This window comes from Rothia sp. HC945, from assembly GCF_051370785.1.
In the GTDB taxonomy this organism is placed as follows: Bacteria; Actinomycetota; Actinomycetes; order Actinomycetales; family Micrococcaceae; genus Rothia.
In genome coordinates, this window is sequence record NZ_JBFCSN010000003.1 from 230,686 (window position 1) to 273,374 (window position 42,689).

Consider the following 42,689-nt stretch of genomic DNA (forward strand, 5'->3'; position numbering starts at 1 on the left):
GGTCACCATCCTCGACCAGTGGTGGAAGTGACGGGACGCAGCGGGTCCTTCCATGGCGTGTCTTCGGCTGGCGACCACGTCATCACATGACGCAGAGGCGGCCGGTTCTTTTGCGACACGGGCCCCTCAGCTACCCTGATACAACGTGAGTTGCCTCACACAGTGGTGAAGCAGCACAGATATCGAGGGAGGGCCCATGACCATCACCGACCAGTTCCGTCAGGCCAGAGACCGTCTCGTCGCACTGCGCGAGGACTACCACCGGGCTCGTGAAGAATTCGAGTGGCCCCGTTTCGAACACTTCAATTTCGCGCTGGACTGGTTCGACGCGGTCGCGGCGACTCCCGAGCGGGCCGACCAGAACGCGCTCGTCGTCGTCGAACAGGACGGTTCGTCCCGGAGGCTCACCTACCGGGACATGTCCGCCCGATCGAGTCAGGTCGCCAACTGGATGAGCAGCATCGGCGTGCGCCGGGGCGATCGGATGATCCTGATGCTCGACAACCAGGTCGAGCTGTGGGAATCGATGCTCGCCGGGATCAAGCTGGGCGTCGTCCTGCTTCCGACCACCACGATGCTCGGCCCGAAGGACCTTGACGAACGCGTGACGCGCGGGACCGTGTCCTGGATCCTGACCAATTCGGGAAGCGTCGCGAAGTTTGCGGACGTGCCCGGGGAATTCTCCGTGATCGAGACGGGCGAACTCACCCCCGGCGCCGTTCCGGGCCGCGACCACTACTCCTATGAAGACAGTCGGGGAGCTTCCGACACATTCACTCCGGAGGCACCCACACCGGCGGACGAGACCCTGCTGCTCTACTTCACCTCGGGAACGACGTCGCGCGCCAAACTGGTCGAGCACACGCACACCTCGTACCCGGTCGGCCATCTCTCCACGATGTACTGGATCGGCCTGGAACCCGGCGACGTCCACCTCAACGTCGCCTCTCCCGGCTGGGCCAAGCACGCCTGGTCCAACATCTTTACCCCGTGGATCGCCGAGGCGACGGTGTCCATCTACAACTACTCGCGGTTCGACGCCGCGGCCCTGATGAAAACCATGGACGCCGAGGGCATCACGAGCTTTTGCGCGCCACCGACGGTCTGGCGCATGTTCATCCAAGCGGACCTCTCAACTCTGAAGACGCCTCCCCAGAAGGTCGTCGCCGCGGGCGAGCCGCTGAACCCCAAGGTCATCAACCGGGTCCGCGATGCGTGGGGCGTGGACATCCGGGACGGCTTCGGCCAGACCGAGACCACGGTGCAGATCGCGAACACGCCCGGACAAGAGCTCGAGGTGGGAACCGTCGGTCGCCCCCTTCCGGGGTTCGACATCGTGCTGGTGGACCCGGTCTCCGACGAAGTGGTCGAGGGCACCGGCGAAGGCGAGGTCTGCATCGTCACCGATCCGCGGCCTGTGGGCCTCATGGTCCAGTACAAGGGCGATCCGGCCAAGAACGATGAGGTCTTCCGCAACGGCGTGTACCACACCGGCGACATCATGAGCAGGGACGACGGAGGCAACTTCACCTACGTGGGCCGCGCGGACGACGTCTTCAAAGCCAGCGACTACAAGCTCTCCCCTTTCGAGCTCGAGTCGGTGGTCATCGAACACCAGGCGGTCGCCGAGGCCGCGGTCGTCCCCTCGCCCGACCCGCTGCGGCTCGCCGTCCCGAAGGCGTACGTGGTCCTCAACTCGGGTCATGAGCCGACCGCGGAACTCGCGGAGTCCATCCTCGCCCACTGCCGTGCCAACCTGGCCCCTTATGCCCGGATCCGACGACTCGAGTTCTTCGACCTTCCCAAGACCGTGTCCGGGAAGATCCGCCGCGTCGAGCTCCGTGCCCGCGAGCGCGCATTCCACGGTCCCGAGGGCGAATTGACGGATTCGTCCCGCGGCGAGCGCACAACGACGCAGGGCTACGGCCACGAGTTCAGCGAAAGCGACTTCCCGGGCCTGAAGAACGCCTGATTCCGGGGTGTTTGGGGCGGGTTGGGCAGGCGAGGTGGCAATTTCGTGCGCCCGCCGCCCCGAGGAAGCAGTCTCGTGCGCGAACAAGGCCCAAGACCGCACACAATTGCCACCTCGCCGGGAGGGGCGCTGTCGCCGGCGCGGAGTGCGGAACACGCGATCGGCGTCGAACCGGATCACCTCGACCCATATAACCTAGTGGGGTGACGACGACGGAGACCGCTGCGGGCGTGGACTTTCGGTCCACAGGCTGGCGGCTCACGCGCACCTTCATGCTGGTTGGTGTGACCGCGTGGCTCGGTTCGGTCGCGCACGTCGTCGGCGGTGGCCATATCCCGCGATCGGGGCTGACCCTGGCGCTGTCCCTGCCGTTGATCGGCGCTGTCTTTGCGCTCACTCGTTTCCGGCTCGGTTTCTGGGCCTGCTTGCCTCTGCTCGGTGCCGGGCAGTTCGCCGTACACCAGCTCCTTATGCTCGGGTCGGCCGGCCACGGCTCGCATGCCTCGATCCTGAGGGGCGCTCCGGCCGGCTCCAGTTCGGCCCATCACGACGCCGCAATGCATTCGGGCCACGCCTCCGGCGGCGGAACCTCATCAATGCCCGCCGAGGCACAGTCCGTGGACTCCCCGTCGATGGGCGACATGCCCATGAGCACCATGCACACGGACTCCATGCACATGGACGACGGATCGTTGCCGATGCTCATGGCGCACGTGGTCGGGACGCTGCTCGCGGCAGCCGTCGTCGGTGCCGTCGACGCCGCACTCTGGGTCCTCACGGTCCTCCTGCTTCCGTGGGTGGCCCGTCTGCTCCGGGTCGCGCTCGGGGTCCCGGAAACGACCACGAGCTGCCCGGAGGGCGAGCACCTCGTCCCCCGCTGGCGGAAACCCCGTGCCAGGGAACCCGTCCGGGGCCCGCCCCGATTCCTCGCCTTCGCCTGAACCCAACGCCGGTCCGATCCCAGGTCCCGGCGCCATTCTGCGTGCGCCGAAACGCGCACCGAACGTGAGGAACACAGTGAAAACCTTGGATACACCACACCCAACATCGGGTCACGAAACCACCTCTCCACCCCGACGGCGAACCGGCTGGTTCCGGGCCATGATCCGTCGGCTGCATTTCTTCGCCGGGTTGATCGTCGGCCCGTTCATCCTGGTCGCCGCCTTGTCGGGCGCGTTGTACGCGCTCGCTCCCCAGCTGGAGGGCATGCTCTACTCCCATGAGCTGCATGCCGGCTCGTCAGAGCAGAATCTCCCCCTGGACGAACAGGTGCGGCGCGCCACGAACCACGTCCGCACCGAGGCGAAGGATTCCGAGCCTCCGGCGCTCGTGGCCGTCCGGCCCGCTCCCGAACCGGGAGCTACGACCCGCGTGATGTTCACCCCGCCCGAAGGCTCATCAGAATCCGACCGACGCACGGTCTTCGTGAGCCCTGCCGACGGCGAAATACGGGGCGACCTGATCACCTATGGCTCGTCGGGGGCGCTTCCGCTCCGAACATGGATCGACCAGCTCCACCGCGACCTCCATCTGGGCGATCCCGGGCGACTGTATTCCGAGTTCGCGGCGTCGTGGATGTGGTTGATCGCTGTCGGCGGGCTCATTCTCTGGGTACCCCAGCTGACGCGTCGTCTGCGCGCCGGCTACGCACGACGACGCGCGATCCGGGAAGCCACGTTGCCGTTGCCCGACGCGCGTGGGCGGAAGCGGCTGCTGAGCTGGCACTACTCGGCCGGTCTGGGGCTCATGGTCGCCATGGTGTTCCTCTCGGCAACCGGTATCACGTGGTCGGGCCATGCGGGCGAACACGTGACCCAGTTGCGGGCCGCGCTGGATTGGTCGACGCCGAAGGCCTCGACGTCGTTGTCGGGTGAGCAAGCCCCCGCCGACGAACACGCGGGACACGCGGGACATGCCGGCCACGCGGACGCTCCTGCCGGTGACGCCGCCGCGAGCATGCCCGTGGACTCCGGACACGACGCCATCCTCCGAGCCGCCCGTCGTCTGGGTATCGACTCGAACCGGGTCGAAATCGTGCCCTCGGCCTCAAAGGACACGGCATGGACCGTCCAGGAGATCGACCGGCACTACCCGACCCAGGTGGACAGCGTGACGATCGATCCGGTGACGTACAACCAGGTCGACAAAGTCTCCTTCCAGGACGACTACTCTCTGCCCGCGAAGTTGGCCCGGTGGGGAATCGACATCCACATGGGTCTCTGGTTCGGTCTGCTCAATCAGGTGGTGCTGTTCGTGATCGCGATCGGCATCGCCGGCATGGTCGTGACCGGGTATTGGATGTGGTTCAAGCGGCGCCCGAAGTGGCCTCGTCTCAAGACTCCGACGCCTGGGCTCCGAGACGCACCCTGGTGGGGTTGGCTCGTCGTCGGCGTTCCGGCCGCTGCGGTCGGTTGGTTCCTGCCGCTGGTGGGGATCCCGCTCGTGGCCTTCGTCGTCGTCGACGCCGTCCTTGTCCTCGTCGGCTCGCAGAGATCCAGCGGATCGGGCAGGGCCCCTCGCGGTCCGGCCGCCTGACCTTGATCGGATAGCCGGGTCACCCACGCGGCAGCCCGGGTCACCCACGCGGCAGCCCGGATCGCTCACACGGTCATCCCGGGTGCCCCACAGACGGCCCGGGGCGGATGCGTTGCGACCGCCCCGGGCCGCTGGCCCGTGAGACCACCCGCCGCGGCCCGGCACCGGCCGCCGGCCGGCTACCGAACACCGGCAGACTCCCGACGCCGGATACGCGCTGTGCCTAGGATGGATGCATGGCAGAGACACGGAACCCCCTCGAAGCAACCGGCCGGACCCTCGGATGGGGCATCGTCGCGACGGGCGCCATCGCGCGAAAGGTCACCCCGGACATCGCGGCTCTGGAGGACGCTCGGCTGATCGGCGTCTCGTCCCGCTCCCAGGCCAGTGCCGACGAATTCGCCACGGACTTCGGCGTCGAACGGGCCTATGCCGACGACGATGCCCGCACCGGGTACGAGAAGCTCCTTGCCGACCCCGACGTCGACGTCGTCTACATCGCAACGCCCCACGGCCAGCACCACTCCAACATGCTCGAAGCCATCCGCGCCGGCAAAAACATCGTGTGCGAAAAGGCCTTCACGATCACGGAAAACGAAGCCCGGGAAGTCCTCGATGCCGCCCGCGAGAAGGGCGTCTTTGTGATGGAGGGGCTCTGGACACGTTTCCACCCTCTGCGTGCCCGCGTGTCCGAGCTACTGGAGGCCGGCGAAATCGGGATGCCACGGTGGGTCCAGGCCGACTTGGGCTTCCGGGGTCCCGCCGACAAGTCGCACCGGCTGTGGCGCGAGGATGCCGGCGGGGGCGGGCTCCTGGACATGGCCTGCTACGTCCTGCATTGGCCGTGGCTGGCCCTCGGTCGTCCGACAGGGTTCACGGCGCAGACGATCAAACGCGGAAACGTCGACGCCCTGACGCAGATCACGGGGACTTTCGAGAAATCCGCCGCACAGATGACGATCTCGCTGGTCTCGCAGGGGCCTCGGCAGGCGGTGATCTCAGGGCACGACGGCTTCATCACCATCGGATCCCCCATGCACCAGGCGCAGTCCTTCACCGTGACGGACTCCCAAGGTTCCGTGCGCGAGGAGTCGTGGCCGCTGGTCGGGCGGGGCTACTCGTACGAAATGCGTGAAGCGACGCGGTGCATCCAGGAAGGTGCTCTCGAATCGCCGATCATGCCGTGGGATGACACGATCGCGCAGATGGAGATGCTCGACGGGATCCGCCGGCAGATCGGCGTCGTCTACCCGGATCACGACGGCGATGCCCGGAACCAACCCGCCAGGTCGTCAGCGGGTCACCGTGTCAGGCGGTCTCGCGGCGAGGTGGCGACGTGACAACCATGTACGGCCGAGCCGCCGAGACGGCACTCCCGTGCACAAAACCGCACCACGCTGCCACCTCGTGGGACGGACCCGGCCGGACCCGCACCACGCTGCCACCTCGCGGAGGGGTTACCTGTTCTTGAACGTCGGGTCGCGGCGTTCGGCGAAGGCCGCCATGCCTTCTTTCTGGTCCTCGGTCGCGAAGAGCGAGTGGAAGACCCGCCGTTCGAAGGTGAGCCCCTGGGCGAGGGGCGTTTCAAAGGCCGCCCCGACCGCTTCCTTCGCGATCATGGCCGCTGGCCGAGACTTCTGCGCGATCGTGTCCGCGATCTGCAGGGCGGTGTCGACCACGGCGTCGTCCGCGACGACCCGCGAAACCAGACCCGCCCGCTCGGCCTCGTCGGCGCCGATGTTCCGGGCGGTCAAGATCATGTCCATGGCTTTGGCCTTGCCCACGGCGCGGGTCAGTCGCTGGGACCCGCCCATACCGGGAATGACACCGAGGTTGATTTCCGGCTGACCGAATTTCGCGCCCTCACCGGCGACGATGATGTCGCACATCATCGCGAGCTCGCAGCCGCCCCCGAGCGCATACCCGTTGACCGCGGCGATCACCGGGAGCCGCACCTGGGTGAGCCTCTGCCACTGGGCGAACCAGTCGCTCTGGTACATCTCGGTATAGCTTTTGGAAGACATCTCCTTGATGTCCGCGCCCGCGGCAAATGCTTTCTCGGACCCGGTCAGCACGATGGCCGAAATGTTCTCGTCCCGTTCCCAGGCTTCGGCGGCGTCCACGACCGCCACCATGGTGTCGTAGTTCAGCGCGTTGAGGGCCTTCGGCCGGTTGAGCCGAATCACGCCGACGCCGTCGCGCGTCTCGGTCCGGATCACGCCCTCGTGTTGTCCCGAATCCTGGGATGCTGTCTGTTCGCTCATGCTTGGTTCTCTCCCATCGTTCGGATGATTGCAGAAAAGTCGAGGTCACCGTGTCCCTCGTCCAGGAACTTCGTGTACGCCTCGTGGGCCGCGCGACCGAATGAAGCCTCGGTCCCGGTGGACTCCAGGGCGGACACGGCGAGTCCCAGGTCCTTGGCCATCAGTGCCGTAGCGAACCCGGGTTTGTACTCGTTGCTGGCCGGGTTGGTGGGAACCGGTCCGGGGACCGGGCAGTTCGTGGTCACGGACCAGCACTGCGCGGCGGACGTGGACATCACGTCAAACAGCGCCTGGTCCGTCAGGCCGAGCCTCTCACCCAGGGTGAAGGCTTCGCACGCACCGATTGTGGTGATCGCCAACAACATGTTGTTGCAGCATTTCGCCGCCTGGCCTGCCCCGTTGTCGCCGCAGTGGACCACTTTCTTGCCCATCGCATCGAACAACGGATGGGCGGCGTCGAAGTTCTCCTGCGGCCCACCAACCATGAACGTCAGCGTCCCGTTCTCGGCCCCCGCGGTTCCGCCCGAAACCGGGGCGTCCAGCGCACGATGCCCGGCGTCGTGCACCAGGCCAGCGGCTTCTCGCGCCTCGTCCACGCTGATGGTCGAGCAGTCGATGAACAGGGTGTTCTCGGGTGCCGCCGAGAGCAAGCCGTCATTGTTCTCGCCCCGGTAGGCGGAGATGACGTGCTTGCCGGCGGGGAACATCGTGATGACGACGTCCGCTCCGGCCGCGGCTTCCTCGCCCGACGCGGAGATCTCGATCCCGTCACGCTCCGTTGCGCGGCGAGCCTCGTCCACGAGGTCGTAGGCCACGACGTCGTAGCCCGCCTCCTTGAGGTTCCTCGCCATGTGGCCGCCCATGTTTCCCAGGCCAAGAAATGCGATCTTCATGCCAATTCTCCTTCAACGGGGCAGTTGCAGGTCGTCGTAGCCGGGCACGGGCCCGAAGAAGCTCAGCACGAGCTCCCGGTCCACGTCCTCGAGCGCCTGCGGCTGCCACTGGGGGTTGCGATCCTTGTCGATCACTTGTGCGCGAATGCCCTCGGCCATGTCGTGGGCAAACAACGCGTTTCCGCTGGTGCGGAAGTCTTGAATAAGGGTCTCCGCGAGAGACTGGTCGGCGGCGCGAGCGAGCCCCTCGAGCGCGGTTTTCATCCCGGTGGGACTGTTCCGGCGCAGTGCCTTGAGGGCCTTGGCGGCGAGTTCGTTCTCGGGTTCCTTCTCGACCCTGGCCTCGAGGTTGTGCAGGATTTCCTCGGCCGTCTCGGCGGCGTAGTCCTCGTCGATCCACCGGCTCGCCGCCTCGAGCCCGGATTCCGGAGGCTCGACGCCGAACTCCTGGATCGTGGTGGCAACCTCCCCCGGGTTCTCGATGCCCTCGAGCGCCGCGAGCAGGTCGCCGATCGAGGCGTCGGGGACGTAGAAGTCGGCGAGGCCTGCGTGAACGGCGTCCGCCCCGTCCACGTGGAGCCCCGTCAACGCCATGTGCCGGCCCGCCTGGCCCGGTGCGTGGGACAGGTAATTGAGGCCCCCGACGTCGGGCGAGAAACCGATGCCAGTCTCTGGCATACCGGTACGGGTCGTGTCGGTGGCGATCCTGTGCGACCCGGGAACGGACAGGCCAATGCCTCCGCCCAGAACCAACCCGTTCATCACTGCAACGTAGGGTTTCGAGAGGCGTGAGATCCGGTAATCGAAGTCGTACTCCTGACGGAAGAAGTCGATACCCATCGCCTCGTCGCCGCCGCTGGCCGCCTTGTAGAGGGCGACGACGTCACCGCCAGAGCACAGCCCCCTGTCCCCCGAGCCGACAATGGCCACGGACGTGACGTTGGCGTCGGCCTCGAACTCGTCGAGCGCGCGGTTGATGAGCTGGATCATCTCGACGTTGAGCGCGTTGACCGCGCGGGGGCGGTTGAGGGTGACGAGCCCGAGGTGTCCCCGAATTTCGGCCAGGACGCTGGGTTCCTGAGGCTGATCGGCCATGAATTCTCCTCCTGCAACGATTCAGTAGTGGGCAACTGTGCGCGGGGCCGGTTGTCCGACGACGCCGGTCCATGACCCCGCCCGCGCGTCAGTTTCCGGTCGGCATGACGAAACTGGCGCCTTCCTTGATCCCGGAAGGCCACCGCTGGGTCACCGTCTTGGTCTTGGTGTAGAAGCGGAAGGCATCGGGGCCGTGCTGGTTGAGGTCGCCGAAGCCCGAAGCCTTCCAGCCACCGAAGGTGTAGTACGCGATCGGAACCGGGATCGGCACGTTGACTCCGACCATGCCGACGTCGACCTGGCGGGCAAACTCGCGTGCGGTGTCCCCGTCACGGGTGAAGATCGAGACGCCGTTTCCGTATTCGTGTCGGGTGGGGAGCTCGAGGGCCTCCTCGAAGTCGGCGGCCCGCAGTACGGACAGCACAGGTCCGAAGATTTCCTCACGGTAGACGTCCATGTCCGGGGTGACCCGGTCGAACAAAGTCGGGCCCACGAAGAACCCTTCCTCGTGGCCTGCGACCCGGGCGCCCCTGCCGTCGAGGACCAATTCAGCGCCGGCCTCGACGCCCTGGGCGATGGCCGACTCGACCCGCTCCTTGGCCGCCGCCGAGACCAGCGGGCCGAAGTCCGAGGATTCCTCGAGGGACGGGCCGACGCGGAGTTTCGAGGCCCTCTCCGTGAGCTTGTCCATCAACGCGTCCGCGGTCTTCTCGCCGACCGGCACGGCCACGGAGATCGCCATACAGCGCTCTCCCGCGGATCCGAAGGCCGCGCCGATCAGGGCGTCGGCGGCCTGATCCAGATCGGCGTCCGGCATGATGATCATGTGGTTCTTGGCCCCGCCGAAGCACTGGGCCCGTTTGCCCTTCCGGGCTGCGTGCTCGTAGATGCTCTGGGCGATCGGCGTCGAGCCGACGAATCCGACGGCCTCGATGTCCGGGTTGTCCAGCAGAGCATCCACCGATTCCTTGTCCCCGTTGACCACGGTGAAGATCCCGTCCGGCAGGCCCGCTTCCTTCCAGAGGCGGGCCAGGATCAAGGGGACGGACGGGTCGCGTTCCGAGGGCTTGAGCACGAAGGCGTTGCCCGCGGCGATGGCTGGTCCGGCCTTCCACAGCGGGATCATGGCCGGGAAATTGAAAGGAGTGATACCGGCGACGACGCCGAGTGGCTGCCGCATCGAGTAGACGTCGATGCCCGTGCCCACCGAGTCGCTGAATTCCCCTTTGAGCAGGTGCGGTGCACCCATCGCGAACTCGACGACGTCCAGACCCCGCTGGAGGTCACCGTGGGAGTCCGGGACGGTCTTGCCGTGTTCACGGGACAGCGCCTCCGCGATCTCGTCCGCGTGCTCATTCGCGAGGTTCACGAATTTCCCCAGGATGCGCGCCCGCTTCTGCGGGTTGGTCGCGGCCCAGCCCTTCTGCGCCTCCTTGGCGTTGCGGACCGCTGCGTCGACCTCGTCGGTTGTCGCGAGCGGAACCTTGGCCGTGACCCGACCGGTGCTGGGATCGTACACGTCCCCAAAGCGCCCCGAAGTCCCCGGTGTCTCGCGACCCCCGACGAAATGTGTGAGTTCCTGGACCTGTCCATCGGCCATGCTCGAGGACTCCTTCCCACGGGGGTCGACCCCGCACGCAATTCGTGTTCCACGTCACAGGCTATCGAGCGGCTTCGAGCCGTGCCAGTGCGCAACCCACCGGCCGCGTAACATCGGCGCGTTCAGGTGTTCCGCTGTTTCTTGGATTCCGCCGCGGCCTTCTTGCCCTTTTCCGCAATCTCGGCCCAGTCGGCATCGTCGAGATCGGTGAGCGCGGAGAACGTCGAAGGGCCGGCCAATACCTGACCGCCGTCCATCGTGATGGTTTGGCCCGTGATGTAGTCGCAGGACCCGGATAGCAGGAAAATGCCCAGGTTCCCCATCTCCTCGACGGTTCCGACGCGGCGCGCGGGCACGGACTCGACGTCGGTCATAGCCCCTTGGCCATCCTTGTTGGAACTCAGCACAACAGAGGTGAACTCCGTCGGGATGGGGCCGGGAGCTATCGCGTTGAGACGGATCCCGTACTTGGCCCATTCAACGGCCAGGGACATGGTCATCGCGTGCACCGCGGACTTGGCCATCGCCGAGGGGACCACGTAGGCGGAGCCTGTATAGACCCAGCTGACGAGGGTCGACAGGATATTGCCCGGGAGCCCCTGTTCGATCCAGCGACGCCCGACGGAGTGGGTCACGTTGTAGGACCCCTTCATGACCGTGTCGGTGATGGCCTGGAATCCCCGAGGGCTCAGATCCTTGGTCTGGGCGATGAAATTCCCCGCAGCGTTGTTCATCGCGGCGGTGAGCGGCCCGTGTTGCGCCCAGATCTCTTCGACGGCGGCGTCGACGGCGTCCGGGTCCCGAACATCGACGGTCTGGAAGTGCACCGCGCCGCCCACCCGGGCCGACTCCTCGATCTCCTGCGCCGCTTCCGTCAGGACGCTCTCGCGGCGACCCCAGATGTGGACCGTCGCCCCGTGCTCGGCGAAATGCTTCGCCACGCCCTTGCCCAAGCCGCTCCCTCCGCCCGTCACCAGGATGCTCTGCCCGGCCAGGACATCCGGGCGGAAAGGCGACGTCGGCGGCGTCGGGGCGGCACCGGAGGAGACCTGGCCGGTCGAGGAGGGCTGCTGGGGATTCGACTGTTCGGACATGGTCCTGCTTTCCACGATGGGTCGCGGTCCGGCGACGTCGCGCCGCCCGGACCAGAATGTGCTCACCATCACGCTAGCCTGGGCGCGAGCTCACCCCAAACCCGTCGCTCCGGTTCGATTCCGCGCAAGCCGGTAGCCTGGTGAGCATGAGAATTGCGACCTGGAATGTGAACTCGATTCGTGCCCGCGCCGACCGCGTCGAGGCCTGGCTGGACCGTTCGGACGTGGACGTTCTGGCGATCCAGGAAACCAAGGCCAAGGACGAGAACTTCCCGTTCACGGTGTTCGAGCGTCTCGGGTACGACGTCGCCCATTTCGGGCTCAACCAGTGGAACGGCGTCGCCATCGCCTCCCGGGTGGGTCTCGACGACGTCGAACGCACCTTCCCCGGCCAGCCCGCGTTCGGCAAACCGGGCAAGGAAGAGGTCCAGGAGGCACGGGCGATCGCCGCGACCTGCGGCGGGATCCGCGTCTGGAGCCTCTACGTCCCGAATGGGCGGGGCCTGGACGACCCGCACATGGCGTACAAGCTCGAGTGGCTCAAGGTCCTGCGGGAGAACACGCAAAAATGGCTCGCCGAGAATCCCGAGGCACAGCTGGCGCTGGTCGGGGACTGGAACGTCGCTCCCCAGGACGACGACGTCTGGGACATCGACTTCTTCCGCGAGAATCAGATGACGCACGTGACCGACCCGGAACGCGCCGCCTTCTACTCATTCATGAAGGATGCGGGGATGACCGACGTCGCCCGACCCTACACTCAGGGCGAAAAGGACTACACATATTGGGACTACACGTCCCTGCGCTTCCCAAAGAACGAAGGCATGCGGATCGACTTCCAGCTCTACTCCCCCGCTCTGGCCCAACGGGTCACCGGCGCGCGGTACGACCGCGAGGAACGCAAGGGCAAAGGCGCCTCGGACCACCTGCCCGTGGTGGTCGAGATCGAGTAGACCCCTCTCCGGACTCGGTAGGAGATTCCACGGTCTGGACTTGCAGAGACGCAGAAGGGCCCCCGCGGTGCACCGCGGGGGCCCTTCTGCGGCTGATCGTGATCAGCGCGCGTTCCCTTACTGCTCGACGGGGTACTGGATCCCGGCCAGCGGGTCGTACCCATCGGACAGTTCGCCCATGCCGTTGGAAGCGCAGTAGGACTTCACCAGGCGATCGGTCGAAAGGCTGTAGGGCTCGGACGAGGTCCAGTCGATGGTGCACTGACCACCGGTACCCCAGTAATCGTCCAGCTGGGCCGCAGCCTCGGCGTTGGCGGCATCTTCACCCGAACCGGCGGCACCGGACTGGTCGCCACCGGCGGCAGCATCGTCACCGGCAGCACCTTCGCCGCCGTTGGCGCCATCAGCACCGCTGCCGCCCTCGGCACCCTCGGCACCCTGGCCACCGTTGGCGGCGTCGCCACCGTTGGCACCGTCACCACCGTTGGCACCGTCACCACCATTGGCGTCGTCACCACCGTTCGCGGCGTCGCCACCATTGGCACCGTCACCACCATTGGCGCCCGCGGCGCCGTTGGCCCCGTCGCTACCCGACGAGTCGCCCGAGCCGCCCGACGACGAACCCGAGCTGCCGGACGAACTGGACGATGATGCCGAGGCCGAGCCCGACGAATCGGATCCACCATTGTCATCCTGGCCGCAACCGGCCAGCGCGAGAGCGACGACCGCCGCACTCAAAGTCAGAACACGCGCTTTCATGTGACCCTCCTCAAAAAAAATGTGTCTGCCAACACCTGAGTATAAACAGACTGACGGAATACTGTCTCCCATAAGATCTGTACAAATTCGCACCGTGACCCACGGTTCACTCGAATTACTTGCATCGTTCAACTAAACGTTCCGCAGAATGTACCAGATTGCCGTGCTATATATCAGTGGCGGGAATCCTCCCGGAAGGATCTCCTATTTACCCCGCCCTTCCGCCATTTCGCGTTGACGGTCACGATATCGTGGATGCATGATTTCCTCCGCCTTTCGAAACCTGGTGTCATCCGCTCGGGATCATGCCCGTCATTTTCACGACGGCACCGATCACACCGTTTCCGCAGCTCTTCTGACGGCATCCGGTCGGACGGTGCTGGGAATCAATGCCTTTCATTTCCTGGGCGGTCCGTGCGGGGAAATCTCCGCATTGGCCCGGCACGCCTCCACCATCCCGGATGACCCTGTGGTCGGCGTCGTCGCGGTGTCTGGGCCACGGGACGAGGTCATCCCGCCGTGTGGGAAATGTCGCCAGGTTTTTCACGACATCGAACCGCGCATTGAATTCGTGATCCGCGGGCACAACGGCTTGGAAACGCGCACCGCAGCCGAGTTGCTTCCCCACGCCTTCGACCCGAGCCGCCTCGAGAGTGCACAGACGATCTACATGTGGGAAGGCTACGAGGAATCGATTCGTTCGGGGGAGAAGACCCAGACGATCCGGGTCGATGACCCCTTCTCCGTCGGTCCGGCCCGGATTGTCTTCGAGAAGGAATCCGGGGAGACCAGGTCACTCGATGGCACGGTCCGCGGGGTCACGACCCTGAGACGAAAGGAGCTCACCGAAGACCATGCGCGCAAGGACGGATTCGCCGACCTGCGCGAGCTCCACTCGGCCCTGGACACCCACTACCGCGGTCTGAACGGCGACGACCCCGTGGACGTCGTCGAATTCGAGCTGATCGTCACCCCCGAATGAGATGCACCCGGGCCTCGCCGACGTCGATCGGGTCGCCCGGATCCATGCGCTCCAGGCACCACATGAGGTGCCAACGGGGCTCCCGATCGGAATTCGCGAAGCCCCTGTCCAGCAAGTAGTCCGCGACCGACGTCGTCCGGGCGAATTCACGGTCGCCGTCCGGTGTCTCAATCACGTACGTCGCGTGGTGCATGGGGGCCATCCTGCCTGATTCTTGCCGTTGCGTGCTCGTTAACTGTTGCAGGGGCACCCTCCTCCTCACGACCCACGCGGTGGTTGTGAACCATGCGGCCGATGAACTGGGGGGGCAGGACCGCCAGGAGCAGCATGAACCACCACCGTACGCGCCCGAGGCTGGTGTGTGTGGGGGGGGGTGTTGGTGGTGCGGGGTGTTGGTGGTCGTCGGGCACTGGCGAATGCCCAGCGGATGCCCATGGGGAGGGGGCTACCCGATTCGGCGGCGTTCCCCCTCGTTGCGTGGCGGTTGAAGCACCACCTATCGGGGGAGAACGCCACTCAATCTGGTAACCGCCACTCAACAGCGACCTAGGCTCATCCCGGAAACGACCCCAGATGCGTCTCGTAGCACCCCGGGGCCTCGCACACCGCCCCAGAACCCGGCGTCGTCGGAGACCTCCCCCTGAGGTGGCAATCCCGTGCACATCCCTGCGCGAGGTGGCAGATTCGTGCGCTTGTGCCCGTCAAACCCGCACAATACTGCCACCTCGGGCCACGGACCCGCACGGGATTGCCACCGTTGACAGCCGAGGCGAAGGCCCGCCTACGATAAGGAATGTAGCCTAGGGCACACCCCCGACATCAGCGACGGCGTCCGTGCCGACGCTCCAAGACGCTCTCGGCGCGTCCTCAGAATCTCGAAGAGAGGCTTGAATGATGAACGATTCACCAGGTTTCCGGGTCCAGAACCCCAAGACGAACGAGATCGAAGAGACCTTCGGGACCATCGGCGACGAGGAGGTCGAACAGACCCTGAGCCGCGCCGATGCCGCATACCGGGACTGGCAGGCGAAAAGCCTCGAAGAGAGGGCCGACGTCGTCCGGCGCGTGGGCGAGCTGTTCACCGAGCGCCAGGACGCCCTCGCCGAAATCATTGCCGAAGAGATGGGCAAGCCCGTCAACGAAGGCCGTGAGGAAGCGGAGTACTGCGGCGAAATCTTCGAGTACTACGCGGACAACGGACCACGCTTCGCCGCCGACCAGGAAATCCCGACGGAATCCGAGGGCAAGGCCTATATCCAGCGACTGCCGATCGGCGTCCTGCTGGGCATCATGCCGTGGAATTTCCCCTACTACCAGGTGGCGCGGTTCGCTGCTCCCAACCTGGTGCTGGGCAACGCGATCCTTCTCAAGCACGCCGAGATCTGCCCGCGGTCTGCCCGGGCCATCCAGCAGATCATGGACGACGCCGGAATCCCCGAAGGGGTCTACAACAACGTCTTCATCACCCACGATCAGGCCTCCGACATCATCGGCGATTCGCGCATCCAGGGGGTCTCTCTGACCGGGTCCGAACGGGCCGGCAGCACGGTCGCCGCCACGGCGGGCCAGCATCTCAAGAAAGCGGTTCTGGAACTGGGCGGATCCGACCCGTACATCATCCTGGATACCGACGATGTCAAAGAGGCCGCCCAGACCGCGTGGGAAACCCGCATGTACAACACGGGCCAAGCGTGCGATTCGAACAAACGCATGATCGTCGCAGGCGAGGTCTACGACGAGTTCGTGGAGGAACTCGTCGCCCTGGCGTCGGCCATGGAACCGGGCGATCCCAGCGATGAGTCGCCTCAGGTCTACTCGCCCCTGTCCTCGCGAAGTGCAGCGGAGAAACTCGAGCAACAAGTCGGGAAGGCGGTCTCCGAAGGGGCGACCCTTCACGTAGGCGGGAAGCTGCGGGACGATTCCTCGGCCTACTTCTCCCCCGCCGTCATCACCGGAATCACTCCGGGCTCCGAGACGTACTATGAGGAGCTTTTCGGCCCGGTGGCCGTGGTGTACAAGGTCGACTCGGACGACGACGCCGTGCGGCTCGCCAATGATTCCCGTTACGGCCTGGGTGGATGCGTTTTCTCGACCGACTCGCAACGGGCCCAGGCCGTGGCTCAGCGACTCGAAGTCGGCATGGCCAGCGTGAATGTTCCGGGCGGCGAGGGCGCGGAGCTCCCGTTCGGCGGGGTCAAGAACTCCGGATACGGCCGCGAACTCGGGCCTCTCGGAATGGACGAGTTCGTCAACAAGAGGATGTACTTCGTGGCTAGTTGACGGCCCGAGTTCGCGGGATTCGCTCGGCGCTATTTCCCGCTGTAGACGGGAAATTCGCTCGATTCGCCGTAGTCCTTATCGTGCAATTCCTTGAGTTCCTCCATGTCTTCCGCGGAGATCTCGAAGTCCACCTCCGCGTTGGAGCGCATGTGGTCCGGGTTGGCGGTTTTCGGCAACGAGACGGTGCCCAGCTGAAGGGTGTAGCGGATGCACAACTGCGGGACCGACACCCCGTATTTCTCGGCCATCGCCGTGACCTCTGGGGTGTTCAGGATCTCACCGTGCGCGATGGGCGAATACGCCTCGACGACGATCCCCTTGCTCTCGCAGTAGTCCAACAGGTCCACCGGGGTGTTTCCCGCGTGCACGAGCAACTGGTTGACGTGCGGGACAACGTTTGCGCCGTCGAGCAGACGGTCGAGATCCTCCTGAAGGAAATTGGAGACGCCGATCGAACGCAGTTTTCCGGCTTCGTATGCCTCCTCCATGGCACGCCATGCCAGGCGGTTTCCCTCGGAGTAGTCACCGCCTCGGAAATCGTCCCAAGGTTGCGGACTGTGGATGAGCATCAGGTCGATCGTGTCCAGGCCCATCTTTTCCAACGAACCGTCGATTGCTGCGACGGCGTCGTCGTAATCCTTGATTTCCGCGCCAAGCTTGGTCGATACGAACAATTCGTCGCGAGGCACGGACGCAGTACGAACCCCTTCTCCGACTCCGGCCTCATTGCCGTAGGCCTGGGCCGTGTCGATGTTGCGGTACCCGATCTCGACCGCGTCGCGCACAGCTTGCGCCGCCGCGTCGTCCTGGATGAACCAGGTGCCCAGCCCAAGTCGCGGGATGGCGACGTCGTTCGAGAGTGCGTAGGTTTCGTTCAGGACAGTCATGCTTGCACTTCCGTTCCGCGGCGGACCACTCGGCGTCATGGGGCGTCAGTGCCCGTACCGCTCATTGCTTGCCAGTGTTCCCACGCTCGATTCTTCTCCCGTCGGCCGCGGTTGCACAACCACGGCAGGCTCACAGACTCGAAGGTCAGGGCGGCCTAGTCCGTGAAACCCGATGGGAGCCCTGGGTCGAGAGCCCGGACGACGGAGAGATCGAGTTCGACTAGTCCCTGCCGCCCGGCGAGCCAGCCCTCCGCCGGACTGCAAACGACCTCGGCTACGCGTCTGACGTCGAGAAGGCCCACATCACGCCGAATCGGTCGAAGACCTGACCGTACCAGTCTCCCCACGGCGCCTTTTCGAAGGGCATGTTGGTGGTCCCGCCCGCGTCTAGGAATCCGTCCATGTAGCCGCGGGCCTCTTCCGCGGTATCCGTGGTGACCAACAGGGAATACGCGGTTCCCCGGATCGGATAGTCGGTGCCGTCATCCATGGAGTCGCCAGCCGCGATTGCTCCGTTCGGCAACGTCAGCGTCGAGTGGGCAACTGCTTCCGGATCCGGCGTGAACGGCATCCCCTCCGTGCCGGCGTCGGCGTACCGGAGGATCGTCAGTTCACCGCCGAATATCTCGTGCCAATGCGTCATCGCCTCGGCCGTATACCCCGGAAGCGAAATATATGTTGCGATGGACGAAGCCACGGTGTTCTCCCCTATCCGAAGTCTGCCTTGGGCCCAATATGGCACGTTTCTCCCCCGTCCGACAGGCCTGAACGGCGGTTGGTGAAAATTTTTGGTCGGGGGCAGGGTGAAGAAGACACGCCTCCCCTCGTGCGCATCGAATTCGAGGGGATCGACGCGGCGTCGCCCCGGAAACCGCCGCACCCCAAGACGTCCGGCTCAAGGCTCCGGAAGAATCCCGCGAGCCAGTCCCGGAAGCACATGACCGGCCGCGTCGATGTCCGGGCGCAGGTCATGGTCGGCCGCGACGATGGGGAGCGCCTCTCGCAGACGCGCTACCGCCCTGTGGAGCGACGACGACGTCGCTCGGCCCAGCACGCTGATGGCCCGGTGCGCCGACAGCAACTCCATGGATAGCAACGTCTGGTAACTGTCCACCGCCCGGTCGAGCTGCTCGGCCGCCTGAGTCGCGAAACTCGCGTCCTCCTCGGCACCCTGCGAAAGGACCACGGTGTTGAGCGACGCCGGCTGGGCCGCATTCCGCAGCTGGGCCATGGCACTGGCCGCAATGTACTCGAGCATCATGTGCCCGGAGGAGCCGTCGGTTCCGTCGGCCAAAAACGAGGGCGCACCCGTGTACGCCGGATCGTGGAGCATGGTGATGCGTGAAACGACCAGGGGCGCGCTTTGGGCCAGGGCGAGGTCCAGCCCGTCGATGGCGAGGCCGAGTGAAACCTGGTGGAACCCACCGTGGTGCACGGCGCTCTGCGACTCGAAATCGAATAGGGGATTCTCCTGGGCCGTCGCGGTCAACGACTCGACGAGGCACCGAAGTCGATCCATGGCGTCGACCACGGCGCCCTGGGACTGGATGTAAGCGCGCAGGCCGAAGGGGTCCTGGATGCGGGCCGGCTCCGCTTCCTCCTGCAGGAGACCGCGCATTTCTTCTGCGACTCGAGCGGCTGGGGGAACCACGGCGGCCCGGCCTGCCTGCGGGGAAAATGCTTGCCTATTGGCTCCGACGGCCGTGGCCGAGAGGGCTGCGACAATTCGCGAGGAGCGCTCCAGATCCCGCAGTCGAGTCACGGCCCGCGCGGCCCGCGCCAGGGTCAACGCGCTGCTGCTCATGAACGGCAAGGCGCTGTCCTTGCCGAAGGAGACGGGCGTGGGCCACGGATTCGTGGTCGGGCGTTCCCCTGCCAGTGCTAGGGCGGTGGATGCCAAAGCCGCCAGATCCGCCGTCCCGATGCCTCCCATCGTCCCAACCCGGGGCAAGGCATCGTCCCGGAGCATTCGTTCCAGGCCCTGAACCACATCCGGGCTGATCCCGCTCCCGGGGGCCGCAAGCTGAGAGAGACGGATCGCCAGCATGACTCGGACCGTCTCCTCGGGGACATGGGGACCGGCGTCGGCGGCGTGGCTCCGGAGCAAGCGCAAGCCGTGTTCGTCGTCGTGCTCATCGACCTCGACGAACCGGTTGGCCCCCACGCCCGTGGATTGGCCGTACACGGATTGGCGCGTGCTGATCTCTCGAGCTTCTCGATACTGACGGCGGAGTCGATCGAGGACCCCGGGCGCAAGGCGGGCCCCAGAACCACGGGCAACCTTGTCGAGATCGGCAAGGGTCAGCCCGGCCCCGTCCACCTCGATCGGAGGCTCCGATTGGCCGGAATGGCGGGCATCTCGAGGGTGCTCGCTTCGAGTCTGCTGACGATCCTGCTGCTCATGTTCTCGCATGCGGCCCAGTCTTCCTCAAATTTATGGTTTTCACTAGGCGGTTTTAATGTTTCACTAGACAAAACTGTTACCTGGCTCACCCCGACTATTTCCCGGAGGCCCCCTTGGCCGAAACGTCGACCCGAACCGTTGAGCGAGCACTCGATCTGATGGGAATCGTCTGCGGCCAAGGCGCCATGACCCTGGCGGAAGCTGCCCGGGAAGCGGACCTGCCGGTCAGCACGACCCTGCGCCTGCTCCGGACCGTGGAAGCGAGCAATTGGCTCACGCGCGACGACGCCGGGATCTATCGCCCCGGCACCCGCCTGATCCAGGTCGGCGCTCAGGCTTTCAGCAATGATTCCCTGGCCGACCTGTCCAGACAGCCGATGCAGGACCTCGCGGCAGAGACGGGAGAGTCCGTGTACCTGAGCGTCGAGGCACACGATGACACCGTCCTGTACATCAGCATTGTCGAGGGCAACCATTCGGTCCGACACGTCAGCTGGGTCGGGCATACGATACCCGCGGCCGGATCCGCGGCGGGGAGGGTCCTCCAGGGGCGCACCCCGGACGAGGGCTACCTGATTTCGGAGAACATCGTCGAGGAGGACATCACCGCCATCTCGGCACCCGTCTACGGGGGAAACAGACCCATCGCGGCCATGAGCATTCTGGTCCCCACCTACAGAGCGACCCATCAGAAGAACCGAAGCGACGGGGCGCTCCTGCGCCATGCCGCGTCCGAAGTCTCCAGGAAATTGCGCACGACGTCGCACTAGGACTGGCCAGCATCACACAGCATCCCGCCGACTTGTCGCGGGATCGTACGAACGATCAGGAATTCGAATGGTAAAAATATCGGACTCACCCGCGACGCAGGCCATCGACGAGATCCCGTTCAACCGGTTTCACCTACGGGTCACCGTCATGACCTTCGGTGCCAATTTCACGGACGGTTATATCCTCGGCATGATCGGGGCGCTCCTGCCGGCGCTGACTGCGGGATGGTCGCTCACCGGCCTCGAATCGGGACTGCTGGCCAGTTCGGCACTCATCGGGCTGTTCTTCGGGAGCCTGGTGCTCGGACGGGTGGGTGACCTCATCGGGCGGCAGCGCGTCTTCGTCCTCAATTTCGTGATCATCACGGTCGCCTCGGTCCTACAGTTCTGGGCCGAGGGGTTCCTGAGCCTCTTCATTCTGCGGCTTATTATCGGCTTCGGGCTCGGCGCGGACTACGCCGTCGGGCCAACGTTGCTCTCGGAGTTCTCCCCGAGGAAGTCTCGCGGCATCATGCTGTCTTCCCTGACCGTCATGTGGACCGTCGGATACGTCGTCGCAAATATCCTGGGAAGCCTGTTCCTCGCGGGGGAGGAATCGTGGCGATTGCTGCTGGCCAGCGGCGCCATTCCCGCCCTCGTGGTCCTGGCGGTGCGGATCGGAGCCCCGGAATCGCCGGGGTGGCTCATCAGCAAGGGTCGCGTCGAGGAGGCCCAGAAGATCGTCGGGAAATACCTCAAGGTGGATATCTCGACGACGGACTTGGCCACGAACTCCGAGCCCGAGGACAGCGGCGGATTCCGTGAGGTCTTCGCCTCAGGGCAAGCGAAGTACACCTGGTTCGGCATCGTGTTCTACAGCGCCCTCGTGCTCCCCTACTTTGCCATCTACACGTTCATGCCGACCATCTTCGAGAGCCTGGACGTCTCGGGCGGGCACTTGCAGGAAATTGTCCTGAACATTTTCCTCCTCCTTGGAGGGATCGCAGGATTGTGGTTCGTCCAGAAGTTCTCGCGGCGCAGTGCCAGCATCATCTCCTTCGTGATCCTCACGGCATCGCTGATCCTGCTGGGTCTGCTGGTCGACACCTCCATCGGCGTCCTCATGATCCCGTTCGTCGTGTACACCTTCGTGATGTCCGCTGCGTCGAACCTGACGCAGGTGTATCCGGCCGAACTGTTCCCCACGAGGTTGCGCGCGACCGGCGTGGGACTCCTCAATGCGTTGAGCCGGATCGCTTCGGCGGCGGGGACATTCATTCTTCCCCTCATGCTGTCCGCTTGGGGAATATCCTGGTCAATGTTCGCGCTGGCCCTCGTGCTGCTGGTCGGCCTCCTCTTCACCGTCAAGTACGCCCCGGAGACCTCGACCAAGCATCTGGTGTAGCGGGCGCTGTGGGGCCCTGCGGCAACGCCCCACGATGTCAGGGCTGGAAAGATGCCCTCCAGTCTCGAATGACGGCCACGACTTCATCCAGGTGTGACTCGAGCAAGAAATGGCCGCCGTCCAGGAGCTCGATCCGCGGATCGGCGGCATCCCGACGGAAGGCCTCGGCCCCGGCCGGGCCGAAGATCTGGTCGTTGCGACCCCAGATGGCCAAGACCGGGACCTGGGAGGTGCGCAGCCACTCATGGAACCTCGGGTAGAGGGCACGGTTGGTGTGGTAGTCGGCGAAGAGGGCCAGCTGGACGAGGTCGTTGCCTGGACGCCCCAGAAGGGCGATGTCGTGCTCCCAGGCATCCGGATCCACCACGGACGGGTCCGGGACACCGTGGAGGTACTGCCATTCCACTGCTTCCCTGTCCAGCGCGGGGCGAAGAGCCTCCTCGTTCTTCCGCGAAGGGTCCTGCCCATAAGCCCAGATGGGTTCCCAGAAGTCGGGGACGAATCCCTCGTCGTAGGCATTGCCGTTCTGTGAGATCACGCCGCCCACAGCATCCGGGTCCTCGAGGGCGAGACGCCATGCGATGGGCGCACCGTAATCCTGCGCATAGACGGTGAACCGCTCCACACTCACCGATTCGAGGAAGGCATGCGTGATCCGCGCCAATTCCCTAAAGGTGTACTCGAAATCGTCCACGGCCGGGGCGGAGGATCTTCCGAAGCCGATATGGTCCGGCGCGATCACGTGATAGCGGTCCGCCAGAGCAGGAATGAGGTGCCGGAACATGTGCGAGCTGGTGGGGTATCCGTGCAGGAGCAGCATCACCGGCGCGTCGACGGGGCCGGCCTCCCGGTAGAAAACACGCCAGCCCTCGACGATGATCTCGCGGTGGTGAACAGCCACCATTACTAACCTCCTAAACTAGCTTTACTGGTTACGGGCACGGTAGCATGGGTACGCGAAGGAGGGCACACGTGATCGAAGACGAAAAACTTCTGTTGGACGTTCTCAACTCCGCGCCGCGGGACGGCGGGGAGCCCCTGGAATATCTGCACGGTCAGCGCGGCGTCGCCCTAGCCCGCGCCTACGGCGGGTCCGGCGACGACCCAGAGTTGCGGCATCTGCGGATCGCACGGGACCGGTTGCAGGACCTGATCCGAGGCAGCGAGACCGCCACAAAATCTCTCCAGGCGCTGATGAGCGAGGCGTCGATGCGGGCAGAGGTCACGCCGCATGGGGTCGAGTGGAAGCTGTCCGCGCCCCCGGATGTACGGCTCGCGGCTCGCGTCCTGCAGGCATGGTCGCAGGTCAACGAGCACCTACCGGGACGGTTGAGAGCGTGCGCGAACACGGAGTGCAATCTCTACCTCATTGATCACACGCGCCCAGGGACCGCCAAGTGGTGTTCCATGGCGACGTGCGGCAACCGCATGAAAGCCCGAGCCCACGCGGCACGCACCCGCAACCCCAAGTCACGGAACTGAGCATTGCAGAGACCTTGACCACGTCCGACTCTGCGTTTTGCACCGAAGGGACTTGATCAACGGATGCCGTGGGACAGTACGCGCGACTACCGATGTGTACGTTCGTGAACCTGCGAGATGAACCGTCAAGTCACATATAGCAACGGACAGCATCGCGGTCGACACCCCGCAATGAACGGGCTAACCTAGTCTGCGCTCGAGCACGGCGACTGGCTCACATCGATTCCCCTCCACTCAGGAAGGTCACCTTTGACCACTCTCACACCCACCCGCCGGAGCATTGCCCTCCTTGCCATCGCCCTCGGCGGATTTGGTATCGGAGTGACCGAGTTCGCCTCCATGGGTCTCCTTCCGGACATCGCGCGAGATCTCCTGCCGAAATTCAGCGAATCCCCCGAGACCGAGATCGCCAGGGCCGGAACGCTCATCACGATGTATGCGTTGGGTGTGGTGGTGGGAGCCCCAACCATCGCGGCCCTCGGCGCCAAAGCATCCCAAACACGGCTGGCGTTCCTGCTCCTTGCCTTGTTCATCCTCGGGACACTCGCATCCGCGTTCGCACCGACTTTCGAGCTGCTCTCCCTGTTCCGCTTCATTGCGGCCCTCCCCCACGGCGCATTTTTTGCGGTCGGCTCGCTGTTGGCGGCCCGCCTCATGGGCCCGGGCAACCAGGGGAAGGGGATTGCCCTGGCACTGTCCGGACTCACTATTGCGAACATTGTGGGTGTTCCGATCGCGACGTGGCTCGGGCAGCACTTCGGGTGGCGCTCGGCCTACCTGATGGTCGCGGTGATTTTCGCCGTGGCCCTGGTTCTCGCGTTCTATTCCTTCCCGCGCCACACCGGTGATGCAACTCGCACCGCAGGGTCCGAACTGCGAGCGTTCAAGAACATCCGCATCTGGATCATGATCGCCGTCGGCTCCATCGGGTTCGGCGGATTCTTCGCGGTCTATTCCTACATCACCGAAGTCTCGACCCAGGTGGCGGGCTTGTCGGCGTCGACGGTCCCGTGGGTTCTGGCGGTCTTGGGCATCGGCATGACGATCGGCAATATGATCGGTGGCTGGGCCAGCGACCGCAATCTGACCAAGACGGTCCTGTTCGGTTTCAGCGCGTTCATCGTCTCCCTGGTGCTGTACACGCTGCTCGCTTCGTCCAAGGTCGGCCTCTTCGCGTCGGTATTCCTCATCGGCGTCACCCAGTCGATTCTGATCCCGTCCATCCAGGCCCGGCTGATCCGCATCGCGGGCAAGGCCGCACTCCTCGGCGCGGCGGTCAACCATTCGGCCTTCAATATTGGCAATGCCCTCGGGGCCGCCCTCGGCGGCGCGTCGATTGCCGCCGGTTTCGGCTATCTCTCGCCAGGTTGGATCGGCATCGGACTCGCCGCGTCGGGCTTGGTGCTGGCGCTGGTCAGCCTGACGGTCACGCGGTGGGACAAGCGCGCAGACCGGGACACCGTGGGCATCGATATCATCAGCGGACGCTGACGCACCTGCTTGTCATGCCAGCGGGGCCGCTTCCGCTGGACCAGGATTGGCCGCTCAGAGTCTTCTTCCATCCTGCGTCGCCGACGTCGGAAACCCGTGCCGCCGGATTCTCACCCGGTGAGTCGGGAGGTTCGGCATGGTGATCGAGGACACTAAACTGGCCATGCACTGACTCCGAACGGAAGAAGAGACCATGCGCGCCGCCCGTTACTACCAGAACCACGACATCCGCATTGACGACGTCGAACCGCCGATAGCGAGTCCCGGCGAGGTTCTCATCGACGTCGCGTGGTCAGGCATCTGCGGTACTGACCTCCACGAGTACTTGGACGGGCCGATCTTCGTTCCCCCGGCGGGCCAGCCCCACCCGATTTCCGGTGAAGAAGCACCCATCACGCTCGGGCACGAGATGAGCGGCACCGTCGCCGCGTTGGGAGAGGGCGTCGACGACCTCGAGGTCGGACAGAAGGTCGTCGTCGAGCCCTATCTCATCCGCGAACGCGACTGGGAAGACCCCCATTATCAGCTCAGCCCTGACATGAATTTCATCGGCTTGGGCGGTGGAGGCGGCGGTCTCGGGGAACAGATTGCCGTCAACCGTCACTGGGTCCACCCGATTGCGGACTCGGTGGGGCTCGACGAAGCGGCCCTGATCGAACCCCTCTCCGTGGCACACCACGGTTTTGTGAGGTCCGGAGCCACTCGAGGGGATACCGCCATTATCGGTGGCGCCGGCCCCATCGGCGTGCTCACCGCGGCTGTGGCCAAGGCGGAAGGACTGACCGTTGTCATTTCCGAACTATCGGAATTGCGTCGTCAGAAAGCCTTGGACGCGGGGGTTGCCGACTATGCCTTCGATCCTCGGGAAGTGGACGTGGCCGAAGAGGTTCGCGGGCTCACCCATGGGAAGGGTGCGGACGTCGGCTTCGAGTGCAGCTCGGTCGACGTCGTGCTGGATATGCTTCTCGACGCCGTTCGCCCGGCCGGCGTGATCGTCAACGTATCGATTTGGGGGCACGAGCCCAAGGTCGCTCTCCACAAACTGGTCATGAAGGAGATCGACCTCCGGGGCACCATCGGGTACTCATACGACCACCCCGCAACCATCAAGCTCGTTGAAGAGGGCCGAGTGGATCTCCGCCCGTTCATCACGGGCAAGATCGGTCTCGACGACCTGATCGACAAAGGCTTCGACACGTTGATCAACCACAACGAGACGGCAGTGAAGATTCTGGTGTCTCCAACCGGCCAAGGACTCGAAGACTAACGCCTGGTGATGGGCAGCTCGAGTTGATCCGTGCCGCCCATGCCTCACCCGGCCGGGGAGGTGCCGACGACGTCGAACCCGTCGCCGCCGCCGGCATTCCTCCGTGGCGACGGTGAGGAGCCCGTCCGCGGCAGCCTCCGGCCGTTAAACAAAGAAAACCGCCCCGCATAGAAGCCTACGGGGCGGTTTTCAGTGGCTCCGACCGGCGTCGATCCGGTGACCTTACGATTTAGAGTTCGCGATAATCACGGGTTTCTGCGGGATGGCAGCGGCTTCCCTCTGCCCGGAACCGAGCCCAACAAGTTGCCAACCACTGTCACCAATGCCCATAAAATGTGCGGAATAGATGCGGAGTCTGGCGCAGTCACTCCACCCAGTCACCTAATACTCTGGCTGCCAGTGCGCGCCCTCGTCAGGTCGGTAGTCCTAAGGAAGTTGTGGATCTTCGGTGGCTCGTTCAGCGTTCTGCATATGGTTTCGATGCGCGGCTTGGACTTCAGGGCCCTGGAGGGCGAGTAGTTCAGCTTTGGTATAGCTGGTGCTGTCCATTGCTGGTTCCCTTCTGGAGATATCGGTGGGTACTCGTCAGCGTATCCTGATCCAAGACCGGGGTGATTTCGAGGTCGCCTCCAGGCCGATAGTCGCATCATAAAAGGGCCTTTGCCCTGCGCACGCAGGGAAACGCCAGGAAGCTGTCGGCCCCCATCCACCTCGGGGCTCACCTCTGGGTGTACGGGGAAAACTTGGACGCGTTCGACGGATCCGGCATCTGATAGAGCTCACCCCTGCGCACGCAGGGAAAACATTGTTCGGCCTGATGGGCACTCTGGGCTCACCCCTGCGTGCGCGGGGAAAACACTGCCTGACCAGGCCAAACGCGTCTGCCTACCCCGATCCCGATTCATTTTTCCCGCAGCTGATTATAGGGATGAGTGTCCGATTGCTCGGGCACGGTGGCCGCACCTGCTGGTACGGTCTTGACGCTTTCACGCCCTCCACCTGGTATCTCCCAGCGCGTACGCCGGGACAGGCGGTAGGCTCCGCGTCCGCTTACCCTCTCCCGCTTGCCGCAGGCGAGCTGATGATCTCGACCGGTCTCCGTCTTGTGTCCTCGAGCGAGGGCGAGAATATTGATCGCAGCGTTGATGTCACGATCAAGGACCACCCCGCAATGGCGACACCGATAGACCCGCTCGGGCAGGGACAGTTTGGTTTTTACTGCCCCACAGTTCGGGCACGTCTTCGACGACGGTGCGTACCGGTCAATCACTTCCACCCTGGCACCGTGCCAGGAAGCCTTGTATTCCAGCTGCCGCCGGATCGTCCCCGGAGCAACATCGAGGACGGCACGATTCAACCCGGACTTGGCCCGGATATTTTCCCCGGGGCCTCGATGGTCCCGGCCGCCGAGGCCGTCATCCCGGCCACGTTGAGATCCTCGATAGCCACCATCGAATACCCGGTCGCCAGTCGTTTGGTCATCTCATGAGCGGCCGTCTCACGCTGCAAAGCCACCTTGTGATGCGTCCTGCTGATCTGGGTCACCAGGCGCTTGCGGCGGGCGGATCCCTTCTGCGATCGAGCCAGACGTCGTTGCAGCTTCTTCAATCGGACAGCCGCCTTCTTGCCCGGGGCAGGGTTGTCCACCAGCTGCCCGTCCGAGGTCGCGGCCATGACATGGACCCCGAGGTCGACGCCGATTTCTCCGCGAGCCCGGGCTGCTCGGGTGGGCTGCGGCGGTGTTGGTGCAGCCGGTGTCTCGACCAGCAGGGAGGCGTACCAGCATCCCCCGGCCTGCGAGATGGTGAAGGATTTGATCGTCCCGCCCTGTTTCAGGGCACGCGAGAGCCGCCGGGTGTTCTGGCAGGTCCGGATGACACCGAGGAAGGCCAGCCGCAGGTGACGGTAGTCCCGGATGACTTCGCCGGAACGGGGGCCACCACGAAGGTAGGTGGCACCGTAGCCGCCCATGGCCTGCGGTGCCGGGATCGTGAACGAGTCCCGGTCGCGGCCTTTCTTCTTGAACCGGGGCAGACCCACCGGTCGGCCCTTGCGTGCTCCGGAGAGCGAATCCATCCAGTTGGAGAAGGCCCGCGAGGCGTTCTGCGCCCCGGAGATCAGTACCCGCCGAGGTGCGGTGTGCAACCAAGGGTTCGACCAGCGCGGGTGATCCCAACTGCCACCGCTGTTCAGGACAGTCTCGGCGCGCCGGTGTTCTGCACGGACCGGGGTCAGTACCTCGGTACTGAATCGTGTCCAGGACAGGGTTTGCAGAGCAGGTTCCTGTTTACGGCGGGCTCTGATCTGTTTCTTCGCTTCGGCGGCGTCGGTGCCTGCCTTGATCAGTTCCCGTTCGGCAGCCCATCCGGCTTTCAACGCATCCAGGTTGCGGGCGATGAGCATGTTGTAGGAGACCCGGGCCGCCTCGGCCGCCTGGGACAGGGCACGGAGCTGGTCAGCGTTCGGATTCAGACGGTACTTGTAGGCCCGCAGATCTGGATCTGTCTGTTCCGTATCCATGCCCCCACCTCCGTGTCCGATCGTCGAGTCCGTGTTCTGGCCTCCACCGTAGACAGGGGGTCTGACAACTTAAGGGCCTGTCCTTAAGGCAGCCATTCAACCACGCGGGAGCGCCAACGACCGACGATTGACCCGGCAACATGTTGTTACGTACAATATTCTGTACGTTAGAAAGGTGTAGAGACATGAAAACGATGTCGTACTCAGAATCACGGGCACGATACGCCGAGACCCTGGATGCAGTCACCAACGACCGGGAAGAAGTCATCATCAACCGCGCCGGCCACGACCCGGTGGTGATGGTCTCTCTCGATGACTACGAATCGCTGAAGGAGACCGCTTATCTCCTCCGGAACCCGGCGAATGCTCGTCGGCTCCTGGCTTCCATCGACCGTCTAGAAAACGGGGGCGGGACTCGGCAGGAGCTGGCTGAATGAGTCTGGTCTGGGACGAGGCCGCCTGGGCGGATTATCTCTGGTGGCAGGCCCAAGATCGCAAAACCCTCAAGCGCATCAACACGCTCATCAAAGACATCCAACGCAACGGCAACGAAGGTATCGGCAAGCCCGAGCCCCTCAAGCACGGTTTCTCCGGGTACTGGTCCCGCCGCATCACCGACGAGCACAGACTCGTCTACAAGATCAGCGGCGACGACATACGGATTGCAGCCTGCCGGTATCACTACGAATAATCCAGGATCGGCTCACCCGAGAGATCCCCATCTCCGTTTCCGATCGTCGTTTTCGTGTTCTGATCACCGCTACGGCAGAGGCGGGCTGACTACTTGAGGGCTAGTCATATGTGCCGGCTTCGGACAGTTTGTCAGGGGGTGGCCGGAGGCAGGAGCATCTCGGCCCAGACGGATTGTGATCGTTCTTTGATCCACAGGTTTCATGAGCGAAGGAGAGTGTGCCCCGAAGGATGATCCATCTCGGTAAACTGGTTTGCGGCCGCCTTTCAGGCGTCCTGTGACCTCCCGGTCACCCGCCATCTGATTCGCATGACGCCTGGGAGTAATCAGGGCCGGAACGGAGGTGGTCGGCTATGAGTGAGCTGGAAAGTCCACCGGAAAAGCAAAAACCCCCGGTCTACTGGCTGATTCTCGGATTAGTACTCGGTGAGCCAGAAGATCTCAGGGGTCTTGCTGATTCGCTGGTGTCACTACTCGAGATGCTCAAGCATTTCGTCTAAACACCAGTCATAGTGACAGCGGGTTCGCCAGGCTGCAACCCGGCGGGCCCGCTTTATAACACTCTGAGGGTCAATCAGGGCGGTCGATGTTGTCGTGACGGGCAACGAACGACACCTTCAATATACCGCGCGGGCGACGATGTATCTAGCTCTGGGCGCGTTCTGCTTCCTGCATCGCTCGTTGCACCGTCCACCGGGAGACTCCGTCCCGGTTGCCTGAGACAGAGCAGAGCATGGAGCCGGCCAGCATCCTTCCCGTTAAATACGCGAGCCAGGCTCGTCGAACCGTCCGGATGACTGCCTGGCTTACTTCTCGGGGCTACTGCCCTTCGCATTTCCTATGGTACCTGGTAGATGACACGGATGCCACTGATCAGGAAGGACCAATTCGGTCGATTCTGCACAGGGGTGAACCCTCAATCCAGCAGGGACATCACCATGACCGAGATCAACCTTGCTTGACATATCACGGTTGGATACCTCATTGTCGGCACGTGCGCCGGGGCCTGCGCTGCCGGAGAAGCCGGCGTGACCATCCCGGTCTGTGTCGCATGCATCGGCGGGTACGCGCCAGTAGGAGGGGCCTCTGTCACCGCTGTCGCCAGCTGCTTCAGCTAGAGAGGAAACAAGATGTCCAAAAAACACACCCTGGCCGGCTTCATCATCGGCTTGGCCATCTCAAGCGGGATCCTCCTTCTCCTCCTTCCTGGCCTGTTCGAACGAGCCTCCTCGGGACACATCTGGCTCACGTGGTTGTTCTTCGGCCTCGCCATCAGCTGCGCCGCAGGAACACTCCTGACTCGACGGTCCGCCCAATAATTCACGTTGGCTTCCTCCCCCACCCATGGGGGAGGAAGCCAATCCTCCTTTGGTGTGCAGATCCGGCTCATCTTGCACGAGTGGTCATGAAAAACAGGGATAACAATCTCATTTGGTCTCTTGCCCGAAGTGCCGGTAGATGGTCGGCCTCGAGACTCCGAAGGTGTCAGCGATCTGCTGCACCGTGTGCTCTCCCGCGTCATACATGGCCCGAGCCTGCTTGACCTTCGTTGGGGTTATTTTGAACTTCGGTCCGCCCTTCCGGCCACGCGCACGGGCAGCTGCCAACTCGTCACGAGTCCACTCGACAATCAGATCGTGCTCGAACCCCGCAATGGCTGCCAGCATGTGAAAGAACAACCGGCCTCCGGCCGTGGTGGTATCAATCCCCTGGGACAGGGCAACCAGCCCAACACCTTGATCCTGCAACTGATCAGCGACGTCTTTGAGATTACCCACCGAACGACCCAGTCGATCCAGCTTGGTGACCACCAATGTGTCACGCTCTCGCAAATACGCCAACGCCCTGCTCAGAGCAGGGCGCTTGGTCAGAGTCCCTGAGGCGTGGTCAACGAAAAGCTTCTGGCATCCGGCCGCATTCGGGGCATCTGTTTGCCCCTCCGGATTCTGGTCTCGGGTCGAGACCCTCGCGTATCCGATCATCACCATGCCCCACAATGTGCCGTAAACGTCGCTGATGCGACATAGATTGCGGACACGGGTAACGAGACATAACCCCGCCGCATCAACCCGTTTAGCCCGAAGGTGCCTTGTAAACGGTCGTTTGTATTCAATCCATATTCAATAACCCACAACCAGCATCCGCACCCTTAGGACCTTCCCCCTACACCGATATTGCCCCCTCTATAAGGAGGCTTTGCCAAGGCTAAGATCAGGTACACTTAAGCCGCAGCCCAGACAACATCACGGCTAGTGACACCTCAACCCCTCAAGTCGTGGTCACAATGACCCACTCCGGGTGCCGTCATGCTGACTCCTTGGCTTCACCACACTCTTGCGAGTCTTCAGCGAATCACTGACAGGACACCCTTATGTACCCCGGCCCCAAATACACAGCTCTTGGTCTCACCGCAGTCGGACTTGCAGTCCTTGGGGCCTTGTTTATTTTGTTCCCCGCCGTTCGGATGCTTGGGGTGGCTCTGCTGATCACCGCGATAATTATTGGCATTGTCGTACTGACACAGCGAGATCGCATCATCTGGGAAGGCGTGACAGCCATCTGCCTCCCCGCTGTGATACTTGTCGCCGCAGCGGGGATAGGGATCGCGAGCACTCCCAGCACCTCTACCCCTAGTGCCCACCGAACCGTCAGCAACAGCTCACCAGCCGAAACGACCAGCACCCCTTCCTCTACTCCTACAACGAGCACCCCTACCCCGACCCCTTCGGCACTCAGCAAAGAAGAGATCAAGGCATGGTTTGACACGGCAGGTCAGGCGTGTGGGACTGCGGAGAAGCCCAGTTGGTTCTCCGATCCCGATAAGCAGTACTTTGCCTTCGCTTCTATCAAAGCCACGGACAAAGACGATCCGCGCTATGTGAGTAGGGTCGAGGCCAAATGCGTAATCAGCTCTCTCGGTGTCCCAGAAGATAGTGCGTACCTTATGGTGCAAGATGCCTATACCAATCTAAAGAGGCACCGCACTACTACCGATGGTCTCACCATCGTCATCGATGAACACCCTAGTGTCCCCAACATGGTGGTCGTACTCGTAGGCCCACGAGACGCGTCTTAGGCTCTCAGCGCGCTGATGGAAGGCATCAACGCTCGACCGCGTCCATATCCTCGGCGGCAATATGCTTATGCTCAGAAAGCATCCTCCAGCTCCTGGAAGTGGGATACAGACATCGTGCTCTCCTTCGAAACGATCCTCAACGACGCCGGCATCGACCCCTCCGAATCCCTAGTTGTTGTGGGTCATGAGGTTCTTGGCGCGGGTGCGTCGATGAGATGAGGAACGGGCTCCTCGTCACAGGATGGAAGTTCCTACACCGTCCGCCCGCACGAGAGAGCCCGTTCATGACCCACGTTAATGCACCCCTGACCCCGACCGGCCGGCTGCGCATGGTGTTGCGCCACCTCGACGACGGGATCCCCAAGGCCCACGTGGCCGCCGAGTTCCGCGTCAGCCGGCCCACGGTGGCGACCTGGGTGGCCCGCTACCTCGAGTCCGGCGAAGCCGGGCTCACCGACCGGCCCTCGACCCCGCGGCACAGCAGCACCCGCACCCCGGCGGCGGTCGTCGACCTTATCGAGACGCTCCGCCGGGGCCGCAAATGGTCGGCGCGGCGCATCCACCGTCACCTGGCCGACCGCGCCGTGGCGATCAGTCTGCGTACCGTGGGCCGTTGGCTGCACCGACTCGGGATCTCCCGGCTGCGCGACCTCACCCCCGCAGGCGAGAACTCCCGCAGGGCCCCGGGACGCATCCGCGCCGCCTGGCCCGGGCACATGGTCCACCTGGATGTGAAGAAGGTCGGCAAGATCCCCGACGGCGGCGGTTGGCGGGCCCACGGCCGCGGATCCACCGCCGCGAAGGCGGCCAAGCGCGGGCCCGGAGCGAAGGTCGGCTACACCTACCTGCACTCCGCCGTGGACGGCTTCTCGCGGCTGGCCTACACCGAAGCCCTCGACGACGAGAAGGCGGTGACCACGATCGGGTTCTTCTGCCGGGCGAGGGCCTTCTTCGCCGCCCATGGCATCAGGCGGCTGCACCGGGTCGTGACCGACAACGGCGCCAACTACCGGGCCCGCGACTTCACCCGCTGCGTGGAAGCCCTCGCCGGCCGCCACCAGCGCATCAAGCCCTACACGCCGCGGCACAACGGGAAGGTGGAGCGGTACAACCGCCTGCTGGCCGACGAGGTCCTCTACGCCCGCCCCTATTCCAGCGAGCAGGCCCGCCGGGACGCGATCGGGGTGTGGGTGAACCACTTCAATTACCATCGGCCCCATACCGCCTGTGGCGATCATCCCCCGGCCTCACGCGTCCCGGCCCCTGCCAATAACGTCATGCCCTCTTACAACTAGCGGCCTCTGAGGCGCGTGCGATCGCGGCCAGCATCCACCGCTGGATCACCACCAAGTCCCGCATGTGGGCCGACGGCCCCGCCGTCTACGAAGCCACGTTGTCCACCATCCAAGCGGGACTGCCGCGGAGGCCACCCGCAGACCCAGGGCAAAGTCGAGCGCTTCCAGCAGACCCTGAAGAAGTGGCTGGCAGCCCAGCCCCCACCAGCAGACCTGCCGGGCCTGCAGGCCCTGCTCGATCAGTTCCGCGAGATCTACAACACTCAGCGGATCCACTCAGCGAAGAAGACCACCCCGTACGCCGCCTACATCGCCGCACCGAAGGACACCCCAGGGCCCCTGGCACCGGCCACGACCCGGTTCCGCACCGACAAGATCGACGCCACGGGCAAAGTCACGCTGCGCTACGACGGCCAGCTCTTCCACATCGGCATCGGCCGAGCCCACGCCCGAACCCACGTCGTTCTGATCGTTGAGGACCGCGAGATCACCATCGTGGCCAAGGCCACCGGAGAGATCCTCCGCGAGCTCACCCTGGACCCCACGCGGAAGTACCAGCCACAACGAAAAACACCCCGAACCTGAGGGTTCGGGGTGTTTCCGATGTACTGAGACATCACAATGGTGGGCCCTGTGGGGATCGAACCCACGACCCATGGATTACTGGGTCCGGACGCCACTGGTAGACCGCGCAGTCATCCTCACCTGGTTGTGGCTTGGCGCCGTTGGCATCTCCCCCACGGTTGAGGTTCGCCCCCAGCTTGCTGCGGCAAGCCTCAGCCTGCTGGAAGGCGAACAAAGGTCTGAGCAGGCCGGTCTCAATCCAGAGAGGCCAGCAGATCCGCGCAGGCGATCTCGCAGCGCCGGCACGCCTCCGCGCAGACCCGGCAATGCTCATGCATATCCACGTGCTTTTCGCACTCTTCGGCGCAGGACCGGCACGCCGTCCGGCACGTTTCGAGCGCGGCGCGGTTGACGTCGATGTTGTTGCCGGTCTGGCGGGAGAGCACCCTCCCGGTGGTCTCGCAGAGGTCGGCGCAGTCCAGGTTCAGACGGATGCACTGGGTCAGCTCCGCGACCATGTCCTCGGCCAGGCAGGCGTCGGCGCAGGCGGTGCAGGTCTGCGCGCACTCGAAGCAGGCCTCGATGCATTCGGCCAGTTTCTGGGTGTCGATGCCGCCGAGATCCTTCGGGTACGTCTCCAGCATCGAGCTCACGTGATGAGTCATGGTCTCGCTCTTTCTGTCGATCCGAACGGAGCGGGCTGGCAGGCACCAACCCGCTCCGTTGACCATAGACAGCGACCGGCAGGAGGCGGAAGGGCGAAGCCATGAAGAGTTCGTGAAGACGCGCGGGCCGGGACACCGCCCCTTTCACGCTTACTCGGCGGGCTGGAGCTCGCTTTCGACGAACCACTTGTGGTTGGCCATCTCCATGCCATCGATCGTGGTGTCGACCATGTACACGGTCTCCTCGGTCGAGCTCTCGATCGTCGCCTCGGCGCCCTCCATGCCGGGCATGTGATCGGCCTCCAGCACGACCTCGGTACCCGCCGGAAGAGGCGCCTCACCCGGATCTTCCAGCTCCTCGTGCACGACCCACTTGTGGTCGACGACGGGCTCGCCACCATCTGTGGGCGTGTAGCTCACCGAGTAGGCCGTCGTATCGAAGGCACCGGTGATCGTCGCCTCTGACCCCGCCATGCCGGGCATGTGGTCAGCGGTGAGAACCGCCGTCGAGTCGATCGGATAGGTGGAATCGGCTGCGGCCTCGATGCCCTCGGGCGGGGGCCCGCCCTCGGGATTGTGCCCGGCCATACCCCCGGAACCATGATCCATGCCCATGTCCATATTCGATGACTCGGACGATGTCGACGGCGCAGCCGCCGCCTCGGACGCCGTCTGCGACGGTGCGGGTTGTGCGTCTTCCTCCTCCGCGGTGCCTCCGCAGGCGGTCAGCGCGAGCATGCTCACCGCTGCGGTAGCGGCCATGCTGGTAGTCCAGATGGACTTCTTCATCTCGTCTCCTTCGTTGATGTTCCTTCAGGCGTGGATGGCCTGAAAGTCTCTATGCCAACCCTGCGACAACAGACTGGCGAAGAATTGATGGCCACGCTGACGACCCGGGTCAGGTCTGATTCTTTGCCCATTCGACCGACCCCTCAGCGGTGAGGTCGAGGCCGCGCAGCGTCTGCGCATTGAGCGCGACCACCACCGTAGAGGCGCCCATGAGCAGCGCGCCGATGGCCATGGGCATGACGAACCCGATGGGGGCCAGCACACCGGCTGCCAGCGGCACCGAGATCAGGTTGTAGCCGGCAGCCCACCAGAGGTTCTGCACCATCTTGCGGTAGGAGGCGCGCGAGAGCCGCACGACCGAGACCACCGCGCGCGGATCCTCGGAGGCGAGGATGATCCCGGCCGAGGCGATCGCGACGTCGGTTCCGGCGCCGATCGCGAGCCCGACATCGGCCTGGGCCAGAGCCGGAGCATCGTTCACACCATCGCCGACCATCGCGACCTTCTTGCCCTGTTCCTGCAACTGGCGGACCCGGGCGCTCTTCTCCTCGGGACGGACCTGAGCCTCGATGCGGTCGATGCCCAATTCGCGGCCAACGGCCTCGGCGACGTTGTGGGCATCGCCGGTCAGCATCGCCGTCTCGATCCCCAGGCGGTGCAGGGCCTCGATCGCCTCGCGGGCGGCCGGACGGACCTCGTCGGCCAAGGCTAGGGCCCCGGCAACTCGGCCCTCGACGAGGACGTGCAGAACGATCCGCCCGTCCTGAGCCCATTCGTCGGTGAACAGCGGCTCCGCACCGGCCTGGCTGAGCAGCGCGGGGCCACCGACGCGGATGTCGGTGCCCTCGACGGTGGCCGAGACGCCGACCGCGGTCGCGCTGTCGTGGCCGGTGGCCTGCGGCACGGCAAGGTTACGGTCTTGTGCGGCGGCCACGATCGCCCGCGCCAGAGGGTGCTGGCTCTGCGCTTCGGTCGCGGCCGCGAGGGCCACGAGACGGTCCTCGTTCATGCCCGCCGGGGCGTTTGGTGCCAGCTGCACGCCCAGCAGAGCGGGCTCGCCGAGGGTGAGGGTGCCGGTCTTGTCGAAGACGACGGTGTCGATGCTGCGCACGAGCTCAAGGGCCTTGCGGTCCGAGACGAGGATGCCCTGGCGGGCGGCCCGTCCGGTCGAGATCGAGACGACCAGCGGGATCGCAAGCCCCAGAGCGTGGGGACAGGCGATGACCAGGACGGTGACAACACGGACCAGCGCCATGCTGGGTGTGCCGAGGATCGCCCACACGACGGCGGTGATCGCGGCAGCGAGGAGGGCGAACCAGAACAGCAGGTTCGCCGCCTTGTCGGCCAGGCGCTGGGCGCGGGTCGAGGAGGACTGAGCGTCCTGGACCAGGCGCTGGATACCGGCCAGGGCCGTGTTCTCGCCGATCTCGGTGACCTCGAGGGTCAGCGGTCGATCGGTGGCCACGGTGCCGGCCACGACCCGGTCACCCCGCCCGCGCGTGACGGGCACCGACTCGCCGGTGACCATGGACTCGTCCACGTCGGCCGCACCCTCGACCACCTCACCGTCGGCGGGGATGCGTCCGCCCGGACGGACCAGCACGCGGTCGCCCACGGCGAGGTCCGAGGGCGCGACCGTTCGCGTCGAGCCGTCAGGGTCGAGCACCTCAGCCTCGTCGGGCAGCAGGGCCGCGAGCTCATCGAGCGCGTTGGAGGTGCGGGCCAGAGACGCCATCTCGACCCAGTGCCCCAGCAGCATGATCACGACCAGCAGTGCCAGCTCCCACCAGAACTCCAGGTCCGGTGGCAGCAGCCCGAGGTGGCTGCCCCAGGATGCGAAGAACGCCACCGAGATGCCCAGGGTGATCAGGGTCATCATGCCGGGTTTGCGCTGCCGGAGTTCGTCGACCGCACCGGTCAGGAACGGGCGGCCGCCCCAGACGTAGAGCACGGTGCCGAGGATCACGGGGACCCAGGTGATCAGTGCGTTGTCCGGCAACTGGTAGCCCAGCAGGTGCGCGAAGCTGCCGCTGAGAAAGATCGTGGGGATCGAGATGACCAGGGAGATCCAGAACAAGCGGCGGAACATGGCGACGTGGTCATGTCCACCATGGCCTCCATGGTCACCGTTTCCCTCGTGGCCGCCGTCACCCGAGTGCTCGTCCTGGGAATCGTGGGGGTGATCGGGGGTGGGGGCCTCGCGTAAGGGCGAGGCTCCACCATGGTGGTGGGCGTGCGAATCCGTCATAGTTGCCTCCTCATTCTCGACAGTACCCCCCGGGGGTATATTTGGCGAGGGGTTTCCGGGAAGTTGTGATGCTTCCTAAGCCCACCCCGGCCACCAGGGCGGGCAGGTAGTGGATAGCGGTCAACCCGACCTAAGCCCACCCCGGCCACCAGGGCGGGCAGGTAGTGGATAGCGGTCAACCCGATCAGAGCCAGCCCCCGAGCTGCGCCGATGCCGCTCAGCCGCTTCCGCGACAGAGCCGCGCCTACGGCGCTCATCGCCGGGACCATCTCCTGGCGCTTAGAGGCCTCGCTCATGGTCGTCTCCCTGAAGTTGTCTTGTTGCGGTAAGTCCCGCCCGGGGGGCATTCTCGGCCCTGGTCAGCTCACAGCCCAGCTGTCACAGCAGCTGCTGTGTGGTCGCTCCCCCGTCGACCGTGCGCAGCACCTGGTTTTTTGCCATCAGCAGCGCTTCTACGTCACCGTCATCGGTGCGGCTGGCCCCCAGGGCGGTGATCTCCCCGAGGGGTTCTTCACTGGAGGTCCAGTTAACCCCGGCATCGGTGCTGGTCAGCAGGCGCCCGTCGATCCCTGTGGCGGCGATGGTGCGGTCGTCGGCCCAGGCCACCAGTGAGGCCAGCTGGGGGGTGTTCAGGGAGGTCCAGCTGGCGCCGTCGTCGGTGGAGCGCAGCACGCCGTTTTCTGTGGTGGCCAGCACCGCTCCCGATTTCGGGGACACGGCCAGAAAAGCCGGGGCCGAGGGAATGGCGCGCATCTGCCAGGTGCGCCCGTCGGGGCTGAACCGTAGTTGCCCATCGAAGGCGATGATCCCGGTGGGCCCGGCAGCCAGGGCGTGGAAATCCGATTCCCCGCCGCGAGAGAGCACACTCCAGCTCTGCCCGCCGTCGGCGGATTCGGCCAGCCCCAATGGCTCGGGTAGGTCCACGCCCAGGCCGGGGTGGCCTGAGGCCAGGTAGCGGCCGTCGGCGGCGATGGTGAAGCCCATCAGATCCACGATGGGCCCGGCTCTGGTCAGGTCCCCGTCCTCGAGACGGTAGAGGCCCTCGTGGGTGGCCAGCAGCACGGCCCCGTCGACCGGGGCGCGCGTGATGGCATGAACATGGGTGATCGCCGTGGCCTCGCCGGCGCCCTCACCGGAGGGGGCCGATGTGGAGGTACCCGGCTGCGGGGAGCAAGCTGCGACCGCCAGCCCGGTCCCTGTGACCAGGCCCAAACCGAGGAGAGCCCGTCGGGGCATGAGCGTCATCGGCGGTATCTCATCTCGATCATCATTCCGGCCTCGCCGTGGTACAGGTTGTGGCAGTGGACCATCCAATCCCCGGGATTGTCGGCTTGCAGTTGCAGGGCCAGGGATTGCATCGGGGCGAGCATGACCGTGTCTTTGCGTAATCCGTTGGGCAGGGCGAAGGTGTGGCCGTGGACGTGCAGCGGGTGGGCCATCATGGTCTGGTTGGCCGCGTCCAGCTGGACGCGTTGGCCTTCTCGGATGATCAGCGGGTCATTCTTGCCGTATGGAGCGCCGTTGAACCCCCACTGGTAAGGGTCCATCTGTCCGGTCAGCGCCATAGGCAGGGCCACTTCGACGTCCCGGGTCTCCAACCGGGCGCTGTCGGCCGGTTCCAGTTCGGCGCCGATCAAGGCCGGGCAACGCAGTTCCTTCGGCGTCACCGTCGGGGCCGGTGCGGAGCCGGAGCCGGTGCGGATCAACGCCATGGCCTGGCCGTCCTTGCCCATGGGGGCGGCCACGAACGGGAAGACCCCGTCAGCTATGGTGACGATCGCGTCGTAACGTTCGCCCATGCCGATGGCCAGCGCGTCCGTCTCCTGCGGCTTCACGGGGAACCCATCGGTGTGGGTCACCTCCATGCGGTGCCCGCCGAGAGCGACGGTGAAGATGGTGTCGGCGGCGGCATTGATAATCCGCAGCCGCACCCGATCCCCCGGCTTGGCGGCCAGCACATCCGGGGCCTCCGGCGCCTTGCCGTTGACCAGGTAATGCGGGTAGGTCACGTCCCCGGCGTCCTCGCCGTAGGGCGAGTCTCTACCGCCCTTCATCGGTGCGTGATCCATACCGCCCATAGCCTCCGGGGAGCTCATGCCTATGTCCCCGTGGTCCATTCCGGTCATGCCCCCGTGGCCGGCCCCGCTCCCACTGGAGGAGGTGAGCGCCTGGAGCACGTCCTCGGGCGTGCGTCCCGTGCCGTCGAGCCAGTCATCGAGCACGAGCACCCATTCGTGGTCGTAGCACCCTGGTTCTTTCGGGTCATCGATGATCAGCGGAGCGTACAGAGCCCGGTCCAGCTGGAGCCCGACGTGGGGGTGGTAGAAATAGGTCCCCGGATCCGGTGCGGTGAAATCGTAGGTGTAGGTGCTCCCGGTGGCGATCGGGTCCTGTGTCAGCCCTGGCACCCCGTCGGCAGCGGCTTCCAGGGCGATGCCATGCCAATGCACGGTGGTCTCGGCCGGCAACTGGTTGTCGACGGTGATCCGTAGCCGGTCCCCGGCCGTGGCCCGGATCAGCGGTCCAGGGACCGTGTCACCGTAGGCCCACGTATCGACCTGCAAGCCTCCCAAGTCCAGGGTCGCCGGCTGCGCGACAAGCGTCTTCTCCACCAGAGCCCGGCCGGGAAGTGACGGTGCCGCGGAGGAACCCGCAGCAGGTGCACCCCCTGCCAGGACACCAGCACCGAGCAGGCCGAAGCCACCAGTCAACATCCGTCTGCGGGAAACCTGATTCATGATTCCTTTCCGAGGCACAGCAGGGCACGAACGACGACAACCATTCTGGATCCGCGCACAGGCGTAGAGACCGGGATTATTTTGAAGATTCAGCGAAGATCGCAGATGACCTGCGCTCTTGCGGTCACCCGATCACAGCGTGGGGACGACACTGGAGGCATGAACCCAGGCATCGATTCCCCGTCCCATCCGGGACGGGTGCTCGTGGTCGACGACGAGAAGGCCCTAGCGCAGATGATCGCGACGTATCTCTCCCGCGCCGGCTACACCGTGGACCAGGCCCACACCGGCCCCGCGGCCCTTGAAGCAGCCCGAAACCAGCACCCGGATGTGGTGGTCCTGGATCTGGGGCTGCCAGGTCTGGACGGGATCGAGGTGTGCCGTGCCCTTCGGTCTTTCTCCGAGTGCTATGTGCTCATACTCACCGCCCGTGGGGACGAGGACGACAAGCTGACCGGACTGGAGGTGGGCGCCGATGACTACATCACCAAGCCCTTCAGCGTGCGCGAACTCGTCGCACGGGTCCAGGCCGTGCTGTGACGCCCGCGCACCGTCACCGTTCGAGAGGCCCCATGGGTCTTCGGGGACCTGGTCATCGACCTCGCTGCCCACGAGGCCCGGGTGAGCGGGGCCGCGGTCGCACTGACGCGCACCGAGTTCGATCTTTTGGCCACACTCTCGGCCGGCCCCGGACGGGCCTACTCCCGCCGTCAGCTCATCGACATCGTGTGGGGTCCGTCCTGGGTGGGCGACGAGCGGATCGTGGACGTGCACATCGGGCATCTGCGCCGCAAACTCATTGAGGCACACCCCGATCTTGACTGCATCAGCACGGTCCGAGGGGTCGGTTACCGCATGGCAAGCCGATGAGCAGGCACCGCCCACGAGGCTTGGCCTCCCGGTTCTTCCTGGCGCAAACCATCGTGGTGATCGCCAGCATCCTCGCCGCGGTCCTCGCCGCCTCCAAAGTGGGCCCGGCGATCTTTCACGAGCACCTGCTGCGCGCTGGGGCCGGGCACGACGCCACCCAGCTGATGCATGTGGAACAGGCCTACCGCGACACCAACCTCTGGACCCTGGGGATGGCCCTGGCCACTGCCCTGGTATGCGCCCTGGGCGTCACCTTGGTGTTCACCCGCCGCCTCCAGCGCCCGATCGACGCACTCACCCACGCGGCCCAGGCCATGGCCCGCAGCCGCTACGACACCCGGGTCCCCGCCATGGGCGCCGGCGCTGAGGTGGACGCCCTCGCCGGGGCGTTCAACACCATGGCCGCCCAGCTGGAGCGCACCGAAGACACCCGCCGACGGATGCTCTCCGACCTGGCCCACGAGATGCGCACCCCCATCTCCGTGCTCACGGTCTACCTGGAGGCGCTCCAGGACGAGGTCGCCCACTGGGACGAGACCACCAGCGAGCTCATGGGTGAACAGCTCGCCCGCCTCACCCGTCTGGTGGAAGACATCAACGACGTCTCCCGCGCGGAGGAAGGCCGCATCATCCTGGACCGCACCGAACAACCTGTGGCCGAGCTGGTGCGCGCGGCCGCCGAGGCCTACCGGGAGGCCTACGCCGCCGAAGGTGTGGCCCTGAACATCGACGTCGACGAGACCGCCGGGGACATCGAGGCCGACCGGCAACGCATGGGCCAGGTGCTGGGCAACCTGCTCTCCAACGCCCTGCGCCACACCCCAGCCGGCGGACAGGTCACGCTCAGCGCCAACCGGCAGGGCCCAGGGCGGGTGGCCATCCGTGTCGCCGATACCGGCGACGGCATCAGCCTGGAGCAAATACCTCACCTTTTTGAACGTTTCTACCGCGGTGACACCGCCCGCGACCGCGACCATGGTGGCTCCGGGATCGGCCTGACCATTTCCAAGGCCCTGGCCGAAGCCCACGGCGGACGTCTCACAGCCACCTCGCCGACCTCGACATTGCCTAGATCAACCCACATAGCGCGCCTCAAAACGGCGATCACTTTCTACAGCGGA

General features: G+C 64.9%; 39 protein-coding genes and 1 pseudogene (1 of these 40 running past the window's edge). 21 read left to right on the plus strand and 19 right to left on the minus strand.

All coding sequences use genetic code 11. The features are described from left to right. The 5 genes from nadE to AB0Y14_RS11035 form a co-directional block, all read left to right on the plus strand. On the plus strand, positions 1-31 hold the end of the coding sequence (gene nadE, locus AB0Y14_RS11015; protein ID WP_436589305.1) for an ammonia-dependent NAD(+) synthetase. It extends 791 nt beyond the left edge of the window; 31 of the gene's 822 nt are visible here — the last part of the coding sequence; the start codon falls outside the window, past its left edge; its stop codon occupies positions 29-31. Positions 32-196: 165 nt separating this feature from the next. Continuing rightward, complete coding sequence (locus AB0Y14_RS11020) at positions 197-1,972, plus strand: AMP-binding protein (RefSeq protein WP_436589306.1); 1,776 nt, start codon at positions 197-199, stop codon at positions 1,970-1,972. Positions 1,973-2,175: 203 nt separating this feature from the next. After that, positions 2,176-2,913: a hypothetical protein gene (locus tag AB0Y14_RS11025; protein ID WP_436589307.1), complete on the plus strand. Its 738-nt coding sequence runs from the start codon at positions 2,176-2,178 to the stop codon at positions 2,911-2,913. A gap of 160 nt (positions 2,914-3,073) precedes the next feature. Beyond that, positions 3,074-4,507, plus strand: a complete 1,434-nt coding sequence (locus AB0Y14_RS11030) for a PepSY-associated TM helix domain-containing protein (RefSeq protein ID WP_436589308.1) — start codon at positions 3,074-3,076, stop codon at positions 4,505-4,507. Positions 4,508-4,743: 236 nt separating this feature from the next. Further along, entirely contained in the window at positions 4,744-5,847 is a 1,104-nt protein-coding gene (locus AB0Y14_RS11035; protein ID WP_436589309.1) for a Gfo/Idh/MocA family protein, read from the plus strand. A 117-nt stretch (positions 5,848-5,964) separates the two neighbouring features. Here the strand turns inward: AB0Y14_RS11035 and AB0Y14_RS11040 are convergent, their stop codons facing one another. The 5 genes from AB0Y14_RS11040 to AB0Y14_RS11060 form a co-directional block, all read right to left on the minus strand. After that, entirely contained in the window at positions 5,965-6,771 is an 807-nt protein-coding gene (locus tag AB0Y14_RS11040) for an enoyl-CoA hydratase (RefSeq protein ID WP_436589310.1), read from the minus strand. Next, positions 6,768-7,664, minus strand: coding sequence for a 3-hydroxyisobutyrate dehydrogenase (gene mmsB / locus AB0Y14_RS11045; RefSeq protein WP_436589311.1), 897 nt, complete (start codon positions 7,662-7,664; stop codon positions 6,768-6,770). The genes AB0Y14_RS11040 and mmsB overlap by 4 nt, the downstream gene beginning before the upstream one ends. A 12-nt stretch (positions 7,665-7,676) precedes the next feature. Next, positions 7,677-8,759: an enoyl-CoA hydratase/isomerase family protein gene (locus tag AB0Y14_RS11050; RefSeq protein WP_436589312.1), complete on the minus strand. Its 1,083-nt coding sequence runs from the start codon at positions 8,757-8,759 to the stop codon at positions 7,677-7,679. Positions 8,760-8,847: 88 nt separating this feature from the next. Next, positions 8,848-10,359 carry a CoA-acylating methylmalonate-semialdehyde dehydrogenase gene (locus AB0Y14_RS11055; protein WP_436589313.1) on the minus strand — a complete coding sequence of 504 codons (1,512 nt, stop codon included), beginning with the start codon at positions 10,357-10,359 and terminating at the stop codon, positions 8,848-8,850. A 122-nt stretch (positions 10,360-10,481) separates the two neighbouring features. After that, on the minus strand, positions 10,482-11,522 hold the full coding sequence (locus AB0Y14_RS11060) for an SDR family oxidoreductase (RefSeq protein WP_436589314.1): 1,041 nt from the start codon (positions 11,520-11,522) through the stop codon (positions 10,482-10,484). A gap of 77 nt (positions 11,523-11,599) precedes the next feature. Between AB0Y14_RS11060 and AB0Y14_RS11065 the strand changes: the two genes are divergently transcribed. Then, positions 11,600-12,406, plus strand: coding sequence for an exodeoxyribonuclease III (locus AB0Y14_RS11065; protein WP_436589315.1), 807 nt, complete (start codon positions 11,600-11,602; stop codon positions 12,404-12,406). Positions 12,407-12,523: 117 nt separating this feature from the next. Here AB0Y14_RS11065 and AB0Y14_RS11070 read toward each other — a convergent pair whose 3' ends face one another. Further along, positions 12,524-13,165: a hypothetical protein gene (locus AB0Y14_RS11070; RefSeq protein WP_436589316.1), complete on the minus strand. Its 642-nt coding sequence runs from the start codon at positions 13,163-13,165 to the stop codon at positions 12,524-12,526. A gap of 259 nt (positions 13,166-13,424) precedes the next feature. Between AB0Y14_RS11070 and AB0Y14_RS11075 the strand changes: the two genes are divergently transcribed. Then, positions 13,425-14,147 carry an ASCH domain-containing protein gene (locus AB0Y14_RS11075; protein ID WP_436589317.1) on the plus strand — a complete coding sequence of 241 codons (723 nt, stop codon included), beginning with the start codon at positions 13,425-13,427 and terminating at the stop codon, positions 14,145-14,147. Here AB0Y14_RS11075 and AB0Y14_RS11080 read toward each other — a convergent pair. Then, positions 14,134-14,349 carry a hypothetical protein gene (locus tag AB0Y14_RS11080; protein WP_436589318.1) on the minus strand — a complete coding sequence of 72 codons (216 nt, stop codon included), beginning with the start codon at positions 14,347-14,349 and terminating at the stop codon, positions 14,134-14,136. The two genes, AB0Y14_RS11075 and AB0Y14_RS11080, sit on opposite strands and share 14 nt — an antisense overlap. A 692-nt stretch (positions 14,350-15,041) precedes the next feature. Here AB0Y14_RS11080 and AB0Y14_RS11085 point away from each other — a divergent pair. Continuing rightward, positions 15,042-16,427 (plus strand): NAD-dependent succinate-semialdehyde dehydrogenase, encoded by a 1,386-nt coding sequence (locus AB0Y14_RS11085; RefSeq protein WP_436589344.1) that lies wholly within the window; start codon positions 15,042-15,044, stop codon positions 16,425-16,427. 29 nt (positions 16,428-16,456) lie between these two features. Here the strand turns inward: AB0Y14_RS11085 and AB0Y14_RS11090 are convergent, their stop codons facing one another. From AB0Y14_RS11090 to AB0Y14_RS11100, 3 genes are all read right to left on the minus strand, one after another. Further along, entirely contained in the window at positions 16,457-17,314 is an 858-nt protein-coding gene (locus AB0Y14_RS11090) for an aldo/keto reductase (protein WP_436589319.1), read from the minus strand. A 274-nt stretch (positions 17,315-17,588) separates the two neighbouring features. Beyond that, on the minus strand, positions 17,589-18,011 hold the full coding sequence (locus tag AB0Y14_RS11095) for a VOC family protein (RefSeq protein WP_436589320.1): 423 nt from the start codon (positions 18,009-18,011) through the stop codon (positions 17,589-17,591). A 198-nt stretch (positions 18,012-18,209) separates the two neighbouring features. Continuing rightward, a complete protein-coding gene (locus AB0Y14_RS11100; protein ID WP_436589321.1) occupies positions 18,210-19,727 on the minus strand; it encodes an aromatic amino acid lyase in 1,518 nt (505 codons plus the stop codon). 104 nt (positions 19,728-19,831) lie between these two features. Between AB0Y14_RS11100 and AB0Y14_RS11105 the strand changes: the two genes are divergently transcribed. Together AB0Y14_RS11105 and AB0Y14_RS11110 are read left to right on the plus strand one after the other, a co-directional pair. Next, positions 19,832-20,488, plus strand: coding sequence for an IclR family transcriptional regulator (locus AB0Y14_RS11105; protein WP_436589322.1), 657 nt, complete (start codon positions 19,832-19,834; stop codon positions 20,486-20,488). Positions 20,489-20,555: 67 nt separating this feature from the next. Then, a complete protein-coding gene (locus AB0Y14_RS11110; RefSeq protein ID WP_436589323.1) occupies positions 20,556-21,872 on the plus strand; it encodes an MFS transporter in 1,317 nt (438 codons plus the stop codon). Positions 21,873-21,909: 37 nt separating this feature from the next. Here the strand turns inward: AB0Y14_RS11110 and AB0Y14_RS11115 are convergent, their stop codons facing one another. Further along, on the minus strand, positions 21,910-22,776 hold the full coding sequence (locus AB0Y14_RS11115) for an alpha/beta fold hydrolase (protein WP_436589324.1): 867 nt from the start codon (positions 22,774-22,776) through the stop codon (positions 21,910-21,912). 68 nt (positions 22,777-22,844) lie between these two features. Between AB0Y14_RS11115 and AB0Y14_RS11120 the strand changes: the two genes are divergently transcribed. From AB0Y14_RS11120 to AB0Y14_RS11130, 3 genes are all read left to right on the plus strand, one after another. Continuing rightward, positions 22,845-23,354 (plus strand): CGNR zinc finger domain-containing protein, encoded by a 510-nt coding sequence (locus tag AB0Y14_RS11120; RefSeq protein ID WP_436589325.1) that lies wholly within the window; start codon positions 22,845-22,847, stop codon positions 23,352-23,354. A 249-nt stretch (positions 23,355-23,603) separates the two neighbouring features. Beyond that, the gene (locus AB0Y14_RS11125) at positions 23,604-24,845 is read left to right on the plus strand and encodes an MFS transporter (protein ID WP_436589326.1); all 1,242 of its coding nucleotides are present in this window, start codon (positions 23,604-23,606) and stop codon (positions 24,843-24,845) included. A 193-nt stretch (positions 24,846-25,038) separates the two neighbouring features. Then, positions 25,039-26,112 (plus strand): 2,3-butanediol dehydrogenase, encoded by a 1,074-nt coding sequence (locus AB0Y14_RS11130; RefSeq protein ID WP_436589327.1) that lies wholly within the window; start codon positions 25,039-25,041, stop codon positions 26,110-26,112. Positions 26,113-27,013: 901 nt separating this feature from the next. Here the strand turns inward: AB0Y14_RS11130 and AB0Y14_RS11135 are convergent. Together AB0Y14_RS11135 and AB0Y14_RS11140 are read right to left on the minus strand one after the other, a co-directional pair. Then, the gene (locus AB0Y14_RS11135; protein WP_436589328.1) at positions 27,014-27,469 is read right to left on the minus strand and encodes a zinc ribbon domain-containing protein; all 456 of its coding nucleotides are present in this window, start codon (positions 27,467-27,469) and stop codon (positions 27,014-27,016) included. Further along, positions 27,466-28,632 carry an RNA-guided endonuclease InsQ/TnpB family protein gene (locus tag AB0Y14_RS11140; protein ID WP_436589329.1) on the minus strand — a complete coding sequence of 389 codons (1,167 nt, stop codon included), beginning with the start codon at positions 28,630-28,632 and terminating at the stop codon, positions 27,466-27,468. The genes AB0Y14_RS11135 and AB0Y14_RS11140 overlap by 4 nt, the downstream gene beginning before the upstream one ends. 185 nt (positions 28,633-28,817) lie before the next feature. Between AB0Y14_RS11140 and AB0Y14_RS11145 the strand changes: the two genes are divergently transcribed. The 4 genes from AB0Y14_RS11145 (at position 28,818) to AB0Y14_RS11160 (ending at position 30,642) form a co-directional block, all read left to right on the plus strand. Then, a complete protein-coding gene (locus tag AB0Y14_RS11145) occupies positions 28,818-29,069 on the plus strand; it encodes a type II toxin-antitoxin system Phd/YefM family antitoxin (RefSeq protein WP_436589330.1) in 252 nt (83 codons plus the stop codon). Beyond that, the gene (locus tag AB0Y14_RS11150) at positions 29,066-29,323 is read left to right on the plus strand and encodes a Txe/YoeB family addiction module toxin (protein WP_129360331.1); all 258 of its coding nucleotides are present in this window, start codon (positions 29,066-29,068) and stop codon (positions 29,321-29,323) included. The genes AB0Y14_RS11145 and AB0Y14_RS11150 overlap by 4 nt, the downstream gene beginning before the upstream one ends. A gap of 353 nt (positions 29,324-29,676) precedes the next feature. Then, the gene (locus AB0Y14_RS11155) at positions 29,677-29,823 is read left to right on the plus strand and encodes a hypothetical protein (protein ID WP_436589331.1); all 147 of its coding nucleotides are present in this window, start codon (positions 29,677-29,679) and stop codon (positions 29,821-29,823) included. 630 nt (positions 29,824-30,453) lie between these two features. After that, positions 30,454-30,642: a hypothetical protein gene (locus AB0Y14_RS11160; RefSeq protein WP_129360324.1), complete on the plus strand. Its 189-nt coding sequence runs from the start codon at positions 30,454-30,456 to the stop codon at positions 30,640-30,642. A 108-nt stretch (positions 30,643-30,750) separates the two neighbouring features. Here the strand turns inward: AB0Y14_RS11160 and AB0Y14_RS11165 are convergent, their stop codons facing one another. Continuing rightward, positions 30,751-31,311, minus strand: a complete 561-nt coding sequence (locus AB0Y14_RS11165) for a recombinase family protein (protein ID WP_436589332.1) — start codon at positions 31,309-31,311, stop codon at positions 30,751-30,753. A 1,372-nt stretch (positions 31,312-32,683) separates the two neighbouring features. Here AB0Y14_RS11165 and AB0Y14_RS11170 point away from each other — a divergent pair. Then, on the plus strand, positions 32,684-33,694 hold the full coding sequence (locus AB0Y14_RS11170) for an IS481 family transposase (RefSeq protein WP_436589333.1): 1,011 nt from the start codon (positions 32,684-32,686) through the stop codon (positions 33,692-33,694). A gap of 15 nt (positions 33,695-33,709) precedes the next feature. Continuing rightward, a complete protein-coding gene (locus tag AB0Y14_RS11175; RefSeq protein WP_006214729.1) occupies positions 33,710-34,279 on the plus strand; it encodes an integrase core domain-containing protein in 570 nt (189 codons plus the stop codon). Between the two features lie 233 nt (positions 34,280-34,512). On the opposite strand, the gene AB0Y14_RS11180 is transcribed toward AB0Y14_RS11175, so the two are convergent. From AB0Y14_RS11180 to AB0Y14_RS11200, 5 genes are all read right to left on the minus strand, one after another. Then, on the minus strand, positions 34,513-34,923 hold the full coding sequence (locus AB0Y14_RS11180) for a four-helix bundle copper-binding protein (protein ID WP_006214730.1): 411 nt from the start codon (positions 34,921-34,923) through the stop codon (positions 34,513-34,515). A 150-nt stretch (positions 34,924-35,073) separates the two neighbouring features. Further along, positions 35,074-35,712 carry a DUF1541 domain-containing protein gene (locus AB0Y14_RS11185; protein ID WP_436589334.1) on the minus strand — a complete coding sequence of 213 codons (639 nt, stop codon included), beginning with the start codon at positions 35,710-35,712 and terminating at the stop codon, positions 35,074-35,076. A 109-nt stretch (positions 35,713-35,821) separates the two neighbouring features. Then, complete coding sequence (locus AB0Y14_RS11190) at positions 35,822-37,960, minus strand: heavy metal translocating P-type ATPase (RefSeq protein WP_204782700.1); 2,139 nt, start codon at positions 37,958-37,960, stop codon at positions 35,822-35,824. A 378-nt stretch (positions 37,961-38,338) separates the two neighbouring features. Continuing rightward, the gene (locus AB0Y14_RS11195; RefSeq protein WP_436589335.1) at positions 38,339-39,205 is read right to left on the minus strand and encodes a F510_1955 family glycosylhydrolase; all 867 of its coding nucleotides are present in this window, start codon (positions 39,203-39,205) and stop codon (positions 38,339-38,341) included. Then, on the minus strand, positions 39,202-40,698 hold the full coding sequence (locus tag AB0Y14_RS11200; RefSeq protein ID WP_436589336.1) for a multicopper oxidase family protein: 1,497 nt from the start codon (positions 40,696-40,698) through the stop codon (positions 39,202-39,204). Before AB0Y14_RS11200 ends, AB0Y14_RS11195 begins: the two co-directional genes overlap by 4 nt. 159 nt (positions 40,699-40,857) lie before the next feature. Between AB0Y14_RS11200 and AB0Y14_RS11205 the strand changes: the two are divergent. Next, positions 40,858-41,568: pseudogene (locus tag AB0Y14_RS11205) on the plus strand (response regulator transcription factor). Further along, a partial coding sequence (locus AB0Y14_RS11210; protein ID WP_436589337.1) for a sensor histidine kinase occupies positions 41,565-42,689 on the plus strand: 1,125 nt, incomplete at its 3' end. The pseudogene AB0Y14_RS11205 and the gene AB0Y14_RS11210, both read left to right, overlap by 4 nt.

What these genes read in the sequence shown, in the direction of transcription:
- AB0Y14_RS11020 (WP_436589306.1), top strand. Translation starts at nt 197, where the DNA reads ATGACCATCACCGACCAGTTCCGTCAGGCCAGAGACCGTCTCGTCGCA.
- AB0Y14_RS11030 (WP_436589308.1), top strand. Translation starts at nt 3,074, where the DNA reads ATGATCCGTCGGCTGCATTTCTTCGCCGGGTTGATCGTCGGCCCGTTC.
- AB0Y14_RS11035 (WP_436589309.1), top strand. Translation starts at nt 4,744, where the DNA reads ATGGCAGAGACACGGAACCCCCTCGAAGCAACCGGCCGGACCCTCGGA.
- AB0Y14_RS11040 (WP_436589310.1), bottom strand. Translation starts at nt 6,771, where the DNA reads ATGAGCGAACAGACAGCATCCCAGGATTCGGGACAACACGAGGGCGTG.
- mmsB (WP_436589311.1), bottom strand. Translation starts at nt 7,664, where the DNA reads ATGAAGATCGCATTTCTTGGCCTGGGAAACATGGGCGGCCACATGGCG.
- AB0Y14_RS11050 (WP_436589312.1), bottom strand. Translation starts at nt 8,759, where the DNA reads ATGGCCGATCAGCCTCAGGAACCCAGCGTCCTGGCCGAAATTCGGGGA.
- AB0Y14_RS11055 (WP_436589313.1), bottom strand. Translation starts at nt 10,359, where the DNA reads ATGGCCGATGGACAGGTCCAGGAACTCACACATTTCGTCGGGGGTCGC.
- AB0Y14_RS11060 (WP_436589314.1), bottom strand. Translation starts at nt 11,522, where the DNA reads ATGGTGAGCACATTCTGGTCCGGGCGGCGCGACGTCGCCGGACCGCGA.
- AB0Y14_RS11065 (WP_436589315.1), top strand. Translation starts at nt 11,600, where the DNA reads ATGAGAATTGCGACCTGGAATGTGAACTCGATTCGTGCCCGCGCCGAC.
- AB0Y14_RS11070 (WP_436589316.1), bottom strand. Translation starts at nt 13,165, where the DNA reads ATGAAAGCGCGTGTTCTGACTTTGAGTGCGGCGGTCGTCGCTCTCGCG.
- AB0Y14_RS11075 (WP_436589317.1), top strand. Translation starts at nt 13,425, where the DNA reads ATGATTTCCTCCGCCTTTCGAAACCTGGTGTCATCCGCTCGGGATCAT.
- AB0Y14_RS11080 (WP_436589318.1), bottom strand. Translation starts at nt 14,349, where the DNA reads ATGGCCCCCATGCACCACGCGACGTACGTGATTGAGACACCGGACGGC.
- AB0Y14_RS11085 (WP_436589344.1), top strand. Translation starts at nt 15,042, where the DNA reads ATGAACGATTCACCAGGTTTCCGGGTCCAGAACCCCAAGACGAACGAG.
- AB0Y14_RS11090 (WP_436589319.1), bottom strand. Translation starts at nt 17,314, where the DNA reads ATGACTGTCCTGAACGAAACCTACGCACTCTCGAACGACGTCGCCATC.
- AB0Y14_RS11100 (WP_436589321.1), bottom strand. Translation starts at nt 19,727, where the DNA reads ATGCGAGAACATGAGCAGCAGGATCGTCAGCAGACTCGAAGCGAGCAC.
- AB0Y14_RS11110 (WP_436589323.1), top strand. Translation starts at nt 20,556, where the DNA reads ATGGTAAAAATATCGGACTCACCCGCGACGCAGGCCATCGACGAGATC.
- AB0Y14_RS11115 (WP_436589324.1), bottom strand. Translation starts at nt 22,776, where the DNA reads ATGGTGGCTGTTCACCACCGCGAGATCATCGTCGAGGGCTGGCGTGTT.
- AB0Y14_RS11130 (WP_436589327.1), top strand. Translation starts at nt 25,039, where the DNA reads ATGCGCGCCGCCCGTTACTACCAGAACCACGACATCCGCATTGACGAC.
- AB0Y14_RS11140 (WP_436589329.1), bottom strand. Translation starts at nt 28,632, where the DNA reads ATGGATACGGAACAGACAGATCCAGATCTGCGGGCCTACAAGTACCGT.
- AB0Y14_RS11145 (WP_436589330.1), top strand. Translation starts at nt 28,818, where the DNA reads ATGAAAACGATGTCGTACTCAGAATCACGGGCACGATACGCCGAGACC.
- AB0Y14_RS11150 (WP_129360331.1), top strand. Translation starts at nt 29,066, where the DNA reads ATGAGTCTGGTCTGGGACGAGGCCGCCTGGGCGGATTATCTCTGGTGG.
- AB0Y14_RS11155 (WP_436589331.1), top strand. Translation starts at nt 29,677, where the DNA reads ATGAGTGAGCTGGAAAGTCCACCGGAAAAGCAAAAACCCCCGGTCTAC.
- AB0Y14_RS11160 (WP_129360324.1), top strand. Translation starts at nt 30,454, where the DNA reads ATGTCCAAAAAACACACCCTGGCCGGCTTCATCATCGGCTTGGCCATC.
- AB0Y14_RS11165 (WP_436589332.1), bottom strand. Translation starts at nt 31,311, where the DNA reads ATGGTGATGATCGGATACGCGAGGGTCTCGACCCGAGACCAGAATCCG.
- AB0Y14_RS11170 (WP_436589333.1), top strand. Translation starts at nt 32,684, where the DNA reads ATGACCCACGTTAATGCACCCCTGACCCCGACCGGCCGGCTGCGCATG.
- AB0Y14_RS11180 (WP_006214730.1), bottom strand. Translation starts at nt 34,923, where the DNA reads ATGACTCATCACGTGAGCTCGATGCTGGAGACGTACCCGAAGGATCTC.
- AB0Y14_RS11185 (WP_436589334.1), bottom strand. Translation starts at nt 35,712, where the DNA reads ATGAAGAAGTCCATCTGGACTACCAGCATGGCCGCTACCGCAGCGGTG.
- AB0Y14_RS11190 (WP_204782700.1), bottom strand. Translation starts at nt 37,960, where the DNA reads ATGACGGATTCGCACGCCCACCACCATGGTGGAGCCTCGCCCTTACGC.
- AB0Y14_RS11195 (WP_436589335.1), bottom strand. Translation starts at nt 39,205, where the DNA reads ATGACGCTCATGCCCCGACGGGCTCTCCTCGGTTTGGGCCTGGTCACA.
- AB0Y14_RS11200 (WP_436589336.1), bottom strand. Translation starts at nt 40,698, where the DNA reads ATGAATCAGGTTTCCCGCAGACGGATGTTGACTGGTGGCTTCGGCCTG.